60 protein-coding genes and 1 pseudogene (2 of these 61 running past the window's edge) are annotated in these 57671 nt (G+C 30.3%); 59 read left to right on the top strand and 2 right to left on the bottom strand.

Going from position 1 to position 57671, the window contains the following annotated elements; translation table 4 throughout:
• The 5 genes from SBIUS_RS04155 to SBIUS_RS04135 form a co-directional block, all read left to right on the top strand.
• On the top strand, positions 1-370 hold the end of the coding sequence (locus SBIUS_RS04155; RefSeq protein ID WP_162685211.1) for a hypothetical protein. Its footprint begins 923 nt before the window's first position; the window shows 370 of its 1293 coding nt (coding positions 924-1293); its start codon lies off the left edge, out of view; it ends in the stop codon at positions 368-370.
• A 319-nt stretch (positions 371-689) separates the two neighbouring features.
• Positions 690-2837: a hypothetical protein gene (locus tag SBIUS_RS04150; RefSeq protein ID WP_162685210.1), complete on the top strand. Its 2148-nt coding sequence runs from the start codon at positions 690-692 to the stop codon at positions 2835-2837.
• Between the two features lie 19 nt (positions 2838-2856).
• A complete protein-coding gene (locus SBIUS_RS04145; RefSeq protein ID WP_162685209.1) occupies positions 2857-5553 on the top strand; it encodes a hypothetical protein in 2697 nt (898 codons plus the stop codon).
• 41 nt (positions 5554-5594) lie between these two features.
• The gene (locus SBIUS_RS04140; RefSeq protein WP_162685208.1) at positions 5595-6284 is read left to right on the top strand and encodes a PD-(D/E)XK nuclease family protein; all 690 of its coding nucleotides are present in this window, start codon (positions 5595-5597) and stop codon (positions 6282-6284) included.
• Positions 6285-6347: 63 nt separating this feature from the next.
• Positions 6348-6542, top strand: coding sequence for a hypothetical protein (locus SBIUS_RS04135; protein ID WP_162685207.1), 195 nt, complete (start codon positions 6348-6350; stop codon positions 6540-6542).
• 31 nt (positions 6543-6573) lie between these two features.
• Here the strand turns inward: SBIUS_RS04135 and SBIUS_RS04130 are convergent, their stop codons facing one another.
• A complete protein-coding gene (locus SBIUS_RS04130; RefSeq protein WP_162685206.1) occupies positions 6574-7707 on the bottom strand; it encodes a hypothetical protein in 1134 nt (377 codons plus the stop codon).
• Between the two features lie 82 nt (positions 7708-7789).
• Between SBIUS_RS04130 and SBIUS_RS04125 the strand changes: the two genes are divergently transcribed.
• The 11 genes from SBIUS_RS04125 to pepF all read left to right on the top strand — a co-directional run bounded on the left by SBIUS_RS04125 (position 7790) and on the right by pepF (position 19666).
• Entirely contained in the window at positions 7790-8548 is a 759-nt protein-coding gene (locus tag SBIUS_RS04125) for a hypothetical protein (protein ID WP_162685205.1), read from the top strand.
• A 107-nt stretch (positions 8549-8655) separates the two neighbouring features.
• Positions 8656-9075, top strand: coding sequence for a 30S ribosomal protein S12 (gene rpsL / locus SBIUS_RS04120; protein WP_162685204.1), 420 nt, complete (start codon positions 8656-8658; stop codon positions 9073-9075).
• 51 nt (positions 9076-9126) lie between these two features.
• Positions 9127-9594, top strand: a complete 468-nt coding sequence (rpsG, locus tag SBIUS_RS04115; RefSeq protein ID WP_162685203.1) for a 30S ribosomal protein S7 — start codon at positions 9127-9129, stop codon at positions 9592-9594.
• A 23-nt stretch (positions 9595-9617) separates the two neighbouring features.
• A complete protein-coding gene (gene fusA / locus SBIUS_RS04110) occupies positions 9618-11687 on the top strand; it encodes an elongation factor G (protein WP_162685202.1) in 2070 nt (689 codons plus the stop codon).
• A 114-nt stretch (positions 11688-11801) separates the two neighbouring features.
• On the top strand, positions 11802-12989 hold the full coding sequence (tuf, locus tag SBIUS_RS04105; RefSeq protein WP_162685201.1) for an elongation factor Tu: 1188 nt from the start codon (positions 11802-11804) through the stop codon (positions 12987-12989).
• A 161-nt stretch (positions 12990-13150) separates the two neighbouring features.
• Positions 13151-14110 (top strand): hypothetical protein, encoded by a 960-nt coding sequence (locus tag SBIUS_RS04100; protein WP_162685200.1) that lies wholly within the window; start codon positions 13151-13153, stop codon positions 14108-14110.
• Between the two features lie 13 nt (positions 14111-14123).
• On the top strand, positions 14124-14837 hold the full coding sequence (locus SBIUS_RS04095; RefSeq protein WP_162685199.1) for an ABC transporter ATP-binding protein: 714 nt from the start codon (positions 14124-14126) through the stop codon (positions 14835-14837).
• Positions 14837-15799 (top strand): ABC transporter permease subunit, encoded by a 963-nt coding sequence (locus SBIUS_RS04090; protein WP_162685198.1) that lies wholly within the window; start codon positions 14837-14839, stop codon positions 15797-15799. The genes SBIUS_RS04095 and SBIUS_RS04090 overlap by 1 nt, the downstream gene beginning before the upstream one ends.
• A gap of 68 nt (positions 15800-15867) precedes the next feature.
• The gene (locus tag SBIUS_RS04085) at positions 15868-16455 is read left to right on the top strand and encodes a GIY-YIG nuclease family protein (RefSeq protein ID WP_162685197.1); all 588 of its coding nucleotides are present in this window, start codon (positions 15868-15870) and stop codon (positions 16453-16455) included.
• A gap of 49 nt (positions 16456-16504) precedes the next feature.
• Entirely contained in the window at positions 16505-17842 is a 1338-nt protein-coding gene (locus SBIUS_RS04080) for a M17 family metallopeptidase (protein WP_162685196.1), read from the top strand.
• A 45-nt stretch (positions 17843-17887) separates the two neighbouring features.
• Complete coding sequence (gene pepF, locus SBIUS_RS04075; protein WP_162685195.1) at positions 17888-19666, top strand: oligoendopeptidase F; 1779 nt, start codon at positions 17888-17890, stop codon at positions 19664-19666.
• 23 nt (positions 19667-19689) lie between these two features.
• Here pepF and SBIUS_RS04070 read toward each other — a convergent pair whose 3' ends face one another.
• On the bottom strand, positions 19690-20562 hold the full coding sequence (locus SBIUS_RS04070; RefSeq protein ID WP_162685194.1) for a Cof-type HAD-IIB family hydrolase: 873 nt from the start codon (positions 20560-20562) through the stop codon (positions 19690-19692).
• 196 nt (positions 20563-20758) lie between these two features.
• On the opposite strand from SBIUS_RS04070, the gene SBIUS_RS04065 reads away from it, so the two are divergent.
• The 43 genes and pseudogenes from SBIUS_RS04065 to SBIUS_RS03855 form a co-directional block, all read left to right on the top strand.
• Complete coding sequence (locus SBIUS_RS04065) at positions 20759-21754, top strand: lipoate--protein ligase (RefSeq protein WP_162685193.1); 996 nt, start codon at positions 20759-20761, stop codon at positions 21752-21754.
• A gap of 10 nt (positions 21755-21764) precedes the next feature.
• On the top strand, positions 21765-22877 hold the full coding sequence (gene pdhA, locus SBIUS_RS04060) for a pyruvate dehydrogenase (acetyl-transferring) E1 component subunit alpha (protein WP_162685192.1): 1113 nt from the start codon (positions 21765-21767) through the stop codon (positions 22875-22877).
• Positions 22877-23866, top strand: a complete 990-nt coding sequence (locus tag SBIUS_RS04055) for an alpha-ketoacid dehydrogenase subunit beta (RefSeq protein WP_162685191.1) — start codon at positions 22877-22879, stop codon at positions 23864-23866. The genes pdhA and SBIUS_RS04055 overlap by 1 nt, the downstream gene beginning before the upstream one ends.
• A 23-nt stretch (positions 23867-23889) precedes the next feature.
• Positions 23890-25212: a dihydrolipoamide acetyltransferase family protein gene (locus SBIUS_RS04050; RefSeq protein ID WP_162685190.1), complete on the top strand. Its 1323-nt coding sequence runs from the start codon at positions 23890-23892 to the stop codon at positions 25210-25212.
• A 13-nt stretch (positions 25213-25225) separates the two neighbouring features.
• Entirely contained in the window at positions 25226-27103 is a 1878-nt protein-coding gene (gene lpdA, locus SBIUS_RS04045) for a dihydrolipoyl dehydrogenase (protein WP_162685189.1), read from the top strand.
• A 97-nt stretch (positions 27104-27200) separates the two neighbouring features.
• Entirely contained in the window at positions 27201-28742 is a 1542-nt protein-coding gene (guaA, locus tag SBIUS_RS04040) for a glutamine-hydrolyzing GMP synthase (protein ID WP_162685188.1), read from the top strand.
• Positions 28743-28752: 10 nt separating this feature from the next.
• Positions 28753-30222 (top strand): IMP dehydrogenase, encoded by a 1470-nt coding sequence (guaB, locus tag SBIUS_RS04035; protein ID WP_162685187.1) that lies wholly within the window; start codon positions 28753-28755, stop codon positions 30220-30222.
• Between the two features lie 50 nt (positions 30223-30272).
• Positions 30273-30533, top strand: coding sequence for a hypothetical protein (locus SBIUS_RS04030; protein WP_162685186.1), 261 nt, complete (start codon positions 30273-30275; stop codon positions 30531-30533).
• A 53-nt stretch (positions 30534-30586) separates the two neighbouring features.
• Positions 30587-33262 (top strand): alanine--tRNA ligase, encoded by a 2676-nt coding sequence (alaS, locus tag SBIUS_RS04025; RefSeq protein WP_162685185.1) that lies wholly within the window; start codon positions 30587-30589, stop codon positions 33260-33262.
• A 60-nt stretch (positions 33263-33322) separates the two neighbouring features.
• Positions 33323-34360, top strand: coding sequence for an acyltransferase (locus tag SBIUS_RS04020; protein ID WP_162685184.1), 1038 nt, complete (start codon positions 33323-33325; stop codon positions 34358-34360).
• Positions 34361-34416: 56 nt separating this feature from the next.
• On the top strand, positions 34417-35142 hold the full coding sequence (locus tag SBIUS_RS04015) for a hypothetical protein (protein ID WP_162685183.1): 726 nt from the start codon (positions 34417-34419) through the stop codon (positions 35140-35142).
• 44 nt (positions 35143-35186) lie between these two features.
• Complete coding sequence (locus SBIUS_RS04010) at positions 35187-40151, top strand: ABC transporter permease (RefSeq protein ID WP_162685182.1); 4965 nt, start codon at positions 35187-35189, stop codon at positions 40149-40151.
• Positions 40152-40291: 140 nt separating this feature from the next.
• Positions 40292-40600, top strand: coding sequence for a 30S ribosomal protein S10 (gene rpsJ, locus SBIUS_RS04005; RefSeq protein WP_020834754.1), 309 nt, complete (start codon positions 40292-40294; stop codon positions 40598-40600).
• A gap of 52 nt (positions 40601-40652) precedes the next feature.
• Positions 40653-41378, top strand: coding sequence for a 50S ribosomal protein L3 (rplC, locus tag SBIUS_RS04000; protein WP_162685181.1), 726 nt, complete (start codon positions 40653-40655; stop codon positions 41376-41378).
• A 20-nt stretch (positions 41379-41398) separates the two neighbouring features.
• Entirely contained in the window at positions 41399-42025 is a 627-nt protein-coding gene (gene rplD, locus SBIUS_RS03995; RefSeq protein WP_162685180.1) for a 50S ribosomal protein L4, read from the top strand.
• Positions 42025-42309, top strand: a complete 285-nt coding sequence (rplW, locus tag SBIUS_RS03990; RefSeq protein ID WP_162685179.1) for a 50S ribosomal protein L23 — start codon at positions 42025-42027, stop codon at positions 42307-42309. The genes rplD and rplW overlap by 1 nt, the downstream gene beginning before the upstream one ends.
• Before the next feature lie 60 nt (positions 42310-42369).
• Positions 42370-43212, top strand: coding sequence for a 50S ribosomal protein L2 (gene rplB, locus SBIUS_RS03985; protein WP_162685178.1), 843 nt, complete (start codon positions 42370-42372; stop codon positions 43210-43212).
• Positions 43213-43226: 14 nt separating this feature from the next.
• On the top strand, positions 43227-43496 hold the full coding sequence (gene rpsS / locus SBIUS_RS03980; RefSeq protein ID WP_020836709.1) for a 30S ribosomal protein S19: 270 nt from the start codon (positions 43227-43229) through the stop codon (positions 43494-43496).
• 26 nt (positions 43497-43522) lie between these two features.
• On the top strand, positions 43523-43858 hold the full coding sequence (rplV, locus tag SBIUS_RS03975; protein WP_100917039.1) for a 50S ribosomal protein L22: 336 nt from the start codon (positions 43523-43525) through the stop codon (positions 43856-43858).
• A gap of 16 nt (positions 43859-43874) precedes the next feature.
• Positions 43875-44585, top strand: a complete 711-nt coding sequence (rpsC, locus tag SBIUS_RS03970; RefSeq protein ID WP_162685177.1) for a 30S ribosomal protein S3 — start codon at positions 43875-43877, stop codon at positions 44583-44585.
• 2 nt (positions 44586-44587) lie between these two features.
• On the top strand, positions 44588-45001 hold the full coding sequence (rplP, locus tag SBIUS_RS03965) for a 50S ribosomal protein L16 (RefSeq protein WP_100917037.1): 414 nt from the start codon (positions 44588-44590) through the stop codon (positions 44999-45001).
• Between the two features lie 20 nt (positions 45002-45021).
• Positions 45022-45426, top strand: a pseudogene (gene rpmC, locus SBIUS_RS04500) (50S ribosomal protein L29); the annotation flags it as partial.
• Between the two features lie 479 nt (positions 45427-45905).
• Positions 45906-46163, top strand: a complete 258-nt coding sequence (gene rpsQ / locus SBIUS_RS03955; protein ID WP_162685176.1) for a 30S ribosomal protein S17 — start codon at positions 45906-45908, stop codon at positions 46161-46163.
• A gap of 18 nt (positions 46164-46181) precedes the next feature.
• On the top strand, positions 46182-46550 hold the full coding sequence (gene rplN, locus SBIUS_RS03950) for a 50S ribosomal protein L14 (protein WP_100917035.1): 369 nt from the start codon (positions 46182-46184) through the stop codon (positions 46548-46550).
• Positions 46551-46564: 14 nt separating this feature from the next.
• Positions 46565-46882: a 50S ribosomal protein L24 gene (gene rplX, locus SBIUS_RS03945; RefSeq protein ID WP_162685175.1), complete on the top strand. Its 318-nt coding sequence runs from the start codon at positions 46565-46567 to the stop codon at positions 46880-46882.
• Positions 46883-46914: 32 nt separating this feature from the next.
• Positions 46915-47454 carry a 50S ribosomal protein L5 gene (gene rplE, locus SBIUS_RS03940; protein ID WP_162685285.1) on the top strand — a complete coding sequence of 180 codons (540 nt, stop codon included), beginning with the start codon at positions 46915-46917 and terminating at the stop codon, positions 47452-47454.
• 19 nt (positions 47455-47473) lie between these two features.
• On the top strand, positions 47474-47659 hold the full coding sequence (locus tag SBIUS_RS03935) for a type Z 30S ribosomal protein S14 (protein ID WP_020834740.1): 186 nt from the start codon (positions 47474-47476) through the stop codon (positions 47657-47659).
• 18 nt (positions 47660-47677) lie between these two features.
• Positions 47678-48067: a 30S ribosomal protein S8 gene (gene rpsH, locus SBIUS_RS03930; RefSeq protein WP_101781024.1), complete on the top strand. Its 390-nt coding sequence runs from the start codon at positions 47678-47680 to the stop codon at positions 48065-48067.
• A 16-nt stretch (positions 48068-48083) separates the two neighbouring features.
• On the top strand, positions 48084-48626 hold the full coding sequence (gene rplF / locus SBIUS_RS03925) for a 50S ribosomal protein L6 (protein WP_162685174.1): 543 nt from the start codon (positions 48084-48086) through the stop codon (positions 48624-48626).
• A gap of 23 nt (positions 48627-48649) precedes the next feature.
• Entirely contained in the window at positions 48650-49000 is a 351-nt protein-coding gene (gene rplR, locus SBIUS_RS03920; RefSeq protein ID WP_162685173.1) for a 50S ribosomal protein L18, read from the top strand.
• 17 nt (positions 49001-49017) lie between these two features.
• On the top strand, positions 49018-49674 hold the full coding sequence (rpsE, locus tag SBIUS_RS03915) for a 30S ribosomal protein S5 (RefSeq protein WP_162685172.1): 657 nt from the start codon (positions 49018-49020) through the stop codon (positions 49672-49674).
• Positions 49675-49691: 17 nt separating this feature from the next.
• Positions 49692-50129, top strand: coding sequence for a 50S ribosomal protein L15 (gene rplO, locus SBIUS_RS03910; RefSeq protein WP_162685171.1), 438 nt, complete (start codon positions 49692-49694; stop codon positions 50127-50129).
• Positions 50130-51563 carry a preprotein translocase subunit SecY gene (gene secY / locus SBIUS_RS03905; protein ID WP_162685170.1) on the top strand — a complete coding sequence of 478 codons (1434 nt, stop codon included), beginning with the start codon at positions 50130-50132 and terminating at the stop codon, positions 51561-51563. It begins immediately after the preceding gene.
• 17 nt (positions 51564-51580) lie between these two features.
• Entirely contained in the window at positions 51581-52216 is a 636-nt protein-coding gene (locus SBIUS_RS03900; RefSeq protein ID WP_162685169.1) for an adenylate kinase, read from the top strand.
• Positions 52217-52220: 4 nt separating this feature from the next.
• The gene (gene map / locus SBIUS_RS03895) at positions 52221-52994 is read left to right on the top strand and encodes a type I methionyl aminopeptidase (protein ID WP_162685168.1); all 774 of its coding nucleotides are present in this window, start codon (positions 52221-52223) and stop codon (positions 52992-52994) included.
• Positions 52994-53221, top strand: coding sequence for a translation initiation factor IF-1 (infA, locus tag SBIUS_RS03890; protein ID WP_053946570.1), 228 nt, complete (start codon positions 52994-52996; stop codon positions 53219-53221). Before map ends, infA begins: the two co-directional genes overlap by 1 nt.
• A gap of 59 nt (positions 53222-53280) precedes the next feature.
• Positions 53281-53394, top strand: coding sequence for a 50S ribosomal protein L36 (gene rpmJ / locus SBIUS_RS03885; protein WP_020834730.1), 114 nt, complete (start codon positions 53281-53283; stop codon positions 53392-53394).
• Between the two features lie 62 nt (positions 53395-53456).
• Positions 53457-53822 (top strand): 30S ribosomal protein S13, encoded by a 366-nt coding sequence (rpsM, locus tag SBIUS_RS03880; protein ID WP_100917025.1) that lies wholly within the window; start codon positions 53457-53459, stop codon positions 53820-53822.
• 17 nt (positions 53823-53839) lie between these two features.
• The gene (rpsK, locus tag SBIUS_RS03875; RefSeq protein WP_162685167.1) at positions 53840-54232 is read left to right on the top strand and encodes a 30S ribosomal protein S11; all 393 of its coding nucleotides are present in this window, start codon (positions 53840-53842) and stop codon (positions 54230-54232) included.
• A gap of 8 nt (positions 54233-54240) precedes the next feature.
• Positions 54241-55194: a DNA-directed RNA polymerase subunit alpha gene (locus SBIUS_RS03870; RefSeq protein ID WP_162685166.1), complete on the top strand. Its 954-nt coding sequence runs from the start codon at positions 54241-54243 to the stop codon at positions 55192-55194.
• 16 nt (positions 55195-55210) lie between these two features.
• A complete protein-coding gene (rplQ, locus tag SBIUS_RS03865) occupies positions 55211-55570 on the top strand; it encodes a 50S ribosomal protein L17 (protein WP_100917022.1) in 360 nt (119 codons plus the stop codon).
• 99 nt (positions 55571-55669) lie between these two features.
• Positions 55670-56473, top strand: coding sequence for a pyrroline-5-carboxylate reductase (locus SBIUS_RS03860; protein ID WP_162685165.1), 804 nt, complete (start codon positions 55670-55672; stop codon positions 56471-56473).
• Positions 56474-56585: 112 nt separating this feature from the next.
• Positions 56586-57671, top strand: the 5' portion of a protein-coding gene (locus SBIUS_RS03855) for an energy-coupling factor transporter ATPase (RefSeq protein ID WP_238988294.1). Its footprint extends 114 nt past the window's final position; 1086 of the gene's 1200 nt are visible here — the first part of the coding sequence; the start codon lies at positions 56586-56588; the stop codon falls past the right edge of the window.

The raw sequence follows: 57671 nt of genomic DNA, 5'->3' as shown, positions 1-57671 counted from the left end.
AGCTAACATATTGATCTCTTCTGTTGCTTATATTCAAAATTGAAAAAGTTCAAGAAGAACATTTGCCATAGAATTTTATATATTGTTATTAGAAATTATGTTGGTATTAATAGTTATTGCATATTCTGCTCATGAAGCTCAAAGAATAACTAACTTATGAAACACAAATGCAATTGGTATAAACAATGAAGCTTTAAGCAATACATATCTACAAAGTGTTTATGGTAATTTTAAAGCAGGAAATACAATCCCAGAACCATGAGTTTCGGGCTTAAAATATATTTCACAAACAGTTATAAGTTTAAGTTTTCTAGCTACAATTTACACAATATTAGGTGTTAAGTTTAAAAAAATAAATGAAAATAAATAAAATTAATCAAAAAACCCTTATTTTAAGGGTTTTTATTATGATTAATTTTTGTAAAAAGTTTGATTTTAGAATTACACTAGTGTAATATATTATGTTTTTTTATGATATAATAATTTTGTAAAAGTTAATAAACAGAAAAGACGGGGTTTTTAAACAGTATTTAGAGGCTAATTTACTTACTTCTTCTTTTTAATTTATTAAATTTGCTATCAAAAAAAAGTATATATCATATCAAACTATATCTACCATTGCAATCAAATGTGGGTAAAAATTTAAAAAAATATGATATAATATTATTAAGTTTTTAGGGGGTGCCTTTATGTATGTAAATCCATTCGAGAGAATGAGAAAAAAACGCGAGGAAGAAGACAAAAAACGTAGCGAACTTGAAAAAGAAAGAGAAAAATACGCTAGGTTAGGAGCTCAAATGGGGTTCACTGACGACAAAGCTGTAGTACCTTCTTTCATTAAAACTCTAATTGGAGAAACAAATCAAAGCAAAGTTCCTCCTTTTGGAATGGCTATGGATAATGATTTTGACAACTTGCCCGAATCTACACCAGACTCTCAACCAATGATGCAAAGTTCAAATAGAACTATGGAAGACTTCGAAAAACAGTTCGGAGGATCTAATAATGGCACATCAATAAGTCAAGCACCTTCATTCGGAAGTCCTTTAGATGGTAATAATAGTGGTATGCCTTCATTTGAACCTCAAATGAGTCAGGATTTTGCACCACAACAACCTTCAATGCCTTCGTTTGAACCTCAAATGAGTCAGGATTTTGCACCACAACAACCTTCAATGCCTTCGTTTGAACCTCAAATGAGTCAGGATTTTGCACCACAACAACCATCAATGCCTTCATTTGAACCTCAAATGAATCAAAGTTTTGTTCAACAGCAACCATCAATGCCTTCATTTGAACGAGAAGATGAGTTTACATACAATAATGCAAACCTAAATAATAATGTAGAAGACGAATTGATGCTTCAGAAATCATTTGATGAAAAATTTGATGATTTCTTCGAAACAGAGGAAGTTGAAATTCATACAGATAAAATAATAACAACCAATAATTATCTAAATTTAAAAAATTCAAATGAAATAAAAGAGAAAAACATATTAATTGTTGATTCTCCTAATCTTATAGATAAAAAAGAGCTTGTGAATTTAGTGGATATTGATTTATCAAAAGTTGTACTATATTCTTCTCCTTGCTTGTTCATGTTAAAAAGATTTATTAACAGTTTACCTGAAGTTATTACTTTAGATGACAAAAGAGATCTTTGAGAGCGAACTTCGCTATTCTTAGCTGCAACCGAATGAGGAAAGACAGGATCTGAAATTGATTTTATTCTTGAAGAATTAAATCTAACAGCTGATCCAATAGGTATGTTTGTAGATGAGTTTAAAATTCTATTTGAATCATATGGTTTTAATGAACCTATAAATATTGTTTTAAATGCTTCTAAAGATGTTAAATTAGAACAAATATTATTTATAAATGAGTTTGTTTCTAACTTGATAATGAAAATACCAAATGTTTCTTGTGTTATAAACGTTGATAGAGAAGTCATTGACATAAGAGTTATAGAAGAAATACTATACAATTATGACTATGTCGTTTCTGATGAAATACTAATACCAGAAACAAAGGTTGTACAACAAGTTCCACAACAACAAGAAACTATAGTGGAACAAAATAATAATTATCAAAGTATACAACCACAAGAAAATTATTATGAACAACAAAAAATGGTTGCTCAGCCACAAGATACTTTCCAACAACCTACTTGAAATGTAGAAGAACCTGTTAGAGAAATCAAACAAGAAAGTAGCTTAGATCAATTCTTTACAGAAGAGTTAAAAGATGTTTCTATGGATCTTTTTGAAAGACCTGAAGAAAATGAAATAATGCTCACTTACGATAAAGAAGATAGCAACTTCACTGGAAATATTCCAGGAATATCAAACAGTAATTTTGTAGATACACACAACTCATCTCAACTTCCAGGTTTTGCAAAAGACCATCAAGAAGAAGCTTTTGAAGAGGAAGAGGATTACGATCCGGGTATCGATTCTAATCTGAGAATTCATGTAGATCAAGTTTTAGAAGCTAAAAAAATGGAAATTCTAGAACAAGAAAAACGTGAAGAGTTAGACAGATTAGAAAGGAAAGGTGAGTCAGGATTTGACCCATCAATAATTTCTAAAAAAGAAGTTATTTTAAATCCTTATGCAAATCCCTTTGAAGGAATAAACATTCAAAGTCCATTATCGGCAAGAAGTGAAAAAATAGCTGATCCTAGACCCAGGAATGAAATCGAAGGAAAGTTAAAAGAGATGAATCAAGATTTATCTAATAGAAAACCAATTAGCATTGAAGAATCATTTGCTAATGAAAAAAATAAAGACAAGGACAAAAAGTTAATATCAGTTCCAGGTAACTGAGAAAAACTTTAAAAATTAGGAGGAAAAAATTATGTTCGCAATATTTATTATATGTGCATGATCATTAACACTAGCTGCTGCTGCTGGACTATTATTATTTGGTTCTACAGCTGTTGCTTATATAATGGTTGGTTCACAAATTACTACACCAGAAGGGGCACAAGCATTTTCAGGTACATTCTTGTATAAATTATTTAAGACACTGTCATTGGGTATTGGTAAAAACATTGCACCAGTTTATGGACAAAATGGTGTATTAAATCAAATGTCTATACCAAGTCAATTTGGTCCAAGTGGTGCAAACCCAGGTAACATGATTGCTGTATTATCATGAATCATTGTTATCTTCGCTGTGGCTATAACATTACTAACAATATCAATAATTGAATTAGTAAGACTTAGAAAACACCAAAAATTATCAAAACCGTTTGTTAAAGTAATAATGGTGATATCAGCAATAATGTTACTATTAACATTCCAAACTATCTTAGTTATAGTATCTGTATTGGTATTAACTGCATTTGTTTTACTAGAAGCAGTTCTATTTGATTCAGAAGCTTTAAATAACTACGCTGAAGAAAGAAACTTAATTTCAATTTACAAAGAAGAAAGAAAATTTGAAAAAGAGGTATCTAAAGAGGGAAAGTTAATTGGCAACGTAGATTTGAAAAACCAACAAGAGGATTTTCAAAAAGAAAATGATCAAATAAAAATAAATGATAATTCTGCGTTGCCAAATTCAACTGAAGATCAGTTAGAAAGCATTTACAATGAAGGTAAGGCTAAAAAGTATTATCTAAAATGAAAAGCTAATAAAGCAAAATTAATTGAACAAAGAGAAGAAATAGAATCAAAACTAGATTCTCTTAACGAAAAAGAACAAACAAAAGTAATTAGCAAATTTAATTTTAATGTTATGAAAGTAAATTCATTAGCTAAGAAATTAAAGATTCCTGAAAGTTACTATGTCTCATATATGACTATTGAAAATCAAGAAGGTGAAAACTATATGGATTCAAACTTTAAATCAACTTCAATATCAGAAGCTACTGCAGCTTTTGGTGGAGAAGAATCAACAGCTGTTGATGATGAAATTGAAAGTTTACATGATAGATACTCTGGTGGAAATAAACCGGGGGTTCCTCAAACTTTTGTTGCACCACAAACTGTTGTGCATGGAACAAAACCAAAAAACAAAGGTTTAGAAGAAGAGTTTATGAGACAAAAAATGGCAAGAGCTGTAAACATGGATATTGAACAATTACCATTATCTGATTATGAAGCCGATGCTGACACAAATTCTATCTACGCAGACTTTAACTTTGATCAACCAGACTTGGCTGCTCAAGTTATGATGAAAGATATGAAAAAAGCTCAAGAAAAACAAGCAGCTATTGCAAATGCAGCTCCTGGAACAACAGTTTCTGCACCGCCAACATTTACTCTTGCAGTAGAAGACCAAAACCACATGGATAATTTCGTAGAAGAAAGAAAAGAACCAGAGGCTTTAGGTACTTTTGTTGCACCACAAACTGTTGTGCATGGAACAAAACCTCAAAACAAAGGTCTTGAAGCAGAATTTATGAGACAAAAAATGTTGAGAGCTGTTAATATGGATATAAGTCAATTGCCTGAATCAAATATGCCAGCTGATGCTGACACAAATTCTATCTACGCAGACTTTAACTTTGATCAACCAGACTTGGCTGCTCAAGTTATAATGCAAGATATGAAAAAAGCTCAAGCAAAACAAGAAGCTATTGCAAAAGGAGCTCCTGGAACAACTGTTTCTACTTTACCGGTATTTAACACAAATATGGTTTTAGATTTCGATCAAGAACAATTAGATGCAGCTAGAGAAGCTAAGAGAAACGAATTTGTTGCACCACAAACTGTTGTGCATGGAACAAAACCAAAAAACCAAGGTTTAGAAGAAGAATTTGTAAGACAAAAAATGGCAAGAGCTGTAAATATGGATTTAAACCAATTAGCAGAATCTGAAAATCCTGATGCTGACAAAAACACTATCTATGCAGACTTTAACTTTGATCAACCAGACTTGGCTGCTCAAGTTATGATGGAAGATATGAAAAAAGCTCAAGCAAAACAAGCAGCAATTGCAAATGCAGCTCCTGGAACAACTGTTTCAGCTCCACCTTCATTTAATGTTAATATGTTAGGTGAACAAGAAGTTTCATCAAGACCTGTTTCATTTGAACCAGAAGTTGAGTATGAAGAAGAATATGGTTTATCAGGAAGTAATGCTCCAGCATTTGGAACAACTCCAGCAATGGAAACACCAAGTGCAAATGCTGAAATGTTTAATATAAATAACATAAAAGTAGAACCAAATGTTCCTGAAACATTGGAAAGTCATGATAAAGATCATTCATTTGAAAGTTATGATGATGAATATCAAAAAGAACAAAATAAAAAAGACATTATTCAAAAAGAAGAAGAATTATTGAATAGATTTGAAGCAAATATTAATTCAATCGATTTAGAAAAACTTAACTCTATTGAAGAAAGAATGTCTAAATTAGAAGGATTAATTGAAAGTCTAGGTAATAAATTAACTGGAAATCAACTTTCAGAAGATTTTTCAAAAATAAGCAATCAGTTAGACTCTATTTCTAAAGTTGTTAATGAACTAGAACATAACAGTCCAAGAACTATTATTGACAGTTTAACAACAAGACATAGTTATAATAAAAAAAATAATGGGTAACCATTATTTTTTTGTTAATGTTATATGTAGGAGATAAAAACATGCTAAACGATATAACAAAAATAATTGAAAGAGATGAAAATTTTAATTACATGGTAAAAGAAGATTGTGATATACCAATGGAGTTGGAAAACTTTATAGATGGAAGAAAAATAAATTTACCTTTTGTTAGCATGATTTTAGAAAAATGCTTTCCTTATTTGCAAAACAAATTTATTAAAAAAGAAGTTATTGATAACTCAATAAAGCAAGGTGAATGTGTTCATAAAATGATTTCTGATTCTATTAACCAAAGAAATGATTTTAAAGTTAATCTAGTTGTAAATGACTGCAAAAACCAAAATCATCTAAATATAGCCAAAAGAATAATAACTGAACTAAACTCTTTCATTTATAAATATGATATTGATCAAATATATTCTGAAAAGACTTTCTATTATACTGGATATGATTGTGATTATATTGGTACTGTAGATATAATATTAAAATCTAAAGACAAATTTTATATTATGGATATTAAAACAAGTAGAGTTAATTACACTGAGAAGTATAATGCACAACTATTTTTATACAAAAAAATGTTTGAGCAAAATAGTAAAAAGAAAGTTGAGGACTGTTTCATTTTAAATCCAAGAGAAGACAGAGTTCTGATGAAACATGAAAACTTAAGTAATCAAGAAAAATCTAGAATAATAAATGAAATAAAGAAATTGACAGTAATTTGACAATAGGAGACTTTTAAATTAAACTTATATCTATAAGTGGAAAATCTTATCAAACAAGGAGAAACTAAAATGACAAAAGAAGCTCTAAAAGAAAAATTAGCAGAATTTAAATTACAAAAAGATGCTAAAGAAACAGAGATTGAAAAATGCAAAGAATCAATCAAACAGGCTAAATTAGAAATAAAAATTAAAAAAAATGAATTAAAAAATATTGTTAGTGAAGCTAAAATATTAAAAAGTAGTTATAAAAAACAAGAAATGTAGAAAAAAAGAACCTTTAATAAGGTTCTTTTTTTTAAAATTCAATTATTTTAGGATGAGAGTTTTTTAAATCTTGTTTAACATTGTCATAGCCTTTTAACTTTAGTTGTTCTTTATATGTTTTCACTGCTTTTTTTCTAACTTTATTTGAATTAGAAGCAATTACAAATGGAATACCAATTATTGAAATACATCCAATGAAATTAAAGATTGTTTTACCCAATCCAGAAGAACTTTTCTCCTCTGAATACTTTATATCTCCTCTTACTCTAACTATATCTTTTGTTATTTTTATTTGACTTTGATTATTTTTCTCTTTAATGCATGCATCGTATAAAAAGGCTTCCAAGTAATATAGATCAAAAGCACTAAGTCCGTAAAAAACCCTATCTTCTATAATTACTTCTTTGACATTTGGGGTCGGCCTGTATTCTAAATTCATTTTTACAGGAGCAATAACCTCTTCTTTAATTATTTCTGGTTTAGGTTTAGGTATCTGAATATAAGTGATATTAGATTGAACTTCTGGTATAACCTCTCTTTTAGGTTCTGCTCTTGGTATTGGTGTTTCAACTGGTTTTTCTTTTATGACTTGCCTAACATCAATATTTGGTTTTTCTGCAGGTTTATTTATTGGAGTGGGGTTAGTTCGTTTTAAATTTATATTAAGATTGCTTCTATCTTCACGCTCCATTTTGTCAAAGTTAAGTTTTCTTCCTGTGGCTTGTCAATTATTATCTATCAATTCTTCTATATTAGATTGACCTCTTTGTTGATTTGCTGCAGGTTTTATTGGAGCTGGTTGTTTGGGTTGTTGTTTTTTTACAAAAACAAGAACAAAATTAGATTCTCTATCATTGTTGTTCTTTGCTTGTCCTTGAATTTGCAAATTATCTTCAAAATAAAGTTGTAAAATAACATGTTTTGAAGTTGGGTTTGCAACAATATCGGTTGGCAAAACATTATAAAGTTGTTGCACACTAATACTTTTATAATTTTGTATTGTATTTATAATAGTTGTTTTTACAGAATTATACTGACTAGAACTTTTATCAGATGCAAAATTGGGACCAGTTGTATTAGTAATGCCTCTTTCTTTGATCGCATTATTTCTACAAAAATCAGCTCAATCTAAAAAGTCTCTAGAATTTGATTCTCCTCATACCATTTTACATCCTCCTTATTATTTATAATAATATCAAATGTAGTATTATAATGTTATATATATGCAAAATAGAAAAGAGTATTTTATGAAAACAATTAAACCAATAAATTATGAAAAGATCATTATAAAGAGAGTTAATCAAGTTTATGAAAACTTAAAGTTAAATATGTCAAAAGAATTTAAAATTCCCGAAAATATAGAGACATTTTTAAATGATAATAAACAGTTATCAACAAGAGAAGAAATAGAAAAGTTCGGCCAAGAATTCGATAAGAGTTTTGGAGATTGAATACCCCTAGATGAAAACTCAGATAGATTAATAATCTTAAATCACTTAATGTCTATATTGCAAAACTCTATAATAATATTGATTTCAATAGATGTTAATTTAGAAAAAGAAAATATAGAAAAACAAATAATTAACGATTCAAGAGGAATAGATATAATTGTTGCAACAGCAGTTCAAGCTTTGGGTGTTAAAACCAATGAATTACTTGAAAAGTATAAAGATTTAGGTTTAGATCAAGATACTCACGAAGTATTTAAACCCTTAAATAATTTCTTAACAAGTGTATCACAACAAGATGCTCAATCAGCTTTTGCTAAATTAATGGAAAATATATTAGAATTCAATCAAAACTATAATAATACTTATAATAGACTTTCTTCTATTGAAGAAGACAAATTATCAAGCCAAAGAATTGAAATGTTTATGGAGTATATGAACACTTATTACTTAATGGTTTACTTATTAGAACTTATACTGATATACCCATTACAAGAAGGTATGATGAATGAACAAGCATTCAACAACATAATGCCAAATATTAATTTATACCACTAAATAATTGATTAAAATGAGTTAATTTTTATAATTAACTCATTTTTTGATATATAATATATTTTGTGTGATTACAATACACTCGGTATTGTGGAAAGGAGGAACCTTAAATGGCAACAATTAATCAATTAGTTAGAAAACCAAGAAAAGCAAAAACATGAAAAACTAAAGCTCCAGCTTTAAATAGAGGAGTTAACACTTTATTAAAAAAAGTTACTAGAATTTCAGCACCACAAAAAAGAGGTGTTTGTACAAGGGTTGCAACTATGACTCCTAAAAAACCTAACTCAGCGTTACGTAAGTATGCAAGGGTTAGATTGACTAACGGTATGGAGGTAACAGCTTATATTCCAGGAGAAGGACACAACTTACAAGAACATAGTGTTGTGCTTATCCGTGGGGGAAGGGTAAAAGACTTACCTGGGGTTCGTTATCATATAATTCGTGGTACTTTAGATACAACTGGAGTTAATGGAAGAATGCAATCTCGTTCTCTATATGGAACTAAAAAACCTAAAGAGAAAAAATAATAGAGTGTAATTCACATTTTATCAATTTAAAAAAGAAAGGAGCAACTAACCATGCGTAAACATCAAGCAGAAAAAAGAGACGTGTTACCAGATCCAATTTATAACTCAAAATTAGTTACTAGAGCAGTTAACAAAATTATGTTAGATGGTAAAAGAGGAACAGCTCAACACATCTTATACAAAGCTTTTGAAAAAATACAAGAAAAAACTGGAACTACTCCAATTGAAGTATTTGACAAAGCAATTGAAAACATTAAACCTCATTTAGAATTAAAAGTTCGTCGTATTGGGGGAGCAAACTATCAAGTTCCTGTTGAAGTTTCAACAGAAAGAAAAGTAACTTTAGCTTTAAGATGATTAATCAATTACTCAAGATTAAGAAACGAAAAAGAAATGGTTGATAGATTAGCAAACGAAATTATTGATGCATCAAACGGAGTTGGTGGATCAGTTAAAAAACGTGAGGATACTCACAAAATGGCTGAAGCTAATAAAGCATTTGCACATTATCGTTGATAATAGAAAATTAAGGAGAAAAGAATATGCCTAGAGAATATAGTTTAGATATGACTCGTAACTTTGGTATTATGGCTCACATCGATGCTGGTAAAACTACTACAACAGAACGTATATTATTCCACACAGGTAAAATTCACAAAATTGGTGAAACTCACGAAGGTGAATCACAAATGGACTGAATGGCACAAGAACAAGAACGTGGTATTACAATTACTTCTGCTGCAACAACAGCATTCTGAGCAGATCACAGATTTAACATCATTGATACTCCTGGTCACGTTGACTTCACAGTTGAAGTTGAAAGATCATTAAGAGTTCTTGATGGAGCTGTAGCTGTATTGGACGGTCAAAGTGGGGTTGAACCTCAAACTGAAACTGTTTGAAGACAAGCAACAACATATAGAGTACCTAGAGTAGTTTTTGTTAACAAAATGGATAAAACAGGAGCTGACTTTTTATACTCAGTAAAAACAATCGGAGATAGATTAGGGGCAAAAGCTGCACCTATTCAATTACCAATTGGAGCAGAAGATCAATTCAGCGGAATCATTGATTTAGTTGAAATGAAAGCTTGAGGATTCGACGGAGCTGCAGATGAAATTGCAAAAGAAATCGAAATTCCTGCTGACTTAAAAGACAAAGCAGAAGAATTAAGAGCGCAATTAGTTGAAATGGCTGTTGAATATGATGAAGAATTAATGATGAAATTCTTAGATGGTGGAGAAATCACAATTCCAGAATTAAAATCAGCAATTCGTAAAGGAGTAATCTCTGCTGAATTTTTCCCAGTATTAGCTGGATCAGCATTTAAAAACAAAGGTGTTAAATTATTATTAGACGCAGTTGTTGATTACTTACCTTCTCCATTAGATGTACCTGCTATTAAAGGGGTATTACCTGATGGAAGCGAAGCAGAAAGACCTGCTGCAGATAATGCACCATTCGCTGCTTTAGCATTTAAAATTATGACTGACCCATTTGTTGGGAAATTAACATTCTTCAGAGTTTACTCAGGAGTTCTAACAAAAGGAAGTTATGTATTAAACGCAACTAAAGATAAAAAAGAACGTGTTGGACGTTTATTAAAAATGCACGCCAACAACCGTGAAGAAATCGAAGAAGTTTATGCTGGAGATATCGCAGCAGCTGTTGGATTAAAAGATACAACAACTGGTGATACTCTTACAGATGAAAAAAACGAAATTATCTTAGAATCAATGGTATTCCCAGAACCAGTTATCCACTTAGCATTAGAACCAAAAACTAAAGCTGACCAAGAAAAACTAGGGTTATCATTAAACAAATTATCAGAAGAAGATCCAACTTTCAGAACTTATACAGATGAAGAAACTGGACAAACAATCATCGCCGGAATGGGTGAGTTACACTTAGACATTATTGTTGACCGTCTAAAAAGAGAATTCAAAGTTGAAACAAACGTTGGAGCACCTCAAGTTTCATATCGTGAAACAATTAAAGGTTCAGCAAAAGTTGAAGGTAAATATGTTAAACAATCAGGAGGACGTGGACAATATGGTCACGTTGTGATTGAATTCGAACCAAACCATGACAAAGGGTTTGAATGAGTTGATAAAATTGTTGGGGGTAAAATCTCAAAAGAATACATCAACGCTGCAAGAGTTGGGCTTGAAAATGCCTTACAAAACGGGGTTATCGCTGGGTTCCCAATGATAGATGTTAAAGCAACAATTGTTGATGGATCATACCATGATGTCGACTCAAACGAAATGGCATATAAAATTGCTGCATCAATGGCACTAAAAGAAGCTGCTAAAAAAGTTAACCCAGTACTTTTAGAACCAATTATGTCAGTTGAAGTTACTGTACCAGATGAATACTACGGAGATGTAATGGGTAACATTTCATCAAAACGTGGTCTAATCGAAGGATCAGAACAAAGAGGAAACGCACAAACTATTAAGTCTAAAGTTCCTCTATCAGAAATGTTTGGTTATGCAACTGAGTTGCGTTCATTTACTCAAGGACGTGGAAATTACACAATGATTTTCAGTCACTATAATGAAGCACCAAAAAACATTGCTGAAGAAATTATCAAAAAACAAGGTAAATAATACCTTGTTATCAAATTAAAAAAGTATTGTACTTTAAAGAAAATCTATTTATAATTATTAGGACACTTGGTCACAATAAAATAAATAAGAACCAAATGGAAGGAATGAAAAAACATGGCAAAAGAAGCATTTGACCGTAGTTTACCTCACGTTAACATTGGAACAATCGGACACGTTGACCACGGTAAAACTACTTTAACAGCTGCAATTACAAAAGTATTAGCAGAAAAAGGTGGAGCAGAATTCAAAGATTACGCAAATATTGATAATGCACCAGAAGAAAGAGAAAGAGGTATTACAATTAATACTTCTCACGTTGAATATAAAACAGAAAACAGACACTACGCACACGTAGACTGTCCTGGACATGCCGATTATGTTAAAAACATGATCACAGGAGCTGCACAAATGGATGGTGGAATCCTAGTTGTTGCTGCAACTGACGGGCCAATGCCACAAACAAGAGAACACATCTTATTATCAAGACAAGTTGGAGTACCAGCTATCGTTGTTTTCTTAAACAAATGTGACATGGTTGATGACGAAGAATTAATCGACTTAGTTGAAATGGAAGTTAGAGACTTATTATCAGCTTATGACTTTGACGGAGACGGAGCACCAGTTGTTCGTGGATCTGCTTTAGGAGCTTTAAATGGAGATGCTAAATGAGTAGCTCAAGTTGAAGAACTAATGAAATCAGTTGACGAATACATCCCAACTCCAACTCGTGATACAGATAAAACTTTCCTAATGCCTGTAGAAGACGTATTTACAATTACAGGACGTGGAACAGTTGCAACTGGTAGAGTTGAACGTGGAGTTGTTAGAGTTAACGACGAAGTTGAAATTGTTGGATTAGTAGAAGACAGTAAAAAAGTTGTTGTTACAGGATTAGAAATGTTTAGAAAATTACTAGACTTTGCTGAAGCTGGAGATAACGTTGGAGCATTATTAAGAGGGGTTGACAGAAACGACATCGAACGTGGACAAGTTCTTGCAAAACCAGGAACAATCAAACCTCATACAAAATTAAACGCATCAGTTTATGCTTTAACACAAGAAGAAGGTGGAAGACACAAACCATTCTTCAACAAATACCGTCCTCAATTCTACTTTAGAACTACAGACGTTACTGGAGAAGTTCACTTACCAAGTGGAACAGACATGGTTATGCCTGGAGATAACGTTGAATTAGTTGTTGAATTAATCAAACCAATCGCTGTTGAACAAGGTACAAAATTCTCAATCCGTGAAGGTGGAAGAACTATTGGTGCTGGAACAGTTGTTTCAATCGTTGAATAATTTAATAGAATAATAAAAGTTCCCATAAGGGAATTTTTTTATTATATAATTTTATCAGTAATAGGATGTTAAAAAATATAATAGTATTTATTAGGGTCAAATACTTTAAAAAGAAAATTTTTTAATTTTTTATTGCTAAATAATTAAAAAATGGAGGAATTATGAAAGGACTTTTAATTTTTTTTGGTGTATTCTCAACATCGACTACACCAATAAGCTTTGCTTCTAATTTTGTAGAAGCAAATAATAATATATTAAATATAAATAATAATGTCCTAGATTTAAATAACAAAATAAATTTAAATAATATAAAAACTAATGATGTGAAAATGGATGTAGGATCTTTAAAAGGATCTTCGGAAGAAAAAATAAAGTCTGCTGTTTTACTTGAAATAGTTAAACAAAATGACGGTAATGAAATTATAAATGATGTTGTAATGGGTGCTATATACCAACCAGAATTATGAGATATAAGTGGAATTAGATTTGTGGTTCCTGAAGCGAATAAAAGTGATAAATATAGTGCTAAAATAACAGCTAAAACTTATAATCCTATTTATGAAAATACTTTGTTTGTAAATATTGAATTAACAAACAGAAAGATTGAAGATATTTCTTACAACATAAATACTTTTTCTGAAACATGGGGTGTTGGTAAAGCCTGAGGAACAGGTAATGCTAATAAACATACAGTAGATATTAGTAAGGAAGTTGATTTAGGTGTTTTTGGTGGAATTAACTTACTTAGAGAAAACTATTACTCTATAGATGTAACTTTTAGTGGAAACTATTTCTTTCAAAAAGGTAAAAAATTTAATTGAGACAATTATCATAGAGAAAAAACTTACTTTAATAGTACTGAGACATTTGTTATAAGTAAGAATGATAATTTTGGAAAATGAAAAGAAGTAAAGTTTGTAGAGTCTGAAAAAGGTGGCTATAAATGAGGAAATTATTATAAAGCTTTTATAAAGTTAGATTTCATAAATGATAAATTAGTTATAACAAGTAAATATGAAATAGCAGCTTATGGGGTTGGTTCAAATTGATACTGAACTGCAGGTGATATAACTTTAAATAAAGTATTGTTTAAAGCCAAAACTACTTATTTAATAATTTAGAAAGAGGATAAAAATGCTATTTTTAAATAATGTTTCGAAAATTTACAATAGTGATAGTGGAAATGTAGATATAACTTTAAGAATTGACGAAGGACAAGTATACGGAATAGTTGGACCTAATGGGGCAGGAAAAACAACCCTTATTAGACAAATATTAGGTTTTATAAAACCAGATGTTGGAGAAGTTATTTTATTTGGTAAAAATCCATTTTTGAATCAAAAGGAAATAATGAAAACATCAGGATATATATCTGGTGAAATTTCTTTATATGAATCACTTACTGGAATCCAATATCTAATGATGATCTCTAAACTTAAAGGAAATGTTGATTGAGATTTTATAGAAAAACTAGTAGACTTTTTCTCTTTGGATATTAATAAAAAAATAAAAAAAATGTCAAAAGGTATGAAACAAAAAGTTGCTATAATTTCAGCTGTTATGCATAAACCAAAACTTTTAGTTTTGGATGAGCCCACAAGTGGTCTTGATATAGCTGCATCAGAACAATTTAAAGAGTTATTATTTAGACTTAAAAATGATTTTAGAACAACTATAATTATTTGCTCTCATATTTTTGATGAAATAGCTAAGGTCTGTGACAAAGTGGGTTTTTTAAAAGATGGCAGGCTGATTAAAGAATATGATCTTAAAGTTGCAAAAATAAAAGAAATCGAAGAAGAACTAATACAAATATTAAAAAACAAAAATGTGGAGGACTTATTTTAATGAACTTAAATATTAAAGAGAGTTTCTATAAAAATAATATTCTTATCCTAAGCCCTATAAAAATAAATATGAAATTGTTTTTAACTATAACGGGGTGTTGGACTGCTTTTGTTATTTTAATTTTAACCTTATCACATTTTACATCTTCTTATTCTACAATATCCAATGGTATTATAGAAATTAAAATACCAAACAACCAAGGCGGCAGTTCTGTTTTTAGTGAAGGGATATTGTCAATTGGTTGAGTATATAGCCAGATTTTTATTACTTTTGGAAGTGTTTTTTATGGATTATATGCTTTAATACTAATTTACAAAATAATTTCAAAAGAAGTTGCTAGTGCTCAAATTTCGCTGTGACTTACACAACCCATTTCTAGAAATCAACTAGTTATAACCAAATATATTTCAATTTTTGCCATGTTATCTATTACTTATTTATTTCAACTTGTGATGCTTTTATCATTTTCTTTATTTACTTACGACTATAAAGATTATTTTGTAAATATCCTATTAGGTGGTTTACAAAACTATGTATACATATTTTTTATATATACATTATTCTTCTTGATAGCGAACATTTTTTTAGAGAAAGTTTTAGTGGTGAATGTAATATGTATAGTCATTTTATCTCTAATGCTGTTATCTTCAACATTAGAGATGATGTTGATGGTTTCCCAATCAGGAGATAATACAATGATTAAAATTTCTAAATTTATGGGGCCTCAAATATTTTTAACGGATGTTTTCCCATATGCAAAGAATTTAGAACCACATGAAATTATTGTTAAAGAGCAGATATTACCAAATGGTGGATCAATTATAGAGAAACTAATTTTGGATAAAATTGATAAAGTCAATATACTTAAATATATATTGTGTAATTTAGCAATGATAGTAATATCTAATTTGAGTTTGTTTATAACAATGAACATATTCAAAAGAAAATCATTTAATATTTAGATATAAAAGTTCCCATAAGGGAATTTTTTTATTTTCATTTATAATAATTTTGTAAAGGTAAAAATAAAATGAACTTAAAATTACAATACAAACTAGTGTACAAAATAAAAAATTCAAGAGACCCAAGACTTAAATCGTTTTCTGAAGAATATATTATTAACAGAATATCTAAGTTTAAGAAAACTAGAACAGTTTTAAATTATGAAGATGTAAAACTAATAAACGATAAAGTACCAGGAACATATTTAATTTATTCACTAACTAATGGTAAATTAGCTTTTTGTTATGTAGGAGAATCTACAAATGTGTTTGAAAGATTTAAACAACACATCAATGGTTTTAGAAATGGTAAAGATCGTCTCTATTCTAAAATGAGAAAAAAAGTAAAAGAGCTAGAAGATATAAGTTTTATGGTTTTAGATGAAATTGAAGATCAAAACGAAAGACTAAAAAAAGAAACTTATTATATTTACACAATGAAATCTAAATTCTTTTCATTAAACTCAAAACTTGTGAATAGAAGATTGAGATGTCCAAGTGGTCATGGAATGGTAAGAAGTTTTATGACCTATGATAAAGAAGCTGAAAAATTAAATTTAATAGTTTATGGAAGATGTGTAAATAAACATTGTAATATAACCTTTGTAATAAAATAAGTGTCAAAAAAATGATATTATATTCTTGTAAATTAAAGGAGAACTTAAAATGATAACAAATAACGGACCACAATTCTCACTAACACTAAAAGCAGTTGAATCAAAGCAAACTGTTAATGATTTAGTTATAAAAGAGGATGGAGCTGCAACATTAATTAGTGAAGACAAAATTGTTTACTATTATGTTGGAGATAAAAAAAGCCTAAAAGATTTAGGTAATAACTTAGAAAGATTAATAAAAGCAAATAAATATGACTTAAACATAGATGTTGATTCATTCTTATCAATTTTTATTGAACAAGAAGAAACATTCCAAAAAATAATTGAGTCAGTGGTTTTTGCATCACACAAAGATCTTGATTATAAAGAAACTTCAGGTGAACCAAAATCAATCAACTTTATGTTTGATGAAGAATACACACCATTATATGAAGCTTCAATGATTAAAATGGAATACATGGATTTTGCAAGAGATCTACAAGACTTACCACCAAACATTGGTACTTCAGTGGAAATTGCAAACAGATTAGTTGAAAAAGCTAAAGGTGTACCAAATGTAAAAGTTACAGTATATGATAAAAAACAAATTGAAGCTTTAGGTATGGGGTTATTACTTTCAGTTAATGCTGGAAGCCATGTTGAAGCAAGAGTTGTTGTTATGGAATATGCATCAGATTCTTCTAAAAAGAAAACTGCATTAGTTGGTAAAGGTATAACTTTCGATACAGGAGGATATAACTTAAAACCTTCAAACTTTATTGAAAACATGAAATTTGATATGTCAGGAGCAGCAATTGTTTCTTCAACAGTTATGGCTCTTGCAAAAGCAAAAGCAAAAGTTAATGTTGTGTCAATTGCACTATTAACAGATAACAGAATTGGTGGACATGCTACACTTACTGAATCAGTTATAACATCAATGAATGGTAAAACTGTAGAAATCACAAACACAGATGCTGAAGGAAGATTAGTATTAGCTGATGGGCTTACATTTGCTGTAAGAGAAACAAAAGCTGATAGAGCAATTACAGTTGCTACTTTAACTGGTTCAATCGCAATAGCATTAGGTAAATGATTCAATGGTACATTCTCTCCAAGTGAAGAGTTCTACTCAGAATTTGAAGAAGCTGCTCAAAAAGCACAAGAATCAATTTGAAGAATGCCTTTAATTGATGATCACTTAAAAGCAATGCAATGTTCAAAAGTAGCTGACTTAGCTAACTCAGAACCTGGTAGAGAAGCTGGTTCATCAACTGCAGCAGCATTCTTAAATTCATTTGCTGAAGGAAAAGAATACATTCACTTAGACATAGCAGCAACAGCTGATGCTGACAAACGTGGTAGAGCACCAATGTTAAGAACTATGTTTGAATTATTAAATAAATAGTAAAGAAAATCTCGCTAAGAGATTTTTTCTTTATATAATTACAATATGAAAAGAAAAAATGCACAAGAAAAATATAAATGAGATTTCTCACATTTATATAAAAACATTGAACAGTGAAATGAAGACTTAGAAAAGGCAAAATTAATAAATGAAAAAATTTCTAGTTTAAAAGGTTCTTTAAATTTAGAAGATAATTTTAATAGATATTTAATTTTAGAGGAGGAAAAAGATTTAGTATTAACAAAATTAAATCAGTATGCTCATTTGATTGATATTGATCAAACAAGTAATGCCAATCAAGAGTTAAACTCCAAGTTAGAAAATTTATACCAAGAGTTTAAAATAAAGAATTCTTTTTTATTAAATGAACTTAAAGAAATTGGAGAGGAAAAAATATTTGAGTGATTAGAAAAAAACAACAAACAAAGTTTTAAATATTACTTTAGAACTTTTTTCAAATCTTCAAAATTTATACTTTCTAAAAACGAAGAAGAGCTTATGAGCAAGTTGGAGAGAAGTAGAAATGCAGTTGGAAATCTATATGACTCTCTGGCATATGCTGACAGACAATTAGAAAAAATATTTTGAAATGGAGAAGAACAAGAACTTACAACATCTCTTTATAGAGAAATTATGGTGGATTCCCACCCCATAGAAGATCAAGAGAAAAGAAAAGAAGCAAGTAAATTGTATTTTAAAAACTTTGTAGGAAGAAAACACAGTTTTGCAAAAATATATGAAGCAATAATTCAAGAACAATATGAAAATAGAAATATAAGAAATTATAATTCTATTTTAGAAATGAATCTTTTTGATGATCAAGTTGATGAAAAAATATATCTTAAACTTATACAAGCGGGTAAGGAAAATATTCAACCATTTAAGAAATACAACAATTTAATAAAAAAAATATATGGATTTGAAAAGTTTTATTCTACAGATAGATTATTAAAAATATCAAAAGAATATAATAAAACATTTACAGTTGAACAAGGTAAAGAAGTTGTAATAAATTCTTTAAAAGTTTTAGGACAAGAATATCAAGATAAGTTAGAAATAGCTTTAAAAGATAATTTAATAGATTTTTATGAAGATGATAATAAATCTGATGGAGCTTATTCTTCAGGAGGAAATGGAGTTGATCCAATTATACTTATGAACTGAGATGATAAACTTGGTTCTGTAAATACATTGGCTCACGAAATCGGACACTCTGTACATACACTTTTTGCTGATGAGTCACAAGAATACCCAATGAACAACTATCCAATAATATTGGCAGAAGTTGCTTCTACTTTCAATGAACATTTGTTATTTGATTATTTATTTTCAAATACAAAAGATTTTGAAGAAAAAAAATACTTATTACAACAAAGAATTTTTGATTTAATATCAACATTTTATAGACAAATACAATTTGCTGATTTTGAATATAGTGCTCATAAGTTGGTAGAAGATGAAGAAATTGTAACAACTGAAATTTTAAAAGATCTTTTTGTGAAAAAACAAAACGAGTTTGGTTATGATGATTTTGAAGATAGTCAAGAAGCAAACTATTCATGACCTTACATTTCTCACTTTTTCCAATCACCGTTTTATGTTTATAAATATGCAATAGATTTAGTTGCTAGTTTTAAACTGTACAGTGATTTTAAGAATAATAATAGCACAAGCATTTTAAGTTTTTTAAAAATGGGTGGTTCAAAAGAACCTCTTGAAACTTTAAAAGATGTTGGAGTAGATTTCATGGATGAGAATACATATACTCCTTTAATAGAAGAAATTAACAACTTAGTTGATCAATTAGAAAAAATGATAAAATAAAAAAACTGGTTAAACCAGTTTTTTTAAACTTCTAATCCTCTTAAAAGTTTTTCTAAGTATTCTCCAACTCCACCTTCATTATTAGTTAAGTTAGTTATACCCGCAGCGATATTTTTTAATTCATCATTTCCGTTTTTCATAGCTATTCCATAACCAACTTTTTGAATCATTTCATAATCATTCATTTGGTCTCCAAAAGCTATAACATCTCTTACATCTTTGTTATAGTATTGAGCTAATATGTCAGTAACAAATCCTTTGTTAACAATTTTGTTTGTTAATGTTACCATCAATTTTGAATTTTTACTTAAATTACCATAAACGTTTCCTGATTGAATTTTAATAGTATTTTTGAATTTCTCCAATACTCTTAATACTTGGTCTTTGTTGTCTTCTGTATCAATAAATAAAACTACGTTTGTAGCGGCTCCTCGTCAATGTTCGTAAGGATCAATAACTTTATATTCATCATCTACTACATCATCAAGGTGGAAAAAGTTTTCTACAAATTCATCTTTTTCTCTAACCATTGCTTTGTTGTAAGATTCAACTAAAATATTTGATATTGAGCTTTTTATTGTTTCGTTGTTCATTATTTCTGTAACAATTTCCTCACTTATAGGAAAAACAATTCTTTTAAATTTCTTTGAAATAGGATCGTGAATATGTGCTCCATCAAAGTTAGTTAAAAGTGTTTTTAAACCCAATTCATTATAGAATCTTATACTTGCTCTATGTGGACGTCCTGTTATAATGCAAACTTCATGTCCTTCTTCTTTTGCCTTTATTAAAGCATCTCTAGTTGTTGGGTGAATTTCCTCACCATTTGACATCAAAGTGGTTCCATCTAAATCTATTAAAATTAGCCTTTTTTTAGATAAATGTTGTAACTGCATACAATTCAACTCCTTTAATATTAATTATATATGTTTTTAAACAGGGAATTAAAGGTTTAAAAATAATTTCCATTTAAAATAAATAAATGGAAATTATTTTGATTTTTTTTGAAATTTTTTTTCATTATTTAAAAAAAATTTCCAAATCTCAATAAAAAGTCTTAGAATATAAGAGTATAGGAAGGGAGTTTTTCGAGTGTTTATATATAAAACTTCTTGTGTAGATCCTGCTTTTAACTTGGCTACAGAAGAGTACTTTGTAAAATCAAAGAAATATAGTGAACCAATACTATTTTTATGACAAAACGATAACACAATTGTTGTGGGAAGAAATCAAAACGCAGCATGAGAAATCAATTTACAGAATGCACAAAAAGATTCTGTAAATATTGTTAGAAGAAATAGTGGTGGGGGAACTGTTTTTCATGATTTAGGTAACATGAACTTCAGTATTATTTATACTGATACAGAAAATAAAGCGGTTTCTTTATTTTCATCAATGTTAGAACCTGTTATAGAAACTTTGAATAAGTTAAAAGTACCTGCAAAATTTTCTGGTAGAAACGATATTGAGTTAAACGGAAAAAAAATTTCAGGTAACGCAATGTGAAAACACGAAGATAGATTTTTACAACACGGAACAATCTTGTTTAATGCAAATTTAGAAAAATTAACCAATTACCTAACAGTTGATAGAGCAAAAATTCTTTCAAAGAATATTAAATCTATTGCTGCAAGAGTAACAAACATTAATTCTGAAGTTGAAGAAAAAATTGATATTGAATCATTTATGAATCAGTTAATTGAAACATATAAAGGTTTAAATGAAATTAAAACTATAGAATTAACAAATGAAGAAATTCAAGAAATCAAAGAGCTTAGCGAAAGCAAGTTCAAAAATGATGATTGAAACTTTGCTAAAAATGCTGATTTTGATTATAGAAACAAAACAAGATTAGAAGGTAAAGGGTCTATTGAAGTTTTATTAAAAATTGAAAAGGGAATCATAATGGATGCCAAATTCTATGGTGACTTCTTAGGATTCCAAGGAACTGAAGAAATTGAAAAAAAACTAATCGGTTCAAAATATGAAACATTCGAATTAGAAAACATATTAAACGGTTCAAATCTAAAATCTGTGTTTGGAGAAAACTTCACAACACAAGATATCCTGGACTTATTAATACAATAGGAGGTAGAAAATGAAATATATAGGAAAATTTGATCCATTAAAAGACGAAATTGTTCGTATTATGGATAAAGACGGAAAAATCTTAGATGAAAAATTAATGCCAAAAATGAGCGACAAAGAAATGATTGAAGCTTATTCATTAATGAATCTTTCAAGAAGACAAGATGATTTCCAAAACAAAGCCCAAAGACAAGGAAGATTATTATCATTCCTTTCATCAACTGGACAAGAAGCAGCTGAAATTGGTTATACTTTACCATTAATTAAAGGTAAAGACTGATTCGCTTCAGGTTATAGAAATAACGCAGCATGATTAAATGTTGGAATGCCAATGAGAAACATTATGCTTTACTGAATGGGTAATGAGTATGGAGGTCAATCACCAGAAGGTGTAAACTCACTTCCACCAAACATTATTATTGGTTCTCAATTTTCACAAGCAACAGGTATTGCTTTTGCTGAAAAATATAGAGGAACAGGTGGAGTTGCTGTAACAACTACAGGTGATGGAGGAATGAGTGAAGGTGAAACTTATGAAGCAATGAACTTCGCTCAATTACATGAATTGCCAGTTGTTTTCATTTGTGAAAACAACAAATGAGCTATTTCAACACCATACAAAAAATCTACAAAAGCAGTAAATATTGCAGTTAAAGGTATTGCAACAGGTATGCCATCAATTAAAGTTGATGGGAACGACTTATTAGCTTGTTATGCAGTTGCTCAAGAAGCAGTTGAACACGCTAGAAGTGGTAAAGGTCCTGTGTTTATTGAATTTGATACATATAGATTAGGGGCTCACTCTTCATCAGATAACCCAGATATCTATAGACCAAAAGATGAGTTTGCAGAAGCTCAAACAAAAGATCCTTTAATTAGAATGAAAAAATACTTAATTGAAAAAGGTGTTTGAGATGATAAAAAACAAGAAGCTTTAGACAAAGAACAAGACGAGTTCATTAGAGCAGAATTTGATTGAGCAGAAGCTAATAAATCATATGATTTAGAAGATGTTTTCAACTTCCAATTTGCTGAAAAAACTCCAGATCTTGAAAAACAATATAAAGAAGCAAAAGAATTCTTTGCTAAATATCCAGAAGTTGCACAAGGAGGACACCATTAATGAAAGTATTAAATAACGTTAAAGCAGTTTCAGAAGCACTTGAAGTTGCAATGGAAAAATGAGATGACGTAGTAGTTTATGGAGAAGATGCTGGTTACGAAGGTGGGGTATTTAGAGCCACTGAAGGATTACAAGCTAAATTTGGAGAAAAAAGATGTTTTGATGCTCCAATTTCAGAAGCCGTATTTGCCGGAGTTGCTTTAGGTATGGCTATCAACAAAATGAAACCAGTTGTTGAATTACAATTCGAAGGTTTAGGTTGACCTTCATTACAAAACATTTTAGGACACATGGGTAGAATGAGAAACAGAACAAGAGGAAAATACCCAACACCAGTTGTTATAAGAATGCCAATGGGTGGTGGAATTAGAGCTCTTGAATTACACTCTGAAGCTATGGAAGCAATGTATGCTCACACTCCAGGGATTAAAGTAGTTTGTCCTTCAACACCATATGATACAAAAGGTTTATTACTAGCAGCAATTGAATCACCAGATCCAGTTATTGTTTTTGAACCAACTAAATTGTATAGAGCTTTCAAACAAGAAGTTCCAGAAGGTTTCTATACTGTTGAAATAGGTAAAGCATTTAAAATCCAAGAAGGTAATGATTTAACTGTTGTTACTTATGGTGCTCAAACAGTTGATTGTCAAAAAGCAATTGATGAGTTAGAAGCTAAAAACCCAGATATTACAATCGAATTAATCGATTTACGTTCAATTCAACCATGAGATAAAGAAATGGTTTTTGAATCAGTTAAAAAAACTGGAAGATTATTAGTTGTTCATGAAGCAATTAGATCATTTTCAGTTTCATCAGAAATCGTTGCATCAGTAAATGAAGAGTGTTTTGAATACTTAAAAGCTCCTTCAATGAGATGTACTGGTTATGATATTGTTATTCCTTTCGATTCAGGTGAAGCTTATCACCAACCACATCCAAAAAAAATCTTAGTTAAAATGGAAGAAATTCTTAACTATAAATTTTAGTTAGTAATAGGAGAATTAGAAATATGTTTAAAGTAAAATTCGCAGACATTGGAGAAGGTTTAACAGAAGGAACAGTTACTGAAGTTTTAGTTAAAGTTGGAGACGAAGTTAAAATGGGTGATGCCCTATTTAATGTTGAAACTGACAAAGTTACTTCAGATATTTATGCACCAGTTGATGGAAAAGTTGCAAAGATTTTAATCTCTGCAAACCAAGAAATTAAAGTTGGTGAAGTAGTTGTTGAAATTGATGATGGTAAAGGTGATTCACCTGAAGAACCAAAAGTGGAAGCGGTTGAAGAAAACGCTTCAGTTGTTGGAGCAACACCAGTTTCAAACGAAGTAATTAAAAGAAATGTAAGAGAAGTGGCTCCTAAACAAGAAGTTGTTTCTCAAACAAGTATTATTGATAATAGCAATGTTGATGTTAAAGCATCACCTTTAGCTAGAAAAGTGGCTGCAGTTATGGGAGTTGACTTATCAAAAGTTAGCCCAACTGGACCAAACGGAAGAATATTGGTTGCTGACGTTGAGTCATTCTCAGCTAATCCACAAGTTGCTGTAGCACCAGCTGCAGTAAGTGGAGGATCAAAAGCACCAGCAATTGATTATTCAAATCCATTAATTTCAGTTCCTGAAATTAATGAGCCATTAACTTTTGAATCAAAACCTTGAAACCCTATAAGAAAAGCTACTGTTAAAGCAATGACAACAGCTCATGAAAAAGTAGCAGGATTTACAGGATTAAGAAATTTAGATATTACTGAATTGGTAAATATCAGAAAACAATTAAAAGGACATGCAGATTCACTAAGAGTTAAATTAACTTACTTAGCATTCATTATTAAAGCTAGTGCAAATGCTTTAAGAGATATGCCAAACTTAAATGTAAGAATCGATGAAGAAAATAAAGCAACAAAATTTGCACAACAAATTAATATTGGTATGGCATGTGACACACCAGATGGTTTAATGGTTCCTGTAATTAAAGGGGCAGATAAATTAAGTGTTTTACAAATAGCTGTAAAAATTAATGACCTTGCAATGAAAGCAAGATCTAAAAAATTATCACCAAGCGAAATGAGTGGTGCAACATTTACTGTTACAAACTTTGGTGCTGTAGGTTTAGACTATGCAACACCAATCGTTAACTTTCCAGAATCAGCAATACTAGGAGTTGGAACAATTACAAGAGCTCCTGGTGTTATTAATGATGAAATTGAAATAAGAGATTATATGCCGTTCTCAATCACTGCAGATCATAAAGTTATTGATGGAGCAGATGCGGGTAGATTTTTAACAAGAGTAGCTTACTACTTACAAAATCCTGCAACTCTATTAGTTTAGGAGAATTAGAAATATGTTTAAAGTAAAATTCGCAGACATTGGAGAAGGTTTAACAGAAGGAACAGTTACTGAAGTTTTAGTTAAAGTTGGAGACGAAGTTAAAATGGGTGATGCCCTATTTAATGTTGAAACTGACAAAGTTACTTCAGATATTTATGCACCAGTTGATGGAAAAGTTGCAAAGATTTTAATCTCTGCAAACCAAGAAATTAAAGTTGGTGAAGTTGTTGTTGAAATTGATGATGGTAAAGGTGATTCACCTGAAGAACCAAAAGCTGAAGCTGCTGAAGAAAACGCTTCAGTTGTTGGATCAACACCAGTTTCAAATGACTTAATCTCAAGAGGAAGAACAAGAACAGTTCCTCCTAAAAAATCAGCAGTTGAAACAATAGTTAATGCTGTAAATAATGTAAATATGTCAGGTCTTGTACAAGGTAAAGGTGGTCCTTTAAAGCCAGCACCTAAATACACACCAAAAGATCCAGAAAACCATTATGAAGTTATTGTAATTGGAGCTGGAGTTGGTGGATATGTATCTGCTATTAAATGTGCACAATTAGGTTTAAAAACTTTAATTGTTGAAAAAGGAAATTATGGTGGAGTTTGTTTAAATATTGGATGTATTCCAACAAAAACTTTACTAAAATCAGCTTACCTATATGAGCAAATTACAAAAAGAGCTGACAAATATGGTATTCAAGTTGATGTTTCAGGAGTTAAAGCTGACTGAAAAGCAATTCAAGCAAGAAAAGACGATGTTGTTGGTAAATTAACAACTGGAGTTAAGGGTTTATTGAAAAAAAATAAAGTTACTTCAGTAGAAGGTATTGCAAAAGCAATAGATAAAAACACTGTTGAAGTTAATGGAAAACAATATACTTGTGATAACATGATTGTTGCAACAGGAAGTGTTCCAAATCACTTTGACTTACCAGGAGCAAAAGAAGCAATGGAATCAGGATTCTTAATTGATTCAACTGGTGCTTTATCTCTTCCAAAAATTCCAAAAGAATTAGTAATTATTGGTGGGGGAGTTATTGGTATTGAGTTTGCTTGTGTGTACAAAAGACTTGGAACAAAAGTTACAGTACTACAATTCTTACCAACTATTTTAGAAATGTTAGACAGTGATGTTTCTAAAGAAATGACAAAAGAATTATTATCAAGAGGAAACTTAGAAATAATCTATGGAGTAAGTACAAAATCATTTGGTAAAAATGAAGTTGTATATGAAAAAGATGGTAAAGAATACAAAATCAAAGCTGACTATTGTTTACAATCAGTTGGTCGTAAAGTAGTTAATGAAGGATTCACAAACATTAATTTAGACATTAATGAACGTGGACACATTAATGTAAATGAATACTGTGAAACAAATGTTGATGGAGTTTATTCAATTGGAGATGTTACTGGAAAAATGATGTTAGCACACGTTGCTTCTCATCAAGGTATCATTGCTGCAAACAGAATTGCAAAAAGATTAGGTAAAGAACATGCAGATGATCTAACTATGAACTTTGATAGAGTTCCAAGTTGTATTTATACTTACCCTGAAGTTGCAGCTGTTGGTAAAACAGAAGATGAACTTAAAAAAGCAGGAACAGATTATAAAGTATACAAATTCCCATTTGCTGCAATTGGAAAAGCTCTTGCAGATGGAAATACTGGTGGATTTGTAAAATTAATTTGTGAACCTAAATATAAACAAGTATTGGGATGTCATATTATTTCAAATACAGCAACAGATATGATTTCTGAAATTACAACAGTAATGGAATCTGAAGCAACTATTAGTGAAATTGCAAGAGCAATTCACCCTCACCCATCATTGAGTGAAGCCATAGGTGAAGCTGCTGAAGCATTAGAATCTGGTAAACCAATTAACTTTTAATTAAAAACTAACATAGAAATATGTTAGTTTTTTTTAATGTATAATAATAAGAAAATTAAACAATTTTTTAAGCTGAAACAGAAAATGGAGAAGAGAAATGTCAAAAACACAAATACTTATTTTAGACTTTGGAAGTCAATATACTCAACTATTAGCTAGAAGAGTTAGAAATTTAAATGTATATGCAGAAGTTATTCCTTTTGATAAAACAAGAAAAGATCTTGAAAAATATACAAATTTAAAAGCAATTATTTTTTCTGGAGGACCAAATAGTGTTTATTTAACAGAAGCTTATACTGTTGATAAAGAACTATTTGATATGAATATTCCTATACTTGGAGTATGTTATGGAATGCAATTAATCACTGATATGTTTGGTGGTAAAGTAGAACTTGCAGACTCTCAAGAGTTTGGTAAAGCTAAATTATTTATAGATGATGCAAACAGTAAACTATTCAAAAATGTAAAAAACGAATCACAAGTTTGAATGAGTCATGCTGATCACTTAACACAAATGCCAGAAGGATTTAAGCAAATTGCTCACTCTGACTCTTCTGTTGCAGGAATTGCAAACGAAGAAAAACAAATCTATGGTATTCAATTTCATGCTGAAGTTACTCACTCAGAACAAGGTACTCAAATGTTAGAGAACTTCCTTTTTGATATTTCAAAATGTGAAAAAGACTGAGAGATGAAGGAATTCATTAAAGAGAAAGTGAAAGAAATAAAAGAAGTTGTTGGAGACGATCAAGTTATTCTTGGTTTATCTGGAGGGGTTGACTCTTCAGTTGCTGCTGCTTTAATTTCAAAAGCTATTGGAAAACAATTAACTTGTATTTTAGTAGACACAGGTCTTTTAAGAAAAGACGAAGCAAAAAAAGTTATGGATCTTTACAATAAAGAGTTTGATATGAATATCAAACTTGTTGATGCAGGAGAAATTTTTTACACTGCTCTTAAAGGTAAATCTGAACCTGAAGAAAAAAGAAAAATCATTGGACATAAATTTATTGAAGTTTTCAGTGATCAAGCAAGAGAAATGAGTGGTGCTAAATTTTTAGCACAAGGAACAATATATCCAGATGTAATTGAATCATCAAGTAATGGACATGTTTCAAAAACTATTAAATCTCATCACAACGTTGGAGGTCTGCCTGAAGATCTTAAATTTGAACTATTAGAACCTTTAAGAGAATTGTTCAAAGATGAAGTTAGAGCTGTGGGAAGAGAATTAGGAATTCCTGATTTGATGATAGATCGTCATCCATTCCCTGGTCCTGGATTGGGAGTTAGAGTAATTGGAGAAGTTACAAAAGAAAAATGTGACATTCTAAGAGAAGCAGATGATATATTTATTTCTAATTTAATTGAAGCAGACTTATACAACGAAGTTTCACAAGCGTTTGTTACATTACTTCCTGTAAAAACAGTTGGAGTAATGGGGGATAACAGAACTTATGATTATGTTGTTGCTTTAAGAAGTGTAAATACAATTGACTTTATGACAGCTTCAAGTTCACATTTACCATGAGAATTTTTAGATAAAGTTGTAAATGAAATTATAAACAAAGTAGATGGTGTTAACAGAGTGGTTTACGATATTACTTCAAAACCTCCAGGCACTATTGAATGAGAATAAGGAGTATAAGATGAATAAAAATGATTTAAATGGAAAAATAATCAGTGAAGGTATTACATTTGATGATGTACTTTTAGTTCCTGGTTATTCTGAAGTATTACCAAGTGAGGTAAGTTTAAAAACTAAATTAACAAAAAATATTGAACTTAACATTCCTTTGATAAGTTCTGCAATGGATACAGTTACAGAATCAAGACTTGCAATTGAAATGGCAAGATCTGGAGGAATTGGAATTATTCACAAAAACTTAACTATTGAAGAACAAGTTTTAGAAGTTCAAAAAGTTAAAAGAAATGAATCAGGATTTATAACTGATCCAATAACAATTTTAAAAGATACAACTGTTGAAAAAGCAAATGATATTATGGCAACATATAAAATTTCAGGACTTCCAGTTGTTGATGAAGATCAAAAATTAATTGGAATAGTTACAAACAGAGATTTAAAATACTTCGAAGACTTCCAATCTAAAGTAGAAGTAATTATGACAAAAGAAAACTTGATTACAGGAAATCCTTCAACAAGTCTAGAACAAGCAAAAGCAATTTTATTAAAAAATAGAATTGAGAAATTACCAATTGTAGATGAAAATAATGTTCTAACAGGACTTATAACTACAAAAGATATTGATAAAGCAATAGATCACCCAAATGCATGTAAAGATTCAAAAGGAAGACTTAGAGTGGGAGCTGCAGTTGGTGTAAGTGCTGATTGCATGGAAAGAGTTGATGCTCTTGTCAAAGCTCAAGTAGATGTTATAGTTGTCGATTCAGCTCATGGACACAGTAAAGGTATTTTAGATGTAATAAAATCTATTAGAGAAAAATACAAAGACTTAGACATAATTGCAGGAAACATTTGTACACCAGAAGGAGCAAAAGCTCTTTATGAAGCTGGAGCAGATGGAGTTAAAGTTGGAGTTGGTCCAGGAAGTATTTGTACAACCAGAGTTGTTGCTGGAGTTGGGGTTCCTCAAATTACAGCAATCAACGAAGTTTTCAACTGAGCTCAAGGAAAAGATGTAACAATTATTGCGGATGGAGGAATTAAATACTCTGGAGATATCGTTAAAGCACTAGCAGCTGGAGCACACAGTGTAATGATGGGAAGTATTTTTGCTGGAACTGAAGAGTCACCAGGAGAAGAAATCATTGCAAATGGTAAAAAATACAAAACTTATGTTGGTATGGGTTCACTTGCTGCGATGAAAAGAGGAAGTAGTGATAGATACTTTCAAAAAGGTGCTAAAAAATTAGTTCCTGAAGGTATTGAAGCTAGAGTTCCTTTTAAAGGAAAAATGAGAGAAGTTATCTTCCAATTAATGGGGGGACTAAAAAGTGGTATGGGATATACTGGAAGTGAAGGTATTGAACAACTTCGTTTAAACACAAAGTTTGTTAAAATAACAAGTGCAAGTTTAAAAGAAAGTCACCCACACGATGTGGAGTTAACAAAAGAAGCTCCAAACTATAATAAATAATAAGGTTCATTATGAACCTTTTTGTTTTAAAATATTAAAAAGAGGTTTTTATGGAAAAAATTAGATTAGATGACATTGCAACAAATGCATGAAGTAATGCGCTTTTGTGTGAATGTGGTGCACAAGAGGATAAAGAAGATATTCACAGACTTTGCATAGTTTGTTTGAATCCAATGAATTATAATAATCACTATTCAAAATCAAATGAAAAAGATTCTTGAAATATAAAATTTTATAACAATGAAAACTACAATGAAGTTGAGTTTAGTGGAATAACAATGGCAGTACACATAGAATGTTTTATAAAATAAACACTCACCTTATATGCTAAAATTATTTTGTTATCTGTAAGGAGAAAATATAAATGAAAAGACTTTCTGCAAATGAAATAAGACAAATGTGATTGGATTTCTTCAAATCAAAAGATCACTATTTTTTAGAACCTGTAAGTTTAGTTCCTGTTGAAGATCCTAGTTTGCTTTGAATAAATTCTGGAGTGGCAACTTTAAAACCATACTTTGATGGAAGAATGAACCCACCCTCACCAAGACTTACAAACTCACAAAAATCAATTAGAACAAATGATATTGAAAATGTTGGAGTAACTGCAAGACACCAAACTATGTTTGAAATGTTAGGTAACTTTTCAATTGGAGATTACTTTAAAAAAGAGGCAATTGAATTTGCTTGAGAATTATTAACATCTCCCAAATGATTTGATATTGATTCAGAACTTTTATATATTACTGTTTTCAACGAAGATCAAGAAGCTTATGATGTTTGAACTAAAACAATTGGTATAAAAGAAGATCATATTTTTAAAGGAACAAGAGATACAAACTTTTGAGATGTTGGACAAGGTCCTTGTGGACCAAACACTGAAATCTTTTTCGATAGAGGAGAAAAGTGAGATGCTGAAAAAATTGGGCCAAGACTTTTAAAAGATGATATTGAAAATGATAGATATATTGAAATATGAAACATAGTATTTTCACAATTTAATAATGATGGAAATAATAATTATGCAGAATTACCAAGGAAAAACATAGATACTGGTGCTGGATTTGAAAGACTAGTATCAATATTTCAAGATGCTCCAACAAACTTTGAAACAGATATTTTCTTACCTACAATTCAAGAGGTTGAAAAACTATGTAAACCAGAATTTAAATATTCAATTGAAAATTACTACAATGAAAATAAAGAACAAAGTAAAATCAATACTGGATTTAAAGTTATTGCAGACCATGTAAGAGCAGTTGTTTTTGCAATAAGTGATGGTGTATTTCCTGGAAATAAAGATAGAGGATATATCATTAGAAGATTGATCAGAAGAAGTTCTGTATATGGAAGAAAACTTGGTATTCAAGAAGCATTCTTATATAAACTAGTCGATAAAGTAATTGAAGCTATGAAAGACTTTTATCCTTACTTAATTGAAAAAGCAGATTCAGTTAAAGAAATAATAAAACAAGAAGAGTTAAGATTTTTAAAAACTCTTTCAAAAGGTTTTGAACACTTAGAAAACATAATAAAAAACGAAAATAAAGTTAGTGCTAAAAATGCATTATTATTATTTGAATCATTTGGTTTCCCAATTGAATTAACAGTAGAAATTGCAACAGAATCAAATGTTGAAGTTGATATTGAAGGATATGAAACTTTATTGGAACAAGCAAAAGATCTAGCTAGAAATTCAAGAAAAGATGATAAAGCTTGAAATAAGCAATCAGCAATTTTAACAAGTTTAAATGTTGAAAGTGAATTTGTAGGATATGAATTAGAATATTGTGATTCTCAAGTTAACTTCATGTTTGAAGATGATTCAAAATTAGAATCAGCTTCAGATAAAATAGTTTTTGTTACTTTAACAAAAACACCATTTTATGCTGAAAAAGGTGGACAAGCATCAGATAATGGATTCTTAATTGATGAAAATGAAAATCGTCATTTAGTATTAGATGTTCAAACAGGACCAAATGGTCAACATATACATAAAGTTCAAATCAAAGGAACTTTAAAAGTTGGTGATTTGGTTAAAGCGCAAATCAATAGTGAAAAAAGATTTTACACAATGAAAAACCACTCAGGAACACATATTTTACAAGCTGGTATTCAAGAAGTTTTAGGAAAAGACGCTCTTCAAAGTGGAAGTTATAATGACGAAAATGGTTTGAGAATAGATATTTCTTACAATAGATTGCCAAGTCAAGATGAGTTAGACAAAATTCACTTAGCAATTAATAGAGAAATTAAAAATGAAATACCAAGAGAAGTTATTTATTGTTCTTTACAAGAAGCTGTAGAAAAACACAATGCTTTGGCTTTATTTACAGAGAAGTATGGTGGAACAGTTAGGGTTATAAAATTTGGTACTTTCTCATGTGAACTTTGTGGAGGAACACATGTTGAAAATACAAAAGATATTGAAGATCTGTTTATAACAAGTGTTGAATCAAAAGGTAGTGGAGTATTTAGATATCATGCAGTAACTAGCCACAAAGAAGTTGCAAATTTCTTAAATGAACAATTTAGAAAACAAAAAGCAGAAATCACATCAGTTATTGATAAGTTTAACAACTTCAAGTTAAAAGTGAAAAATGAAAGTATTGAAAAAGAAATAAACACAATTCTTTCTATGCAAGTTAACAAAGAAAACTTAAATGTTATAAAACAAAAAGTAAATGATTTAAAAAACTCATTTAAGTTATATCAAAAAGAAGTTGAAGAATTATTGATTGAAGAAAGCTTATCTAAGTATTCAGATATAAAACCAATTGAACAAAGTGGTTTAAATGTTATAGACATGGAAATAAATGATCTGGGAATGAAGGAATTAAAAGTTCTTTCTGACAAACTTCAAAATAAGTTTGAAAATTTAATTATTAAGTTTGCAAATACTAATGAAAAAGTATTTATTGTTTCTGTAAGTGAAAATATATCAAGTGAAAATAAAGCCATTGATATATTTAAAAATAATGGTAAATATAATGTAAAAGGTGGAGGAAACAACACTTTCGCACAAGGTAAAATAGTTTAAAAAAAGCATAAATTGCTTTTTTTTGTTTATTTGCTATTATCTTTTTAATTAGGGGTAAAAATGAGAAAATCAAACATTGAATTATTGCGTTTTTTAATGTGTATAACTGTTGTACTTTATCACACTAGAGTAGGACAATCTTATTCCTTTTCACTTTTTTCACCCATCATAGGTAGTGGAGTTTTATTGTTTGGAATTATATCTGGTTATTTTATGGTAAATAAAAAATGACCAGGAATAACAAAATTAATATTAACTATATTGTTTTATCTTGGTCTTATAATAGTTTTAAATTTACTATTAGAGTTTATTTTTATAGGAAAAGTGGATGGTTTTGGAAATAGGCACGGGACAAGTGGTTGATTATTTCATCACGGTACTGTAAATATGTGATACATATGATCTTTGTTGTTTGTATATATAGCTTCTTTGGGTATTAATTGATTTTTAACACACACAAATGCTTGATATGCATTATTTTCAATATTTCTATTTTATTTAGTTTTTATGCTTGCTATTAATCAATTACAATATTATAAAAATTTCTCAATGAATAATATATTTTATTTAAGCGTAGTGTATATGTTTGGTGGTTGACTTAAACTTCATCGCGAAAAATTAAAACTAAAGAAAATAGATATATTATGAGTAGCATCTATTTCTTGAATATCTTTGGTTATGTTTGTTAATTTAATTATCGTTATAGTTATGGGTCCTGGTGTAAACCCGTTTTTTGGAAATAATAATTTTAGTTCTGTTTTCACGGCGATATCGATGTTTTACTTATTTACAAAAATTAATATAAGAGAAAATAAAATATATTACTTTTTAGGAAAATTATCAATTCCAATTTATTTTCTACACTGATCTTTAATAGATCTAATTAGATTATCTTTAAAATCTCTTTCTTTTAATAAAGAAATATACTTTTTAGTTGTATCGCTTGTTGATTTTTTCATAACCCTTTTAATTTCCTTGATAGTTGTTTATCCTATAGATTGAACAATAAAAAAAATTGATGGCTTTTTAAACAAAAGTTATCAAAAAATTTATCAATTTATAACATATAAAATTAACTTAATTCAAAAAAATCAATAATATTGGTTTTTTTTTTTTTTTTTTTTAAATTATAATTAAAAATAAGTGAGGAAAGTATGAAAAAGATTAGGGAAAATAAAAATTTAATAATAATTTTCACCTTTATTTTTTTACTTTTTCCAATTCAAAATTACATTGAAAATAGATTCTTATTAATGTTTTTAGCTTTATTTACAAATACTTTTTTAATAATGCTTTCTGCTTATTTTGTTATTGATTTCTCAGCAAAGTTTTTAAAACATGCTCAAAATTATAATTATGAATTTTCAAAAAAAGATTTAATAAGCTTAAGCTCTTTAAATAATAATTTTAGATTTTATATAAAAATGTTCATAACATTACTTTTTTTTGGTCTATCAGTTAGTGCTACTTTTTCATCAATTGGAAGAATTCAAGACATGACAGAGCAACTTGAGTTATGAAAAAAATACAGCTTTTATAAATATTTTAACTTTGACTACGTAAGTGCAGCTTTTTTTCTTATTGTTTTATTACTTAACTTTTTATTAATAGGTGCTGTGTGTTATATTTTTGCGTGTTTATTTTTGTATTCCATTTTAAAAGTTGTTTTAACTTCAAATGAAGACTTTGTTAAAACTATTTACAAAAGATCTACTAAGTTAAATAGCATTTTAAAAAGTATATTAGTGGATATGAGCGAACAAGAAAGCATTAGTCTAGAAAAAACTTGAGAAGAAAAGTCTATTTTAATTGCAAACGTTCAATCAAAAGAACTTAGAACACTTAAAAAAGGAACAACTCCTCCCGACTCTTTAATTTAATACTTTATAAAAATAAAAATTAAATTAGAAAAGAGACTGAAAAAATGAAAAAAACAAATTTTCTCTTGTTAACAAAACAAGGATTAAGAGGTGTTTTCAAATATAAAACTCAATTCATATTGATTGTTTTACTTGGTTTTTTTGCATCATTAATTTTGAGTGTTACTAACTCAATTAATGACAGAATGACAAGTGAATATAATAGAACTATGCACAAAGTAAATAAGTTTGATTACTATGAAGAACAAGCTTTAGAAAATGTCAGTTCTGTTGATACAAAATCAATGGTGCCAATTATGGATTTTATATCTGATGAATATCTTAAAGATAAAGAAGGTAATTCAATTGCATACAACGTAAATCTTTCAACTGCAACAGAAAGTAAAGAAACTTTTATAACAAAAGCTTTTGCTTCTGAGGAATTTAAAAATGCATTTACAAACTTAATAAATAACCCAAATTATACTAAATCATGATTTGACTATAAATATAGTGCTTCAAATGAATCAACTTACTACAATGCATATGGTTTGGACGCTAAAAGTTCAAATATTAATAAAACAAATTATTGAAATCAATTTACTGGTCTTAATGAAGAAAGTGATTATATTAACTTATCTCCATTAGAGATGTATACAAATCAAGATAACTATATAGCAAAACAACTTAGAGGTTTTACAATATCAACTATTAATATATTAAAAGAAGAACTAAAAAAAGATGTAAAAACAAACGAAAGTGAAATCAAAAAACAAAATTCTTTATTTGGTATTTTATTTAAAAATGATACTTTAAAGTCTGAAGACATATTTATAGATAATAATTTAGATTATTCATTATTAACTAAAGAAAGAGCTGAAATTAACACATATATGGATATTGCTTTTTCTTCATTGGTTATGCAAATAAATAAAATGATTCATGATTACGTTCAATATTATATGGAACAAGCAATCTCTGAATCTGAGAATAAATCTGAAACATCTGTTTTAGCCAAGTTTACTGAACTTAGTGGTTTAAAAAATGAAAACCCCTCTGAAAATAACTCAAACAAGCTTTACTCATGATTGTTTGCTAAAGATTTTTCAACAAAAAACAAAGACAATATTTATGAAACTGGAGCAAAAGGGCAAATAGCTCATGTTGACTCAAAAGGTAATATACAAACAGCTGACGCCTTAACTTTTTTAGATAATGGTAATTATATTGAAAACAAACTTAAAGACAAAGCTGGTTTTATAGGTAAAGACAATTACAATAAGAAAACAGCAGATATTTCTTCAACTTATTTTGTAAGACAAAAACTACTAGGACAAGCAAGTGGTGTTAATGTTTATTCTAGATTAGAATCTTTATACTCTGATAATGCAGCAGAAAAACATTACAGAATGGTTGTTATGGATGAATGAATTGATAAAAACATAACAATTTATGAAGGTCATATGCCAAGAACAAGAAATGAGATTTTATTAAATCCTCAATATGCAAAAGCAAATAAAATTAAAATAGGATCAAACATTAAAATAGGATCAGCAAACCTTGTTGTTTCTGGTTTTGCAGCAGATCCATACACTAACTTTCCAATTGCAGATTTAACTGTTCCGTTTCCAAATAATAAAAAAGGTGGAATAATTTATCTAAACAAAGATATAATGGAAAATGTTCTTACAACAAGTGAGATGAAAGTTACAACTACAAATGTATATAGATTTTTAACGGTCAAAGATAAATCTAAAACAGATAAAAATATCAGTTTATTTAAATCTTTAAATTACAACTTTGCAGATAAACTATCACAAGACAATTCAAATATAGCAAGTGGAGGTTCAAAAAAAGTTGACTACGATTATAGTTTCTCTAACTATAAAGGAAGTCCTTTCTCATATAGTTGAGAATTAACTCCAATGGCTCTTAAGACATTTTCAATTGTTTCATACATAGTTTGTATAATTATTCTGGCAATTTGTTTAATTACAATGTTAATTGCTATAAGAAAAACAATTCACTTCAATGCTGGAGAAATTGGTATTCTAAAAGCTTTAGGAACTAAAAATAGTCAAATAGCATTTTCATATATTTCATATGGATTAGTATTGTTACTGGTTGTTGTTCCATTATCATGATTCATTGGGGGATTTGCTCAAGAATCATTTTGTAAATTATTCCTTTCATATACTGGAGGGGCATACAATCAAGCACAATTTAATGGAACTTCATTGGCAATACTGATGTTATTGTTTGGTGGATTTACAATAGTGGTTTCTTATATAACAGCTATGTTATTGATTAACAAACCAGTATTAGAAATTATTAATAAAAAAGAAACTGTTAAAAGAATTCAATGAATGGATAACTTGAAATTGAAAATGACTAAAAATACTAAATTTACAACTAAATTTAGTATTGAGTTAGCTATAAGTGGTTTAAAACCAACTTTAGTATCAACATTTACTGTTTTAATTTCAACTCTTTTAATAACAACTTCAATGGCAATTCCGGGAATGGTAAATACAGCTGTAAGTTCATATTATAAGAATGTTAAATATTCAAATAAGTTAGATAACTTAGAACCAATAGGTAACTCACCTTTATCAAAAACAACTTTATCTGCTTGAGAAGGTGCTGATTATTATGATAATTATCTTAATAATGTAAAAGGTAACTTTGGTACAGTAGATTATTTAAGTGATTCTGTAACAAATGTAAGTGGTAACACAGATTACTCAATGATACCTAAGTTTTTATATGATGTTAACAAAAAACAATTTAATTGATCTTTAGAATCTTTAACAAAAGAATCATTACTACAAATGATCGGTTATATTTTTGGAAATAACATCACTCAAACTATTGGTAGAGCAATAAATATAGCCGATATTCAGAGAATCATTGAATGATCAGCTCATGAAGATAATAGTTTAAATCTAGATAATAGAATCAAAAATATTGATAATCTAACAGCTGTCTTGGCAAAAGGATTGCCTCCAATACTTTCAGCTGTTTTCCCTGGAGATATTTCTTCAGAAGAAGGGGACAACTGAAAAGATCAAATAATGTCAGCTATTCTAAGTCAAACTCCAAGTTATGTAAAAAGTTACTTAAGTAAAGGTGAAAACAGATTTAATCAATATACTTTTGGATGAACATTTACAAACTATATTCCAGGAGATGATGATTTCTACACTACAACCAAGTTTTCAACTAATAATGGAAAACAAATGACTTTAACTGGATTACAATCAAACCAAAAAGCTTATAATCTAAAACCTGAAGCCAATAAAATGTATTTAGACGATGAATCTGTCAAAGAATTAGAAGAAGTTTTAAATGGAAACAAGCAAAACACAAATTCTATAAAAACTAAGAGCGGATTTGACTTATATTCAAATGGAACAATTAATATTCCAGTTACAATGAATGATCAAGCTAAATTTAGTTTAAATAAAGCAAAAAGTTCAAACATAGCAGTAGATAACTTTATTGCAAAAAGACTTATTATGACTCAAGATGGTGTAAATATTCCAAATAGTGCTTGAATCTATGATGATAATGATTGAGCTCAAAATAGAACTGATAAACAAAGAGCAGATTGAAGTGTTAATAATTTCTTAGATCCATCTACTTTAGATGTTTCTAAGTTTACAATGTCAAGAACATTTAATTATGAAAACAATTCAATGGCTTTTAACAGAACAAAACACACCAAATCTATAGCAGATAAAGCTATGGCTTTTGCAAATATCTATAAAGATTCAGAAGATGATTTAAAATCAGAAGTAAGACCTTATTATACATATGATAATTTATTCTTAATTGTTCCAAAAGATTATGAAGATAGTCTTTCAAAAACTTTTGCTAAAGGGGCAGAAAATAAAGGAGCATATGGATATTTGGAAGAGGGTCAAGAAGTTCCTCAAAGTACAATTGATGCATGAAACAAAGCTGTTGGAAAAAATAAATATACATCAGCAAATCAATTCATGTGAATAAGACCCTACTCACAAACTTTTGATCCAAGTTTTACAGGACAACAAGAACCAGGTTCTGAAATGGGTAACTTACTTTCTTACAAAAATTCATTCTTTAGACAAAACTTCTTAGAAACAAAACCTGGAATTATTGATAAAGATGTGAATTTATATAAAGACTTAAAAATAAATTTAGTTCCAGTTTCGACAGTTGATGTTTATGGAAGTAATATTATATTGGCAGATCAAAACCTTACAAACTTAATGCATGGTTTTTCAACAAGCCAATATATTCCGTATAACTATGTTTATGAAAAAGAACAAAAAGGCTCATATAAACTTGCAAACGGACAAGAAGTAAAAACTTATAATTGAAATACAACTGATGACTTATTGAAAAGAAATCTACAAGACCAAATTTGAGGGACAAAAGATCAAAAAAACTATAGTCCTTCAAAATGATTTACAGGTATTATGTCTCAATCAAAAGAACCTTATTTCCTAACTAGTCAAGCTTCCTTCTCTAAATCTGTTAGAACTGGAGAGTACACTTTGAGTGGTGAAAGTCAGTATTATGATGGATTAGAGATGGATAGTGTTGAGTTCTTAACAGAACAAAAAGCATTAATAAATCAAATTGCGAACTTAGTACTAACAATAGCAGTTTCATTTATAGTTGTTATTGTTATTACCGCAACCTTATCAATGATAATAATCACTGATTTATATGTAAACCAATACAGAAAATTCATGATTGTTATGAAATCACTTGGTTACTCTAACTGAAAAGTTATTAAGTACTCATTTGGTGCAGTTACAATACTTGCTGGAATAGCAACTATTGTAGGGATGTGTGGAAGTGCAGCAGTAGTTCTTATAGCTGGTCTATATATTAAGAAAAATGTTGGTTCAATACCAATCGGATTAAGTTGATGATTATTATTAATATCTGCAATATTGATAATAACAAGTTACTTAACTTCAATTGCCATTACAACATACAAGATAAGAAAAGAATCACCAGTTTCACTGATGAAATAACGAAAATCGACAAAAAGTCGATTTTTTTTATTTATTTGTTGCTTTTCTTAAAACATTGTGTGATAATTGAAAGGCATGTATATTTTGTGTTCATTAGGACAACACACTGAAAAGGGTTGTCAATGTTGAAGGAGGACCAAATGGCTCAACAAAAAATTAAAATCAAACTTAAAGGTTACGATCACGCTATTGTTGACCAATCAATTGCTAAAATCATTGAAGCAGCTGAGTCAACTGGAGCTAAAGTTCGTGGACCTATTCCATTACCAACAGAAAAACAAATTATTACAATATTAAGAGCTACTCATAAATACAAAGATAGTAGAGAGCAGTTCGAAATGAGAACACATAAAAGAATACTTGAGATAGTTGAACCAACACCTAAAACAATGGACTCATTAACAAGAGTTCAGTTACCAACAGGTGTTAACATCGAAATTAAATTATAGTAAACAATCAAGATATACATGAACAACATAAAAAAATACAGGAGGAAATATCATGAAAGGAATCTTAGGACGTAAGTTAGAGATGACTCAAATCTTTAGTGAAAGCGGTAAATTAATTCCAGTTACTGTTATTGCAGTAGAACCAAATACAGTTTTACAAGTAAAATCAGTTGAAAAAGACGGATACCAAGCACTAAAATTGGGAACAATCAACAAAAGAGCTAACTTATTAAACAAACCAGATATGGGTCAATTTAAAAAAGTTAACTCAGAACCTAAGCGCTTCGTAAAAGAAATCAGAGATATGGAAGGATACGAAATTGGTGCAACAATTAATGCAGCCGACGTATTCAACGCTGGTGAATTTGTGGACGTTACAGGTATATCAAAAGGTAAAGGATTTGCAGGAGCAATCAAAAGACATAATTACTCAAGAGGACCAATGGGTCACGGGTCAGGATACCACAGAGGTATTGGATCAATGGGAGCAATTATCAACAGAATCTTCAAATCTAAAAAAATGGCAGGTCACATGGGACATGAACAAGTGACAATCCAAAACTTAGAAGTAGTTAAAATCGATACTGAAAGAAATTTAGTTTTAGTTAAAGGATCAGTTCCTGGTCCAAGAAAAGGGTTTGTTGTAATTAAACAAAACGTTAAAGGTAGAAAAGCGCAAGAAGCAGTTTCATTGTTATCAAGAAACACTGCTACTAAAGCTGTAGTTGAACCAACTCCAGCTCCAGTAGTTGAAGAAACAGCTCCTGCAGCTGAATAATTAGGAGGATACAATTTAACATGAAAGCACAAGTTTTAGATGTTAAGGGAACATCTCTTAAAGAAATTACATTAAACGATAAAGTTTGAGGTATTGAACCTCACCAACAAGCAATCTTTGATACAGTTGTTTCACAACAAGCTGCATTAAGACAAGGAACAAGAAAAACAAAAACTAGAGCTGAAGTACGTGGTGGAGGTAGAAAACCTTGAAGACAAAAAGGTACAGGACGTGCCCGTCAAGGATCTATTAGAGCTCCACAATGAAGAGGTGGGGGAATAGTATTTGGACCTACACCAAACATTAACTACAAAAAAGCAGTTAATAAAAAAGTTAGACAATTAGCAATTAGAAGTGCTTTAAGTATTAAAGCAAAAGAAGCAAACTTAGTAATATTAGATAAATTTGCTTTCTCAAAACCATCAACAAAAGAAATGTTATCAGTAATGAAAAACATTAAAGTTGAAGAACAAAAAACATTAATAGTAACTAAAGAACATGAAGAATTAGTTGTTAAATCAGCAGGAAACATTCCAGGAGTTAAAACATTAGACTTCCAAAAAATGAACATCTTTGATTTATTAAACGCAACTAAATTAGTTGTTACTGAAGAAACTATAAACAAAATCGAGGAGGTGTATGCATAATGCATTTAACACAAGTTATTAAAAAACCTTTGTTAACTGAAAAGACTTACTTAGGTCAACAAAATGGTGCGTACACATTTGTTGTTGATAAAAAAGCAAACAAAACATTAATTAAAAAAACATTCGAAGAAATCTTCCAAGTTAAAGTTAAAGACGTAAGAACTATGAACTATGACGGAAAAGACAAAAGAATGGGTAAATTTGTTGGTAAAACAGCAAGTTACAAAAAAGCCATCATTGTATTAAAAGATGGAGAAACATTAGATATCTTATCAGACTTATAGTATTAAGAAATTAATAACTAAAGAAAGAAAAAAGATTAGGCGAAAACAGGAGGATATATTATGCCAATCAAAAAATATAAGCCTACGACAAACGGTCGTAGAAACATGACTAGCTTAGATTATAGTATCCTTACAACTTCAAAGCCTGAAGGTTCATTAGTTTCAAAACTAAATGAAAAGGCTGGAAGAAATAATCACGGTCAAATAACAACTCGCCACAAAGGTGGAGGGCACAAAAGAAAATATCGTATCATTGATTTCAAACGTAATAAATTAGATATTGCTGGAAAAATCGCAACTATCGAATATGATCCAAACAGAAATGCATTTATCTGTTTAGTGAATTACATCGATGGAGAAAAAAGATACATCTTATTTGCAAAAGGAATGCAAGTAGGACAAGAAATTATTGCAAGTGAGCATGCAGATATCAAAGTTGGTAATGCAGCACCACTTAAAAACATTCCTGAAGGAACATTAATTCACAACGTTGAATTAAGACCAGGAAAAGGTGGACAAATCGCACGTAGTGCAGGAAGTTCAGTACAAATCTTAGGTAAAGATGAAGAAGGAAAATACATCACTTTACGTTTAGGTTCAGGAGAAGTTAGAAAAGTACTTGCTGAATGTTATGCAACAATCGGTGAAGTAGGGAATGAAGAATACAACTTAGTAAACTGAGGAAAAGCTGGAAGAAACCGTTGAAGAGGAATTAGACCAACTGTTCGTGGGTCAGTTATGAACCCAATCGATCACCCTCACGGAGGGGGAGAAGGTCGTGCTCCAATCGGGCGTAAAGCTCCATTAACACCATGAGGTAAAAAAGCTCTTGGGGTTAAAACACGTGATAAAAAGAAAGCTTCTACTAAATTGATAGTAAGAAGAAGAAACGATAACAAATAGGAGGATTTGAATAAATGTCTAGATCATTAAAAAAAGGACCTTTTGCTGATGACTACTTAATTAAAAAAGTAGAAGCATTAGGTGAGAAAAAAGAAACAATTAAAACTTGATCACGTCGTTCAACAATCTTCCCAAGTTTCGTTGGTCACACATTTGGAGTTTACAACGGAAAAGAATTTATCCCAGTTTATGTTACAGAAGATATGGTAGGTCACAAATTAGGAGAATTTTCACCAACACGTAAGTTTGGTGGACACGGTGATGACAAGAAAAAGAAAAAATAATCATTAGGAAATAGGAGTTTCAAAACATGGAAGCAAAAGCAAAATTAACAATGATTAGAATATCACCTAGAAAAGTTAGACTAGTAGCTGACTCTATCAGAAGTAAAAAAATATCAGAAGCTGTAGCAATTCTTCAAAACCAAGACAAAAGATCTTCAGAACCAGTATTAAAATTATTAAACTCAGCTGTAGCAAATGCTGTTAACAACAACGGTATGGAAGCTGACCAATTATTTGTTAAAACAATCTTCGTTAACGAAGGACCAACATTAAAACGTTTTAGACCAAGAGCTCACGGTAGAGCTTATGAAATTTTAAAAAGAACTAGCCACATTACAATCGTGGTTAGCGACGAAAGATAGGAAGGAATTATAGAGTATGGGACAAAAAGTATCTCCAAACGTTTTACGTATAGGTGTTATTAGAGGTTGAGACAACCGTTGATACGCTGAAAAAGGTGAATATGTTAAGTGATTACACCAAGATATCAAAATTAGAAAAGCTGTTGAAAAACAATTAAGAAACGCAGCTGTTTCAAAAGTTGAAATCGAAAGAACAAAAAAAGAAATCACTCTAGTAATTCGTTCAGCTCGTCCAGCAGTAGTTCTTGGACAAGAAGGTAAAAATGTTGAAAATATCGTTTTAACAGTTAGAAAAACAATAAAAGACAGAAAAGCTGATGTAAAAGTTAAAGTAATTGAAATTAAAAACCCAGATGTTGATGCAAAATTAGTTGCAACATTCATCGGTGAACAAATTACAAACCGTGCATCATTTAGAACTGTACAAAAATTAGCAATTAGAAAAGCATTAAAAGCAGGAGCTAAAGGAATTAAAACTTCAGTTTCTGGAAGACTTGGAGGAGTTGAAATGGCTCGTACTGAAGGATACCTAGAAGGTTCAGTACCATTATCAACTTTAAGAAGTGATATTGATTACGCTCTATATGAAGCAAGAACTACATATGGGCAAATCGGGGTTAAAGTTTGAATTAACCACGGGGAAATCTTAGGAAAACAACACCAAAACAATTCAAAAGTTATTGAGGACAAAAAACCTCAACAAAGAACACCAAGGGAGGTTAAATAGTTATGTTAATGCCCAAAAGAGTTAAATTCCGTCGTCCTCACAGAGTAAGTTACGAAGGAAAAGCAAAAGGTGGAAAATTCATCGCATTTGGTGAATATGGATTAATGTCATTAGATGGTGCTTGAATTACTTCAAGACAAATTGAAGCAGCACGTATCGCTATGACTCGTTATATGAAACGTTTTGGAAAAGTTTGAATTAGAATATTCCCTCATATGGCAAAAACTAAAAAACCATTAGAAGTACGTATGGGTTCAGGGAAAGGATCTCCTGAAGAATGAGTAGCAGTAGTTAAAACTGGTCAATTCATGTTTGAAATTGGCGGAGTTTCAGAAGAAGTTGCTCGTGAAGCCTTACGTTTAGCAATGCACAAATTACCTGTACGTTGCAAAATCGTTAAGAGAGGTGATGAATAATGTCTAAAGCAGTTGACTTCATGATGGAATTAAGAACAAAATCAGTTGAAGATTTAATCAAACTTGGTGAAGATCGTCGTGCTGAATTATTCGCACTTAAATTCCAAGCTGCAGTAGGTAGTTTAGAACAAACTCACAGAATTCCTTCACTTAAAAAAGACATAGCAAGAATTGAAATGTTGTTAAGCGAAAGAAAAAAAGCTGGAGAAGATGTTAATAAAACTATTAAAGCAGATTACTCAAAAGCAGTTGAAGAAGCTGAAAAAGCTGGAAAAGAAGTTCGTCAAAAACACAAAGAGATGATCGAAAAACTTCAACAAGAACAATTTGGAGCAGGAACTGATGTTTCAGAAGACGCAATTATGGCAGCAATGCAAAATGCAACTTCAGAAGCAACAGATGCTCCAGTTGAAGTAGAAGCAAAAGCAACTACAACAAAAGCAGCAGCTCCTAAAAAAGAAGCTGCTCCAAAAGCAGAAGCAGCACCAAAAGCTGCTCCAAAAGCAACTACAACAAAAACAGCAGCTCCTAAAAAAGAAGCTGCTCCAAAAGCAGAAGCAGCACCAAAAGCTGCTCCAAAAGCAGCAGGTAAAACTACTGCTGAAGTTAAAAAACCTGCAGCACCAAAAACTACAGTTAAACCTGTAGAAGCTGGTGAAGCAAAAGCAACTGGAAAAGGTAAAGAAGCACTTAAAGGTGTTGAAGTAAAACCTATGAAAGTTGGAGTAGCTAAAGGTGAAGATATCGAAGGTATTGATTTAAAATTATCAGGGAAACCTAAAGATGCTAAAACATATACATTCGGATCAAACGCTGAAGAAGCTAAAAAACAAATCGAAGAAGCTAACAAAAAATTAGCAGAAAAAAAAGCAGCAAAATCTACAACAAAAGGAGCTAAATAACCATGGAAAGAAACTTAAGAAAAACTTACACTGGTAGAGTAGTTTCAGACAAAATGGAAAAAACTATCACTGTTTTAGTTGAAACATACAAAAACCACCCAATTTACAAAAAACGTGTTAAATATTCAAAAAAATATAAAGCACACGACGAAAATTCAGTTGCTCAAATGGGAGACAGAGTTGAAATTATGGAAACTCGCCCAATGAGTAAAACTAAAAACTTTAGACTTGTTAGAGTTGTTGAAAAAGCAATTATCTAATTTCAGAGGTACAAAAGAATGATACAAAATGAATCAAGATTAAAAGTCGCTGATAACTCAGGTGCTAAAGAAATTTTAGTTATACGTAATTTAGGTGGAAGTGTTAGAAAATTCACAAATATTGGAGATATTGTTGTTGCAACTGTTAAATCAGCAGCCCCAGGTGGAGCTGTTAAAAAAGGACAGGTTATTAAAGCTGTTATTGTTAGAACTGTTAGAGGTTTAAGAAGAGCTGATGGAACATACATTAAGTTCTCTGAAAACGCAGCAGTAATCATCAAAGATGATAAATCACCAAGAGGTACTCGTATCTTTGGTCCAATCGCACGTGAAGTAAAGGACGCTGGATTTGCTAAAATCGCATCTCTAGCTCCCGAAGTGTTATAGGAGGGAAAGCTTTTATGAATAAATCAAAAATCTTAAGAGGAGATGTTGTAAAAGTTATCGCCGGAAATCACAAAGGTAAAGTTGGACCAGTAGTTAAATTATCAAAAGATAAAAAAAGAGTTTACGTTGAAGGAATCGTAGCAATTAAACATGCAAAACCTTCACAAACTGATCAAGAAGGTGGAATTAGAGAAATTCCTGCATCAATCGATGCATCAAACGTTTCACTTGTTGATCCAAAAGCGAAAGATAACGCTACAAGAGTTGGATACAAAATTGCAGATGGAAAAAAAGTAAGAATTGCTAAAAAATCTGGAACAGAAGTTAAATAGGAAAGGGATAAGTTAGTATGGCAAAAGCAAATATTAATAGATTAGAAAAACAATACAAAGAAAAAATCGTCCCAGAACTATTTAAAGAAAAGCAATACAAATCAATCATGCAAGTTCCAAAAATCACAAAAGTAGTTATCAATATGGGAATTGGAGATGCTGTACACGATACTAAGAAATTAGACGATGCAGTTCTTGAATTACAACAAATCACAGGTCAAAAACCTCTAGTAACTAAAGCTAAAAAATCTTTAGCTGTGTTCAAATTGCGTGAAGGTATGCCAATTGGAGCAAAAGTAACATTAAGAGGAAAAAGAATGTACGAATTCTTAGACAAATTAATATCAGTTGCGTTACCACGTGTGCGTGACTTTAGAGGGGTACCAAAAACTAGTTTCGATAAACAAGGAAACTACACAATGGGTATCAAAGAACAAATTATTTTCCCCGAAATTGATTACGATAAAGTAAAAAAAGTTCGTGGAATGGACATAACAATCGTTACAACAGCAACTAACAAGGACGAATCATTTGCATTATTACAAAAAATGGGAATGCCTTTCGTTAAGTAATTGAGGAGAATAGGATAAAATGGCAAAAAAATCATTAAAAGTAAAGCAAGCAAAAGTCCAAAAATTCAAAGTTAGAGAATACACACGTTGTGGAAACTGTGGTAGACCTCATTCAGTTTTGAGAAAATTTAATCTATGTCGTGTATGCTTCAGAGATCTAGCATACAAAGGACAAATCCCTGGTATTAAGAAAGCTTCATGATAGTGAAAGGAAAAAGAAATTATGACAACAGATGTAATCGCAGATATGCTTACTAGAATTAGAAATGCTAACCAACGTTATCACAAAGAAGTTCTAATTCCAGGAAGCAAAGTAAAATTAGAAATAGCAAACATTCTTAAAAAAGAAGGTTTCATCGAAGACTTCAAAGTTGCAGATGACTTTAAGAAAGACATTACAATAAGCTTAAAATACAAAGGGAAAATTAGAGTTATTAAAGGATTAAAAAGAATTTCAAAACCAGGATTAAGAGTTTACTCAAACTCTCACGACTTACCTCAAGTATTAAATGGGTTAGGTATCGCAATCGTTTCAACTTCAAACGGAATCATGACAGATAAAGAAGCTCGTCACCAAAACATTGGTGGAGAAGTTCTTGCATTTGTTTGATAATAGGAGGAATTAATATATGTCACGTATAGGAAACAGAATATTAGCAATTCCTGCTGGAGTAGAAGTTAAAGTTGAAGCAAATAACGTTGTAACTATCAAAGGATCAAAAGGTGAGTTAACTCAAACTTTTAGTCCATTAATCGAAATTAAAGTTGAAGGTGCAGAACTAAAAACTTTAAGAAGAAATGAACAAAAACACACAAAACAATTACATGGAACTACAAACTCATTGATTCAAGGAATGTTAACTGGAGTTAATGATGGTTTTGTAAAAGAACTTGAAATTGTTGGGGTTGGTTATAGAGCTGCATTAGCAGGTAATAAAATCAACTTATCACTAGGGTTTTCACACCCAGTGGAATACGAAATTCCAAAAGGAATTACAGTAGAAATCCCAAAACCAACAGAAATTAAAATATCAGGAATTGATAAACAATTAGTTGGAGAAGTAGCGGCAAACATTAGAGCATACAGAAGACCTGAACCTTACAAAGGTAAAGGGGTTAAATACAAAGATGAAAAAATCATTAGAAAAGAAGGTAAAGCAGCTGGTAAGTAGGCTGTTGCTAAGGAGAAGTAAATATGAAATACACTAAAGCAGAAGCAAGAAAAAGAAGACACTATAGAGTTAGAAATAAAGTGTCTGGAACAAGTGCTAGACCAAGATTAAATGTATTTAAATCAAACTCATACTTCTATGCTCAAATAATTGACGATGTAAATGGTGTTACATTAGTATCATCATCTTCAATCAAAATGGGATTAAAAAACGCATGTAATATTGAAGCTGCAAAAGCAGTTGGTAAAGATATTGCAGAAAAAGCAAAAAGTAAAAAAATAACTGATGTAGTATTTGATAGAGGTGGATATTTATTCCATGGTAAAGTAAAAGCTTTTGCAGAAGCTGCAAAAGAAAATGGTATGAAATTCTAAAAGGAGATTAAGAAAAAATGGCAGAAGAAACAAAAGTTGTTAAAGCTGAATCAGCTCCTAAAGCAGATTCAAAAGTTCAAGCAAACAACCAAGACAAAAAAGACACAAGACCAAACAACAACAATAGACCTAACGGACAAAGAAGAGATCCAAAATTCAACAGAAACAGAGAAGACAACCCTTATGAAGAAAGAGTTGTTACAATTAACCGTGTTACAAAAGTTACAAAAGGTGGACGTAGATTCAGATTTGCAGCAGTTGTAGTAATTGGTGATAAAAAAGGTAGAGTTGGATTAGGAACAGGTAAAGCAAACGAAGTACCAGACGCTATTAAAAAAGCAATTAAAGAAGCAAGAAAATCTTTAATTAGAGTACCATTAGCAGGAACAACAGTTCCTCATGATGTAATGGGACACTATGGAGCTGGAAAAGTTATGATTAAACCTGCAAGAAAAGGTACCGGAGTTATTGCTGGTGGTCCAGTTCGTGCCGTTGTCGAATTAGCTGGAATTTCAGACATTTATACAAAATCATTGGGATCAAATACACCTATCAACATGATCAGAGCTACATTAGAAGGTTTACAACAAATGCAAACACCAGAACAAATCGCAAGACTACGTGGAAACCAAGTTGAAGTTAAAAAAGAAACTAAAGAAGCTACAACAGCTTAAGAAGGAGTAATTATTTTATGAAATTACATGAATTAAAATCTACACCAGGAAGCAAAAAAGACGCAACACGTGTTGGTCGTGGTATGGCTTCTGGTAAAGGTAAAACATCAACTAGAGGACACAAAGGTCAAAATTCACGTTCTGGTGGAGGGGTAAGACCTGGATTTGAAGGGGGACAAACTCCTTTATTCAGAAGATTACCTAAAATTGGATTTACAAGTTTAAACAGAAAAGAATTTGTATTAATCAATTTAGATAAATTAGAAACATTAGGTTTAACAGATGTAAATCACAAAACTTTAATGGATAAAAAGATTATTAAAAATGAAAAAACATTAGTAAAAGTGCTAGGTAATGGTAAAATTACTAAGGCATTAAATATTAAGGTTAATAAAGTATCAAAAAGCGCAGAAGAGTCAATCAAAGCTGCTGGGGGTACTGTAGAGGTGATTTAGGTGGCTGCTAAAGTTAATAAAAGAACTAAAAAAGCTAAATCAACTAAATATAAAAACGAATTCGCGAAAGGTGGTTTCTTTATAAGAAACAAGGACCTTGTAAAACGAATCGTTTTTACTTTAATAGTACTTATAATTATTAGAGCAGGAACACTTTTAACTGTTCCTGGAGTTCAAGTAAGTGAAAACTTCAAAGAAAGTGTTGGTAGTCAAGACTTTTTCCAATTACTTTCTACACTTGGAGGAGGATCAATTGGACAATTCTCAATTATTGCACTTGGAGTTTCTCCTTATATTACAGCTTCAATTATAGTTCAACTTCTATCTACTGATGTAGTTCCTGTTTTAACTAGATGAAGTAAATCAGGAGAAAGAGGAAGAAGAAAATTAGATAGACTTACAAAAGTATTGGCTATTCCGTTTGCATTAATGCAATCAATAGCTACAATATTTACACTTACAAGTCAGGGATTAATAGATGCTAAGTGAGGTACAAATGCAGCAGGTACTGGACCCGCTTGATTCTATTACATACTAGTTCCATCAGTAATGTTAGGTGGAACATTCTTGATGTTATGAATTTCAGATCAAATTACAATTAAAGGAATTGGTAATGGGGTTTCAATTATTATCTTTACAGGTATTGTTTCTCAAATGCCAAGTAACTTTATTAACACATTTAAATTCTGAGTAGAATTAAATGGTGAATCAACAATTTTATTTGATGGAATATTAAAGTTCTTGATATATATTGTTTCATTCTTACTTGTTATATTTGTAGTTGTTCTTATGAATGAAGCAGAAAGAAAAATTCCAATTCAACAAACTGGATCAGGACTTGTTGATACAAAAGATCACACCCCTTATTTACCTTTAAAATTAAATAATGCTGGTGTTATTCCAGTTATCTTTGCCTCAGCTATTATTTCAACACCAATGACAGTAGCTCAAATTGTAGCTGCATCAAATCCAAACAATGGATTCGTTGCATTTACTCAAAACTACCTATCATTTGGTACATGATGAGGAATTGGAATATATGGAGTATTAACAATATTGTTTACATTCCTTTATGCGCAAGTTCAAATAAATCCAGAAAAAATTACAGAGAACTTTAAAAAATCAGGAACATTTATTCCTGGTATTAAACCTGGAAAAGAAACTGAAAAATTCTTAACTGGAGTAATTAATAGATTAAGTGTTGTAGGAGCTTTCTTCTTAGCAGGAATTGCAGTACTACCATATGTAATCACTAAAGTAACTTCATTGCCATCACACTTGGCAATTGGGGGAACTGGAATAATAATTGTTATTTCTGTTGCAATTCAAACGGTGCAACAACTAAAAGGAAGATTAATACAACAATCATTCTTAGATAAAAAACAAGATAAATTCAAAGCGGAAGAAACTACTTTTGAATCACATATCTGATAATAAGGAGAAAACAATTTATGAATATAATATTACTTGGAGCTCCAGGTAGTGGAAAAGGAACTCTTTCAGAGTTTCTTTGTGAGAAAAATGCATTTACTCAACTTTCTACTGGAGATTTATTTAGAGATAACATTTCAAATAAAACAGATTTAGGTATAGAAGCTCAAAAATATATGAATGAAGGAAAATTAGTTCCAGATTCAGTTACAAATTCAATGGTTGAAAAATACCTTGAATCAAAAGCAAAAGATTTAATATTTGATGGTTTCCCAAGAACTTCAGATCAAGCTTCTGCTTTAGATGATATGCTTGCAAAAATAAACGATCAAATCGATAAAGTAGTTTATCTTGATATTGATGAAAGTGTTTTATTGGGAAGATTAACAGGAAGATTAATTTGTAAAGTATGTAAAAGAAGTTTCCACAAAGTAAATAGAAAACCTTTAAAAGAAGGAATTTGTGATTTTGATGGTGGAGAATTAATTACAAGACCAGATGATCAAGAAGATAAAATCAAAACAAGATTAGAAGCATATAACACTCAAACAGCACCTTTAATAGAGTTTTACAAAGACAAAATTATTAAAGTAGATGCTGACAATTGTACACCAGAAGAATTATATAATTCTGTTATTGAAGTTTTAGGAGCTTAATTAAATGGCAATTACAATTAAAAATGCTCAACAAATCGAAAAAATGAGATATGCTGGACAAGTACTTGCTCAAGCTTTGGATGAACTAAAAAAATTAGTTAAACCAGGAGTAAACTGTCTTGAATTAGATAAGTTTTTTATTGATTTTATTACAAGTAAGGGATGTACAAGTAACTTTAAAGGTTATGGAGGTTTTCCTGCACATATTTGTATTTCAATTAATGAACAATTAATACATGGAATACCTAGAGATAGAGTTCTACAAGATGGAGATATTGTATCAATTGATGCTGGGTGTGTATTTGAAAAATACCATGCAGATTCAGCAATAACTGTAATTTGTGGTAACTCAAAAGACAAAAAGTATGATAAACTAATAGAGTTGACTGAAAAGTCACTTTACTTGGCAATTGATCAGGTTAGAGCCGGTGTGCGCATCGGAACCATTTCTTCTACTGTTCAAAATTTTATTGAAGAAAATGGTTATCATTTGCCAACAGATTATTCAGGACACGGTATTGGATTGGAAATGCATGAAGATCCTTTTGTTCCTAATGTAGGAGTTGAAAATACTGGAATGAGATTAGTTCCGGGAATGACAATTTGTATTGAACCTATGGTTCAAATAGGAACACATAAAACCGTTGTTGCTGACGATGATTGAACAGTGTCATCAAAAGATGGTAGCATGACTGCCCACTTTGAACATACTATTTTGGTCACTGAAGGAGATCCAGAGGTATTAACTTTATTTAAACCCAAGGAGGAAACAGAATAATGGCAAAAGAAGATTATTTAGAAGTGGATGGTACCGTTTTAGAGGTACTACCCAATGCTACATTTAAGGTGAAATTAGAAAATGAAATAGTAATAGACGCCCACGTGTCTGGTAAAATCCGAATGAATTACATTCGCATCTTACCAGGTGATAAAGTCACTGTTGCAATTTCACCATATGATCCAACGCGTGGAAGAATTACATACCGTTTTAAAAATGGTAAATAAGTAATTACAAAAATAAAATAAATATAAATTAAGTACACAAAATCAGGAGGTTAGAAAAGATGAAAGTAAGATCATCTGTCAAAAAAATTTGCGACAAGTGTCGTGTAATTAGACGTAAAGGCCGTGTAATGATTATTTGTGAACAACCAAAACATAAACAACGTCAAGGTTAATTATTAATAATAAATATTATTAAAACAAAAATTAGTTAATCTTATTAGAAAGGAATTTAATAATGGCTCGTATAAATGGGGTAGAAATACCTAATGAAAAAAGAGTAGTTATTGCTCTAACTTATATTTATGGTATTGGTTTATCAACTTCACAAAAAATCCTTGAGGCTACAAAAGTAAGCGAAGATACAAGAGTTAAAGATTTATCAGAAGATAATATCAAATCAATCTCTCAAGAAATCTCAAAAGTTAAAACTGAAGGAGATTTAAGAAGAGAAACAGCATTAAACATTAAACGTTTAATGGAAATTGGATGTTACAGAGGAATGAGACACAGAAAAGGACTTACTGTTCGTGGACAGTCAACTAAGACAAATGCACGTACAAGAAAAGGTCCTAGAAAAACTGTAGCTAACAAGAAAAAATAGTTAGAGAGGTATAAACTATGGCAAATAATAAACAAAACAATAACAAGAAAAAAGTTAAAAAGAATATTGCTAAAGGTATAGCTCACATTCACTCAACATTCAATAACACTATCGTAACTGTTTCAGACGAAAAAGGTAACGTAATATCTTGATCAAGTGCTGGAGCAATGGGTTTTAAAGGAAGTAAGAAATCAACACCTTACGCTGCTCAAATGATTGCAGAAGCTGCAGGAAAAGGAGCAATGGACAATGGAGTTAAAACTATCTCAGTTGAGGTAAAAGGTCCAGGTCCAGGAAGAGATGCTGCTGTAAGAAGTTTACAAGGTATCGGATTAGAAATCACATCAATTAAAGACACAACACCAATCCCCCACAACGGTGTGCGTCCTAGAAAACGTCCAAGAGGTTAATAATTTAAATGAAACAATTTTCAAGACCAGAATTTAATTTATTAAAAGAAGAAAAAAACAGAAGTTATGGGGAATTTAAAGTAGAACCACTTGAAAGAGGGTTCGGTACAACACTTGGTAATGCAATTAGAAGAACATTACTATCATCAACACCAGGAGCAGCAGTTTATGCAATTAAAATTGCAGGAGCAGCTCATGAATTTACTTCAATTAATGGTATTGTTGAAAACGTAAGTAGAATCATCTTGAATCTAAAAAACTTAGCATTAAGAATTGATTCAAAAATCTTCGAAGATGACGAAGTGGTTGAACTAAAAATCAACTCAACTAGAGTTGGAGCTATTACTGCAGGAGATATCGTTCTTCCTACAGGAGTAGAAGTTACAAATCCAGACCTACACATCTGTACAATATCAGATGGTGGAGTTTTAGATTTAACTTTATTTGCAAAAAACTCAAGAGGTTATAGATCATTTAAAGATAACAAAAAAGAAAAATTAGTAGCTGATGCAATTACAATCGACTCAAACTATTCACCAATAGTTAAAGTTGCTTACAATGTTGATGCAACAAAAATTGGAAAATCAGTTGACTTAGAAAAATTAATTTTAGAAGTTGAAACTGATGGAACAGTTACAGCAAGTGATGCAGTAGCAACTGCAGCAAAAATTCTTGTTGAACACTTACAATTCTTTGTTAACTTAAATGAAGAAATCAATGACTTAAACATCATTGGTGCAACAAATGAAGAAGACGAAAAAGAATTAGATCGTTTAATCGAAGACTTAGACTTCACACAAAGAAGTTTAAACTGTCTAAAAAGAGCAAACATCAATTCATTACGTGATTTAGTTTCACGTACAGAAGATGATATTCAAGAAATCAGAAACTTGGGTAGAAAATCATTAAAAGAAATTAAAGATAAAGTTGTTCAATTAGGACTAACTTTCAAACAAGATTAGAAAGAGGTGTAGTTATATGTCATACATTCAAAAAAGAGGTAAAAATACTGCTTGAAGAGTCGCATTAATGAGAAACTTAACCACTGAGCTAATTATTTCAGAAAGATTAGAAATTACTGAAACAAGAGCTAAAGAGTTAAGACAACACTTTGACAAAATGGTTACACTTGGTAAAAGAGGGGATTTACATGCTCGTAGACAAGCTGCTGCTTGATTAAGACATGTTGATGCTTCTGAAAAAGAAACTGCATTACAAAAATTGTTTACAACAATCGCAAAAAGATTTAAAACAAGAGAAGGTGGTTATACAAGAATTCTTAAATTGGATAACCGTCGTGGTGATAATGCACCAATGTGTATCATTGAATTAGTTTAATAATTAATGTACAAATAGAAACGCTGAAAGGCGTTTTTTTATTTGTTTAATTTATGCAACAATACTTTAAAAGTCATATAATGTTTAAGGAGGAAAGTTATGAAAAAAGCACTATTTATTGGTTTAGGACATATGGGCTCTTCCTTGTTAAAAGGTATATTGAATAATAAAAACTTTAAATCAGAAATATATGGATATGATGCTATTAAAGAAACTCAACAGAAAGTTGTTGGTGCACTAAAAGGATTAGGATCGATTAACAATTTGGATGAAATAATAACAAACAATATTGATGTTATTGTTATTGGTGTAAGACCTGAAAGTGTTGATGACATTTGTTTAGAGTTAAATAAACTAGATTTATCTAACAAGACAATAGTTTGTATGGCGAATGCTGTTGATTTAAAAAGATTAGAAAATAATTTCAAAGAACAAGAAAATATATCTTTAGTAAGAATGATGCCAAATATGAATGCATCTGTAGGTGAATCTGTTACAGCGCTAGCGTATAAAAAAATAGATTCAAACAAGCTAGATTTTATTGTAAAAATGTTTGAAAGTTGCGGAATAGTTGAAATAATAGATGAAAGCAACTTTGCAACATTAACTTCAATTTCTGGATGTTTGCCGTCTTATGTTTTTTCTTTTTTTAAAGGAATAACTGATTATGCTTTGGAAAAAGGTTTTGAAAAAGAACAAGCTTTTAGAATTGTGCAAAGTGCAATTACCGGAAGCATTAAGAGTATTGAGAACTCTAATGTTGATTTAAAAACTATGATAGACCAGATTTGTGTTCCAAACGGATCTACAATTGAAGGACAAAAAGTCTTAGAAGAAAATGGTTTTGAAGATATTATTAAAAAGTGTCTTCAAGCTGCAGAAAATAAAGCTACAAGCAAATAAGCAATATAATCAATCATTCATATTTGAACAAAACTTATTTATATTTTTTATAATTAAGTAATCTTTAAATATTTATATTTGATATAATGATTAATGTATGAGAGGTAATACTATGTCAACTAATTTAAATGCAACTGAAAAATTAAATGATTTCAGATTAAAACTTAACGAGTATAATGACAAATTAGTTCGTGCAAGTCAAAAAATGATTATTGCAAGAAGTAAATTTTCTAAACGTGAAGTAGATATGGAATTTGTTAGAACTGCAGAAAGTGAATACAAAGCAGTTAAAAAAGAATATAAACAAGTATGTGATAATAGTTTCTTTTTAGAAAATGTAAAAGAAGCCAAAGCAAAACTTAAATCAGTACCTAAAAATACTAAAGAATACTGAAAAATTTATGAAGAATATAAGTTAGCAGTGTTTATTTATAAAGAATCAAAAGTTGCAATTAAGGATAGAGGACATGGAGGACAACTTGCTCAATTATCTGAAACTGCATTAAAACTAGAAAACATTAAATTTAGATACAGGGAAGGACATCCTTTTGCTGTAAATGGAGTTAGTGTGGAAATTAAACACGGAGATTATGTTGCTATTATTGGTCACAATGGTAGTGGTAAATCAACATTATCAAAAATAATAATTGGGGTTTTACAACCAACAAGTGGTTCAATGGAAATTTATGGTAACAAAGTTACTAGAAATAACTTAAACATGGTTCGTAAATTCCTTGGAATAGTGTTCCAAAATCCAGATAACCAATTTATTGGTTCAACAGTTAGAGATGATATTGCTTTTGGGTTAGAAAACAGAAGAATAGAACCATCTAAAATGCCAGAAATAATTCTTGAATCAGCTAAAAAAGTTAGAATGGAAGAATTTTTAGACCACGAACCATTAATGTTAAGTGGTGGTCAAAAACAAAGAGTTGCTATTGCCTCTGCTTTAGCTCTTTCACCGAATATTTTAATTTTTGATGAAGCAACAAGTATGCTTGATCCAAAAGGTAAAAGTGAAGTTAAAGAAATTATGGTTCAGTTAAAAAACACAAGAGAAAAAACTATTTTCTCAATAACTCACGACATGGATGAAATTTTAAATGCAGATAAAGTTATGGTTATGAATAAAGGTGAATTAGTTAAATTTGGTACACCAAAAGAAATACTATCTGAAAAAGAATTTTTAAGATCTATT

Source organism: Spiroplasma sp. BIUS-1, assembly GCF_010365805.1.
Classification (GTDB): Bacteria; Bacillota_I; Bacilli_A; order Mycoplasmatales; family Mycoplasmataceae; genus Spiroplasma_A.
Note: the sequence above shows the minus strand (reverse complement) of the source record. Positions and strands in the feature narration are given on the sequence as shown.